This is a genomic window from Stenotrophomonas sp. 86428_Sma (assembly GCF_056481585.1).
In genome coordinates this window covers 4,785,695-4,842,081 of sequence record NZ_CM151156.1, presented here as the reverse complement: position 1 = coordinate 4,842,081, position 56,387 = coordinate 4,785,695, and the positions used below count along the sequence as shown (strand labels likewise).

The following is a 56,387-nucleotide window of genomic DNA, read 5'->3' as shown; positions in this document are numbered from 1 at the left end:
TGGGCGGCGGCTGAGGTCGGGCTAGGACGGACGCACGGCCTGCGCTCGCGCCCAACCTGACGTTGCGCGCGCGGGCCGCTGGTCTCGCCAACCATCATGGTTGTCCACGCCACGGCGCACTGGCCGAGTATGTTGACGTGGACGATTCCTGCGTAGGAATCCGGCTACTCCCCAAGGGGACGCGCAGCTTAGCATCGCGATTCACGCGCGGCGCATTTCCAGCGAAACGCGCAGGCAGGGCTGGTTTGTATAGCGATGGCTATATCGAGAGCGCAGCGGTGCCTGGTAGTGCCGGCCGCTGGCCGGCAGGTGCACCATCAAAAGCGTGCCAAGCAAGCTTGGCACCTACCAATGCGGGTTCAGATGATGTCGCGCGTTTCAGGGGATTGCCGGCCAGCGGCCGGCACTACCTTCAGTCTTCTTCCGGCGGCAGCACGATGGCGTCGTCGTCGATCGCCAGCTTGTACCAATGCGGGTTCAGATGATGTCGCGCGTTTCAGGGGATTGCCGGCCAGCGGCCGGCACTACCTTCAGTCTTCTTCCGGCGGCAGCACGATGGCGTCGTCGTCGATCGCCAGCTTGCCGGCCATCAGCACGGCCTGGGTGCGGTTGGTCACGCCCAGCTTGCGCAGGATGGCGGTGACGTGGGCCTTGATCGTCGCTTCGGACACGTTGAGGTCGTAGGCGATCTGCTTGTTCAAGCGACCGGCGCCCAGCATCTGCAAAACGCGGAACTGCTGCGGGGTCAGCTCGCGCAGGCGCTGGCCGACTTCGCGTTCCTCGCTGCCGGTGGGCGGCACGTTGTGCGCTTCCGGCGGCGCCCAGGTCTCGCCATCGAGGATGGTGCCCAGTGCGTGGCCGATGGTGTCCGAATCCGCAGACTTCGGAATGAAGCCCAGCGCGCCGTGGTCGAGCGCGCGGCGCATCACCGTGGCTTCTTCGCGCGCGGACACCACCACCACCGGCAGCTGCGGATGCAGCGAGCGCATGTGCACCAGCGCGTTGAAACCCTGCGCACCGGGCATGTTGAGGTCCATCAGGACCAGGTCGGCGTCGTTGTGCTGGTCGGCCAGCGCGTACAGCGCTTCCACGCTGTCGGCTTCGAACAGCTGCACGCCGGGGATGACCCGCTGTACCGCCCCACGCAGGGCTTCGCGGAACAGCGGGTGGTCATCGGCAATCAGGAGGGTGGTCATGGGTCGAGCTTATCGATCAGGAAAAAGAGCGACGTGATGGCAGGTGCAGGACGGGTCGGACACGGCCGGGTCCCTCCTCCCGGCCACGTCCCTGGCGCGTCCTGCGCCTGCGGTCACGCCATCAGCGCACCTTGCGCTCGTCCACCAGCGACGCCACCACCGACGGATCGGCCAGGGTCGAGGTGTCGCCAAGCTGGTCCGGTGCGTTCTCGGCGATCTTGCGCAGGATGCGGCGCATGATCTTGCCCGAGCGGGTCTTCGGCAGGCCCGGCGCCCACTGCAGGTGGTCCGGCGTGGCGATCGGGCCGATCTCCTTGCGTACCCAGGCGACCAGTTCCTTCTGCAGCTCGTCGCTCGGAGCTTCTTCGGCCACCAGGGTGACGTAGGCGTAGATGCCTTGGCCCTTCACGTCGTGCGGGAAGCCGACCACGGCCGCTTCGGCCACCTTCGGGTGCGAGACCAGAGCGCTTTCCACTTCGGCGGTGCCGATGCGGTGGCCGGACACGTTGATCACATCGTCCACGCGGCCGGTGATCCAGTAGTAGCCGTCTTCGTCGCGGCGGCAACCGTCGCCGGTGAAGTAGCTGCCCGGGTAGGTGCGGAAATAGGTATCGATGAAACGCTGGTGGTCGCCGTACACCGTGCGCATCTGGCCCGGCCAGGAATCGCGGATGATCAGGTTGCCCTCGGTCGGGCCGTCCTGGATCTCGCCATCGGCATTGACCAGCGCCGGCTGCACGCCGAAGAAGGGCAGGGTGGCCGAGCCCGGCTTGAGGTCCATCGCGCCGGCCAGCGGCGAGATCAGGATGCCGCCGGTCTCGGTCTGCCACCAGGTATCGACGATCGGGCAGCGGCTGTCGCCGACCACCTCGTAGTACCAGCGCCAGGCTTCCGGATTGATCGGTTCGCCGACGCTGCCGAGCAGGCGCAGCGACGCGCGCGAGGTCTTCTTCACCGGCTCCTCGCCTTCGCGCATCAGTGCGCGGATGGCGGTCGGGGCGGTGTAGAAGATGCTCACCTTGTGCTTGTCGATGACGTTCCAGAAGCGCGAGGTGTCCGGATAGTTCGGCACGCCTTCGAACATCAGCGAGGTCGCGCCGTTGGCCAGCGGGCCGTACACGATGTAGCTGTGGCCGGTGACCCAGCCGACGTCGGCGGTGCACCAGTAGATGTCGTCCTCGCGCAGATCGAACACCGCTTCATGGGTGTAGGCCGCGTACAGCAGGTAGCCGCCGGTGGTGTGCAGCACGCCCTTCGGCTTGCCGGTGGAACCGGAGGTGTAGAGGATGAACAGCGGGTCTTCCGCGTTCATGCGTTCCGGTTCGCAGGTAGCCGGCTGGCTGTCCACCACATCGTGGAACCAGCGGTCGCGCGGGGCCTGCATGTCCACCGCGCCGCCGGTGTGGCGCACCACCAGCACGGTTTCCACGGTATTGGTGCCGGGCAGCTTCAGCGCGGCATCGACGTTGGCCTTCAGCGGAATTTTCCGGCCACCGCGCAGGCCCTCGTCGGCGGTGATGATCAGCTTGCTCTGGCAGTCGCTGACGCGGTCGGCGATCGAGTTCGGTGCGAAGCCACCGAACACCACCGAGTGGATCGCACCGATGCGCGCGCAGGCCAGCATGGCCACGGCGGCGTCGACGATCATCGGCAGGTAGATGGTGACGCGGTCGCCCTTCTTGACGCCGAGATTGCGCAGCGCGTTGCCGAGGCGGCAGGTGCGCTCGTACAGCTCGCGATAGGTCACGTGCTGCGCCGGTGCATCCGGGCCATCCGGCTCGAACAGCAGGGCGGTCTTGTCGCCGCGCGTCTCGAGCTGGCGATCCAGGCAGTTCACGCTGGCATTGAGCTCGCCATCTTCGAACCACTTGATGTGGAAATCGGACAGGTCGTAGCTGACGTTCTTGATCTTCGTCGGCTTGCGCATCCACTCCAGGCGCTCGGCGGCCTTGCCCCAGAAACCATCCGGGTCGGTCACCGAAGCCTGGTACTGCTGTTCGTACGACGTCTTGTCGATGCGTGCCTTGGCGGCGAACTGCGGATCGACGGGGTAGATATCAGCCATGGCACCCTCACTTGCACGTTGACTTTGTATGTGCGGTCGCAGCATCGCAGCGACCGATCCCCTTCAGTTTGCCCCATCCACCCCCGGCCGCGTCACCACTCTGGTTAGACCATGGTCGAAAGTGAGCGCCCAGCAGGGCCGGGTTCGACCAATGGCGAATAGCCGCTATACATAATCGCCCCGCAGTCTCGGCTCGACCGTGCCCCACGCGCGGCATCACCTTGCCACTTGGGAGAGAGGGCAACATGAGCCACCGTACGTTGAAAGCCGTGCGCAAACCTTTGGCGGCCTGCCTGTTGGTCGCCCTGGTCGCACCGGGCATGGCGTTCGCTGAGACCGCCAAAGAGAAAGCGCTGGAAGCACGCGTTGCCGAACTGGAACGCCAGGTCCAGCTGCTGCTGTCTTCGCAGCAACAACAACAGACCCAGATCAGCCAGACCCAGCAGGCGGTGACCGAAGTCCGCACGGTGCAGGCCGAGCAGAAGCCGGTCGCCTCGGTGCCGGCGGGCAAGCAGCCGATCCAGGTCACCACCATCACCCCGGGCGCCGCGCCGGGCACCACGGTCAAGATCGGCGGCTTCATCAAGGCCGATTTCCTCGCCACCCAGACCAGCGATGGCCAGCTGGCCGACGACGCCACCGGCCGCTCGCTGTACCTGCCGGGCCAGACCCCGGTGGAAGGCGCCGGCGGCAGCGGCAAGCGTTCGGGCACCGATTTCAACGCCCACGCCAAGTTCTCGCGCTTCAACCTGGGCATCGACAACGTGAGCGAATCGGGCAACAAGGCCGGTGCGTTCTTCGAGATGGACTTCTTCGGCAACTCGCTGGGCAACCAGACCGCGACCAATACCTACGGTGTGACCCTGCGCCACGCCTACATGTACTGGAACAACTGGATGGCCGGCCAGACCTGGTCCAACTTCATGGACGCGGCCGCACTGCCGGAAGCGGTCGACTTCGTCGGTCCCACCGACGGCGTGATCTTCGTGCGCCAGGCGCAGGTGCGCTACACCCAGGGTGGCTTCAGCGTCGCGCTGGAAAACCCGGAAACCACCACCCTCACCGGTACCCGCAACCCGGTCACCGGCGCCTGGACCAACGCCAGCGCCAACTCCGACCGTGGCAGCCTGCCTGATCTGACCATGCGCTATGGCTGGAAGGGCGACTGGGGCACCTTCGGTGTCGGCGGCATCGTCCGCCAGCTGAAGGTCGACAACCAGGCCACCGGCGCCAAGGCCGACAAGGTGGCCGGCGGCCTGACACTGGGCGGCAAGTGGGTGATGGGCGACAGCGATTCGCTGCACTACCAGCTGACCGGCGGCGAAGGCATCGCCCGCTACATCGGCCTGGGCATCACCGCCGACAGCGCCTACGACGTGGCCCGCGACGAGCTCAACCCCACCGGCGTGCTGGCCGGTTACGTGGGCTGGCGGCATGCGTTCTCGCCGAAGCTGCGCACCAACCTGATCTACGCGCGCAGCGACTACGACAACGACAGCATCCTCGGCCCGCTGGTGACCAAGAGCGTGCAGAGCATCCGCGGCAACATCTTCTACTCGCCGCTGCCCAAGGTCGATATCGGTGCGGAGCTGATGTACGGCCGTCGCGAAGTGGAGAACGGCAACAAGGGTGACATCACCCGATTGCAGTTCACCACGAAGTACAGCTTCTGATCGAGTGCCGACCAACGGTCGGCACCTACCTAGATTGAATGCCGGCCAAGGCCGGCATCTACAGAGGGAAAACGTCCCATGTCCAGCACTGCATCAAGCCCGCACAATCCAGCGGGCACCCTGACCAAGGGCCACAAGAAGGTCATCTTCGCATCGAGCCTCGGCACGGTGTTCGAGTGGTATGACTTCTTCCTGTACGGCTCGCTCGCGGCCATCATCGCCAAGCAGTTCTTCAGTGGCGTCAATGAAACCACGGGCATGATCTTCGCCCTGCTGGCGTTCGCCGCCGGCTTCTTCGTACGCCCGTTCGGCGCGGCCTTCTTCGGCAGCCTCGGCGACCGCATCGGCCGCAAGTACACCTTCCTGGTCACCATCCTGATCATGGGCATCTCGACCTTCCTGGTCGGCGTGCTGCCCAACTACGCTTCGATCGGTTTCGCCGCGCCGGTGATCCTGATCATCCTGCGGCTGGCCCAGGGCCTGGCGATGGGCGGCGAGTACGGCGGTGCCGCCACCTACGTGGCCGAGCACGCGCCGGACGACAAGCGTGGCCTGTACACCAGCTTCATCCAGTGCACCGCCACGCTCGGCCTGTTCCTGTCGCTGCTGATCATCCTGGCCTGCCGCATGACACTGGGCAACGAGGCCTTCGAAGCCTGGGGCTGGCGCATTCCGTTCCTGGTGTCGATCCTGCTGCTGGGCATTTCGGTATGGATCCGCCTGCAGCTGAGCGAATCGCCGCTGTTCCAGCAGATGAAGGCTGAAGGCAAGGGCTCCAAGACCCCGTTCCGCGACAGCCTGAAGGGCGGCAACCTGAAGCTGATGTTGCTGGTCCTGCTCGGTGCGGCGGCTGGCCAGGCCGTGGTCTGGTACGGCGGACAGTTCTACGCGCTGTTCTTCCTCAGCAGCATGCTGAAGGTCGATGCCACCACCTCCTACCTGCTGATCGCCGCAGCGCTGGCACTGGGCACGCCGTTCTTCATCTTCTTCGGCTGGCTGTCCGACCGCATCGGCCGCAAGAAGATCATCCTGGCCGGCTGCCTGCTGGCGGCCATCACCTACATCCCGATCTTCAAGGGCCTGACCCACTTCGCCAACCCGGCCATCGAAGAAGCCCGCAGCAGTTCGCCGGCGCTGGTCGTCGCCGATCCGGCCACCTGCTCGTTCCAGTTCGATCCGGTGGGCCTGCGCAAGTTCACCAGCTCCTGCGACGTGGCCACCGCCGCGCTGACCAAGGCCGGCGTGCCGTACGACGTGCAGCCCGCCGCCGCCGGTTCGCTGGCGATGGTGAACGTGGGCAGTGCCAGCGTCACTTCGTATGAAGCCGCTGGCCTGACCAAGGAAGACGGCAAGGCCAAGGCTGATGCCTTCGGTGCGGAGCTGAAGACCGCCCTGACCACCGCTGGTTACCCGGCCAAGGCCGATGGCGCACGCATCAACATCGCCGGCACGATCTTCATGCTGTGGCTGCTGGTGCTGTACGTGACCATGGTCTACGGCCCGATCGCCGCCTACCTGGTCGAACTGTTCCCGACCCGCATCCGCTACACCTCGATGTCGCTGCCGTACCACATCGGCAACGGCTGGTTCGGTGGCTTCCTGCCGGCGATCTCGTTCGCACTGGTGGCCGGTACCGGCAACCTGTACTACGGCCTGTGGTACCCCATCATCATCGCGCTGATGTCGGTGGTGATCGGCGGCCTGTTCCTGCGCGAGACCAAGGACGTGGATATCACCAAGTAGGAATGATGTTCATTGGATGAAGGAGAGGCCGCGGTGCAGACCGCGGCCTTTCTGTTTATGTGCCGGCGATCGGAGTCGGATCCCTTTCGCATGCGAAAGGGCTCTGACCCCGACCGCAGGACGTGCTACTCCGGGCATCCATCGCTCTGCTCAAACTGCCGCCTTGAAAACGCTTCGATGCAGAACCGACGCTGCGCGCTCTCATCGCCTGCCTGGCGGATCTGCCTGCGCAACTGGTCGGCTTCCGGGCAGCGCGCAGCGCGGGCGACAACGAGGTTGCACCCAGGAACAAATGGGAAGTGCACGTCATGGCGTGGAATGTTCAGCTTCTCGTCCCAGGCCGCGAACGGAAAGAGCACATGTAACAACCCATCTGCAGCCTCGTCTTCGCTCGGTCGCGTGAGGGCGACATCCGGTGCATCCCTGAGCAAGGTGGCATAGGCTTCCAGAAAGCGACGGCCCCGACTATCGTGCTCTGCAGGTGTCTTCGCCTGCCGCAATGCTGTGTAATACGGGAAGAGGCTGTCTACATCGGGTCCGCTGCAGATCACGCCGGACGACCGTGAGCTGTCATTGACAGGGGTCTGTACACGGCAGGTCGAACGCTCAAGCCTCTCTGCAAGCGCCTCGAGCACCCTGCCAATACTGGCACCGGGTGTGGCATCGCCCTCGAGCTCGCCGACCACGGCGGCCAGGCTGTCGCCCACCAATGGGATGTGTTCGTGCTCGGTGTTCAAATCGATTGCCGCGACATCAATGGACTGCTCGCTGGCATCGGAAACTCCGGGCATGAGAAGACATCCGGTCAGAAATGCAAATACGCGTCGCATCTACGCATGTTTTTGGAGGTGGGACACCACCTTCAGCACGCTGACGTCGTGAAGCAATGAAACAAGTACGAATCTACATATCAGCCCAGTACTCAATCGTACCGGTGCGAGGTGACGTATCCAGCCACACGGAACACTGGGGCTTCTAGCAAGAACTGCCAACTTATGACGCAAATGGCCCGAATTCCCTTTGTTCGCCAGTGCGTCCCATAGCATGGGCGATTCATCGAATCGGATCTGGGCATGCGCAGCGTACTTCTGGCAGCGATCATCACTGTCTCAGCGTCATCGCCCGACGCAGAAACGCATGTAGCTGCCGACGGTGCGGCACCGCAGGGAAGCCTGCGAGTCGAGGAAAGATCGCCCGTGATCAAACAACTATGCAAGACAGAGAATGTCTGGCTGTCCTGGAACAACGCCGTACCAAGCGCAACATTGGTGACCTGCGACTGCGGTTGCACATCGCATGACAACTCAGGATGGCTTGTCGAGGCGCAACCGGAAGTCGGCACCTTTCGGGTGCATCGCGTCTCTCTCGGCAAGGTTTTCAGTACCACGGAGTTCCGTCGGGCTGGTGCGCGGATTCAGGACATCGTCTCGTCGCATCCGTGGTGTTCAGCCGCCAAACCGAGCGCTCCAACGAATGCCGTGTTCGCGACGTTGGTGAAGCAGCCCACGGAGTCGGGCGATGAGCCCTACTGCTTTACGCCCCACTTCTTCGTAGGTGATCGGAACTTCCCCCTGAGGAGAAATCCGATGTCGGGCGAACAGTTCTTCGACGCGCCCGCAGCAGAATCGGCGCTGATCGCGCGGGACGTTGAGATCCTGCGTGACTGGAGGCGGGAGTTTGCGCCTGAGTAGGGCATTGGTGCCCTCGGACAAGAAATGAGGGCTATACATTATGGAGTTTCAATGATGTTTGTTTTGAAGCGCGTGGCGCTGGCATTTCTTGCTGGCCCACCTCTGCTCTTATCTTCCTACGCCGTGGATGCCAGTGCGATCTATGGCGTCAACCACACTCATTGGGCGATCAACCGGTTCAGTGTCGATGGCCGTTCAGCCGTTGACATCATTGGGCCGTACCAAGGTGGCGGTGGAGGGTGCTGCTACGGCGCACCAGAGCACTGGTATCCGGGGCTGAAGGTGCGGGTTGACTGGGAAACGGGTGCCGGAAGCTCGGGAGATTTTCCTGGGACAGAGGATTGGTCAAAAGTTCTGGAGTGGGAGAAGAAAATCCTGGCGCAAAAGCGCAGGCACAGCAAAGTCGTCCCCGTCCCGGATTACACCGGCCAGGACGTCTGTGGCATCACCGTGCATTTCCTGCCCTGTGATGAGATTCAGGTCACCACCTCCTGTTATGCCTACGGCAGCCCCGAGTACCCGATCAAGACCCCGCTGCAATTGCCGGAGCCGCAGTCATGCCCGGCACACCGTACCGACCAGCAGAAGACCTAGTGATGGACGGGTTTGCATGCGAGGGTGAACGTATGCAAGCCGGTCGGGAGGTGTCCGAATGAGACCCCGTGCGAAGGCGTGAAGGTCGGCATGCGAGCCAACCACGTCTCGACCCTACAATCGGCCCATGACCACCACCGCCCCCGCCGACCTTCCCGCCCTCCTGCACACCCTGCGCAGCGCCTGGCAGGCCCAGCGCCCTTCGCTCGACCAGCGCGACGCCGACCTGCGCCGCCTGCGCGAGGCGCTGAAGCCGCGCCTGGACGAAATGGCCCAGGCCATCGCCGAGGACTTCGGCCACCGCGCCCACACCGAATCAAAGCTGGCCGATGGCATGAGCGTGCTGTCGGCCATCGATCACCTGCGCCGCCACCTGCGCAGCTGGTCGAAGCCGCAGCGGGTGGGCGCCGGCTGGCGGCTGTGGCCGGCGCGCGCGCAGTTGCGGCCGACGCCGCTGGGCGTGGTCGGGGTGATCTCGCCCTGGAACTACCCGGTCACGCTGGCGCTGGTGCCGCTGGCCACCGCGATTGCCGCCGGCAACCATGTGTTGCTGAAGCCCTCGGAACACACACCACGCACCAGTGCATTCCTGGCCGATCTGCTGGCCAGTGTGTTCCCGCCCGATCGCGTGGCGGTGGTGCAGGGTGGGGCGGATGTGGCGGCGGCGGTGTCCTCGCTGCCGCTGGACCATCTGCTGTTCACCGGCTCGACGGCGGTTGGCCGCAAGGTGATGGCGGCCGCAGCCGAGCATCTGGTGCCGGTCACGCTGGAGCTGGGCGGCAAGTCGCCGGCGATTGTCTGCCGCGATTTCCCGCTGGACAAAGCCGCCGCGCGGCTCGCCACCGGGAAATGGTTCAACGCCGGACAGACCTGCATCGCGCCGGATTACGTGCTGATCGACACCGCGCGCCAGCGTGAGTTCGTGCAGGCGCTGCAGCAGCAGGTACGCGAGCGCTACGGCGATTTCAGCAGCGCCGACGACTACACGCGCATCATCAACGAAGGCCAGTACCGGCGCCTGCAGGGCTATCTGGCGCAGGCGCGCGAACGCGGCGTGCCGGTGATTCCGTTGGCGCAGGTGGATGATGCGCGCGCCGACCGCGAGCGGCTGCTGGTGCCCACTGTGGTGCTGGACCCGCCGGACGACCTGGACCTGATGCGCGAGGAGATCTTCGGGCCGATCCTGCCGGTGCGGGCGTACCCGGATCTGGATGCGGCGCTGGCCGACGTGCTGTCGCGCGACCGGCCGCTGGCGCTGTATCCCTTCAGCCATGACCGGGCCACGGTGGAGCGCATCCTCGGCCAGGTGGTGGCCGGCGGGGTGACAGTGAATGACACGCTGCTGCACTTCGCCGCCGATGGCCTGCCGTTTGGCGGGGTAGGGGCCAGCGGCATGGGCGCGTACCACGGCCGGGCCGGGTTCGATGCGATGAGCAAGCGGCTGCCGGTGCTGTGGCAGTCGCGCTGGGCGGCCAGCGACCGGCTGCGGCCGCCGTATTCGAAGCTTGCGGGGTTGTTGAAGCTGCTGCTTCGGTAGTGCCGGCCGCTGGCCGGCAACTGCAGGGTCTTGCCGACGGTTCATGGGGTTGCCGGCCAGCGGCCGGCACTACCGGTAGTTGCCAACCTTGGTTGGCACACGGTGATTGCTGGCGCCAACCAAGGTTGGCGTCTACCGGGGTATAGGGGCGCCCATCAAGGCCCACCCGGGTAGAATGCCCCCATGAAGATCGCCTCGTGGAACGTCAATTCGCTCAATGTCCGCCTGCCGCACCTGGAGCAGTGGCTCAAGGACTTCGGCCCGGACATCGTCGGTATCCAGGAAACCAAGCTGGAGGACCACAAGTTCCCCGATTCGGCGCTGATCGCCGCGGGCTACCGCAGCGTGTTCGCCGGCCAGAAGACCTACAACGGCGTGGCGCTGCTGTCGCGTGAGCCGGCGCAGGACGTGCAGATCGGTATTCCCGGCTTCGAGGACGAGCAGAAGCGCGTCATCGCCGGTACCTTCGGCGACCTGCGGGTGATCAACCTGTACGTGGTCAACGGCCAGGACATCGGCACCGACAAGTACGAGTACAAGCTGCGCTGGCTGGAAGCGGTCCATGCCTGGATCGCCGAAGAACTGCAGCGGCACCCGAAGCTGATCGTGATGGGCGACTTCAACATCGCCCCGGACGCGCGCGATGTGCACGACCCGGAGGTGTGGAACGAAAACCACATCCTGACCTCCACCGCCGAGCGCGGCGCACTCAACAAGCTGCTGCAGCTGGGCCTGCACGATGGCTTCCGCCTGCACAACGACGAGGCCGGTGTGTTCAGCTGGTGGGATTACCGTGCGGCCGGCTTCCGCCGCAACCTGGGCCTGCGCATCGACCTGACCCTGGTCTCCGATGCGCTGAAGGGCAGCGCGGTGGCCTCGGGCATCGACCGCGAGCCGCGTACCTGGGAACGCCCGAGCGACCATGCGCCGGCGTGGGTGGAAGTCGAGTCGAGCTTGCTCGACTGATCTCCCATGCAGTCGAGCAAGCTCGACTCTACAGAACGGGGCCCGACGATTGCCGGGCCCGTTCTGAAACGTCTGCCGGCCAGCGGCCGGCACTACCATCAGATCACCGTATGCTCTTGCGGGTGAACAGGTTGACGATTGCCAGCAGGATCACCGCACCGATCAGCGAGAACAGGAAGGTGCGGATGGTGATCGCTTCGTTGATGCCGCCGCCGAACAGCCAGCCGGAAATCAGCGCGCCGACGATGCCGACCACGATGTTGAGGATGATGCCCTGCTGGGCATCGCGCTTCATGATGATGCTGGCCAGCCAGCCTACGATGCCGCCGACGATCAGCCAGATGATGATGCCCATGATCGAACCTCCGGTGGGGAACTGTGACCAGTTGACGCGCACGGCCGTGAACCCGTCGTGCAATTGCGTGATGGGCGCGTGCGGATGAGCCTGCCAGCCACCCTTGACGGCCCGTGGCGCTTCGGTCCGGTGACGGTCTGGCGGCGCCCGCACGTGCCGGGCCACCGCGGCGAACCGCAGGCGCGGCAGGTGCTGGCGCAGGCGCTGGGCGCCGACCCGGACACGCTGCCGCTGGTCCGCGATGACAAGGGCCGGCCGGAGCTGAGCGGCGCGTTGGCCCACTACGGCACCGGCTGGAGCCACAGCGGCGAGGTGCTGCTGGTGGCGCTGGGCGAGGGCGTGCGGTTGGGCGTGGACCTGGAACTGCTGCGCCCGCGGCCGCGTCTTCTGGAAATCGTGCAGCGCTTCTTCCACCCCGAGGAAGTGGCCTGGCTGGAAAGCCTGGACGAGGCCGGGCGCGAGCACTGGTTCTTCCGCGTGTGGTGCGTCAAGGAGGCCATCCTGAAGGCGCACGGGCAGGGCATCTCGTTCGGCCTGCACCGCCTGCAGCTGGCACCGGGGGCCGATGGCGCCCTGCACCTGCGCTGGTGCGACCCGGAACTGGGCGAGGCCGCGCGCTGGCACCTGCACGAATGGCAGGCCACCGGCCAGTTCCGTGCGGCATTGGCCTGGTATCCACACTGAAGCGGGGAATCAGCGCGCAAAACCGGCGATAATGGCGGCATGAGCGAACACCCACTTCCCGCCAGCGTGGCTGCCACGCTGGAACAGGGCCTGGCCAGCATGGGCCTGGACGCCGCGCTGGCGCCGCCGCTGCTGCGTTACCTGGCCCTGCTGCACCGCTGGAACGGCACCTACAACCTCACCGCCATCCGCGATCCGCAGGAGATGGTCACCCGCCACCTGCTCGATTCACTGGCGATGCAGCCGTTCGTGGCCGATGGCAGCCTGGCCGACCTCGGCACCGGCCCCGGCTTGCCCGGCATCCCGCTGGCGATCGCCTGCCCGGGCCTGCAGGTCACCCTGGTGGAGAGCAACGGCAAGAAGGCGCGCTTCATGCGCGAGGCCGTGCGCCAGCTCGGTCTGGGCAATGCCCGCGTGGCCGAATCGCGCGCCGAGGCGCTGGACGAAGCTGGCCACTACGACCAGCTGACCGCGCGTGCGATGGACACCCTGGCCGGCATCGTCCGCGTCGGTGGCCATCTGTTGCGCCCCGGCGGCGTGCTGTTGGCCATGAAGGGCGTCTACCCGCATGAAGAGATCGCGGAGCTGCCGGCTGGCTGGCAGGTGCGCGAGGTGACCCCGTTGAGCGTGCCCGGCCTGGCCGGCGAACGCCACCTGGTCACTGTTACAGGTCCCTGATTCCCGTCGCCAGCCCCTTGTGGAACAAGAGGTTGGCGATCCACGATTTCCGCAAGGGCCCGGTTGTACGCATAATGACCGGTCCCAGCACACGTCGACGAGGCACACCCGCATGGCCCGCATCATCGCCATCGCCAACCAGAAGGGTGGCGTCGGCAAGACCACGACCGCCGTCAACCTGGCCGCTTCCCTGGCCAACGCACCCAAGCGCGTGCTGTTGGTCGACCTGGATTCGCAGGGCAACGCGACCATGGGTAGTGGCGTGGACAAGCGCGAGCTGGTCTCCTCCACCTACGATCTGCTGCTGGGCGAGTCCAGCGCCGCCGATGTGCGCGTGCAGACGGCCGAAGGCTACGACCTGCTGCCGGGCAACATCGACCTGACCGCGGCCGAGATCCAGCTGATGGCGCAGAGCGAGCGCGAGCAGCGCCTGAAGCGCGCGCTGGCACCGATCCGCGACGAGTACGACTACATCCTGATCGACTGCCCGCCGGCGCTGTCGCTGCTGACGCTCAACGCGCTGGCCGCCGCCGATTCGGTGATCGTACCGATGCAGTGCGAGTACTACGCACTGGAAGGCCTGAGCGCGCTGGTGGAAACCATCGAAGCGCTACGTGCCAACCTCAACCCGGCGCTGGAGATCGAAGGCGTGCTGCGCACCATGTTCGATGTGCGCAACAACCTGGCCAACGCGGTCTCGGCCGAGCTCACCGAGCACTTCGGCGACCGCGTGTTCCGCACCATCGTGCCGCGCAACGTGCGCCTGGCCGAGGCACCCAGCCATGGCCAGAGCATCGTCGGCTACGACCGTGCCTCGCGCGGTGGCGTGGCCTACTTGGGCCTGGCCGGCGAGATCATCCGCCGCAACAACGAACGCAACAAGGCCGCCAAGGCCGTGGAGACCGTCTGATGACCAGCAGCAAGCCGGCAGCCAAGAAGCGAGGCCTCGGCCGTGGCCTGGATGCCCTGCTGGGTCCCAAGGGTGCGGTCAGCCAGGTGCAGGCCACTACTGCGGTGATCGAGCCGCTGCCGGGTGAAGTGCTGCGCAAGCTGGCCGTGGGCCAGCTGCAGCCGGGCAAGTACCAGCCGCGTCGCGAGATGGACGAGGGCAAGCTCTCCGAGCTGGCCGACTCGATCAAGTCGCAGGGCGTGATCCAGCCGATCCTGGTGCGCCAGCTGCCCGCGGGCAACTACGAAATCGTTGCCGGCGAACGCCGCTGGCGCGCATCGCAGCTGGCTGGCCTGGATGAAGTGCCGGTGGTGGTGCGCGAGCTGGAAGACCGCACCGTCATCGCGATGGCGCTGATCGAGAACATCCAGCGCGAAGACCTCAACCCGCTGGAAGAAGCCGAGGCGCTGCAGCGCCTGATCAGCGAGTTCACCCTGACCCATGCCGAGGCCGCCGAGGCCGTCGGCCGCTCGCGCGCGGCGGTGTCCAACCTGCTGCGCCTGCTGGAGCTGCCGGTGGCGATCCGTCTGCTGCTGGAAACCCGCCGCCTGGAAATGGGCCACGCCCGCGCGCTGCTGACCCTGGCTCCCGAGCTGGCCGGCAAGCTGGCCCAGGAAGCAGCCGATGAAGGCTGGTCGGTGCGCGAGGTCGAGCGCCGTGCGCAGGCCTTCGCCGCCGGCAAGGTGCCGAGCAACCGCCCGGTGGCCACGCCGAAGGTGCAGCAGGCCGACATCGCCTCGCTGGAAACCGAACTGTCCGAATCGCTGGGGGCCAAGGTGGCGATCAGCCACGGCCGCGGTGGCAAGGGCAAGCTGATCATCCATTACACCGACCTGGATACCCTGGACGGTGTGCTGGAAAAGCTGCGTACGCGCCAGGGCTGAGCCCGGCGCAAAGACAGGGGGGCGGCCTGTTCCTGCCGCGTCCTGTAATTGACAGGGAACGCACCGCCGCGCGCGCCGGGGGATGCACTGCTCTCCGGCCCGTGGCCCATCCAGGGAGCAGGACATGAGCAACGAATACGAGTACGAGGACGTCAGCCCGGACGGTACCCAGATACTGAGGCACCGGCGCGAAAAGGACTTTGTGCTCGCCATCGGCGAAGAGCAGCACATCGAAGCGATCAGCGGCCATATCGAGCGCCATCTCGGACCGATCGCCACGGTCCTGCACGAACTCATTTCCGACCTGGTGCACATTGACGTGCACGTGGTGCCGGCCAATGACCACTGCCCGTACCTGCGCCTGGTCACCTCCGGCATGAGCGACCTGCCGATGACCGTGCCCGCCGACGTGGACGCGGATGTGCCGCGCTACATGGAGCTGATGGTGACCCTGCCGGCCGACTGGCCGATGTCCCAGGACGCCTTCGAGGACGAGCGCAATTACTGGCCGGTGCGCCTGCTGAAGGGCATGGCGCGGCTGCCGCACGAGTACGACACGTGGCTGGGCTTCGGCCACACCATTCCCAACGGCCATCCCAGCGAGCCTTATGCGCCCGGAGCAGGCTTCGACGGTGCCATCGTGCTGATGCCGGTGACTGCTCCGGAGGACTTCGCCACGCTGGAGCTGGAGGATGGCAGGACCATCAGCTTCATGAGCCTGGTTCCGCTGTATCCGGAAGAGATGGACCTGAAGCTGAAGAAGGGCGCCGACGCCCTGCTCGACCGCTTCGATGCGAAGCAGATCAACGATGTGATCGAGCCGGGCCGGGTCAACGTCGCCAGGAAGCGTTTCGGTTTGTTCTGAGACCGGTAACATCAGGGGCCTGAATTTCTGCTTCCGGGCCCCTGCCATGACCATCCTGCTTACCGGCGCTGCCGGCTTCATCGGTGCCTACACCGCCCGCGCGCTGCTGGAGGCGGGCCAGCCGGTGGTCGGCCTGGACAACTTCAACGACTACTACGACCCGCAGATCAAGCGCGACCGCGTGGCCGCGCTGTGCCCGGCGCTGGACCTGCGCACGCTCGACCTGACCGATCGCGAAGGCCTGGCGGCGCTGTTCGATGAAGTGAAGCCGACTGCGGTGATCCACCTGGCCGCACAGGCCGGCGTGCGCTATTCGCTGGAAAATCCGCAGGCCTACGTCGACAGCAACCTGGTCGGCTTCGTCAACATGCTCGAGCTGTGCCGCCACCGTGGCGTGCAGCATCTGGTGTATGCGTCGAGCAGCTCGGTCTACGGTGATTCGGCCACGCCGCCGTTCTCCGAGGACCAGCGCGTGGACCAGCCGCGCTCGCTGTATGCGGCCACCAAGGCGGCCAACGAGCTGATGGCCTACACCTACGCGCAGCTGTACGGCCTGCATGCCACCGGCCTGCGCTTCTTCACCGTGTATGGCCCGTGGGGCCGGCCGGACATGGCACCGTTGCTGTTCTCGCGCGCGGTGCTGGCCGGGCGGCCGATCGACGTGTTCAACGAAGGCCGCATGCAGCGCGACTTCACACATGTCTCCGACATCGTGTCCGGTATTCTCGGCGCGCTCGCGCATCCGGCCGATGGTCCGGTACCGCACCGGGTGTTCAACCTCGGCAACCATACGCCGGTCGAGCTGGAGCGCTTCATCAGCGTGATCGAGCAGGCTGCCGGCCGCCCTGCGCAGAAGGTCTACAAGCCGATGCAGCCGGGCGACATGGTGCGCACGATGGCCGATACCCGGCGCGCCCATGACGCATTCGGCTTCGACGCGGTGACCCCGATCGAAGCAGGGTTGCCCCCCGTCGTGCAGTGGTGCCGCGAGTATTTTGGCGACCGCGCCTGAGGAGGGATCCTCACACAGCCGGATTCATCTTCGGATAACCTCGGCTTCGGAGAATGCGCGGTCTTTGTCCCCCTTTGGCCGAGTGCCTTATGAGCCAACCCGAGCTTTCCGTTGTCGTCCCGGTGTTCAACGAACGCGACAATGTCGCCCCGCTGGTTGCCGAAATCACCGCCGCACTGCGTGGGCGGCTTCCGTTCGAGATCGTCTACATCGATGACCACTCGCGCGATGACACCCTGACGGTGCTGCAGGGCCTGAAGGCGACCACCCCGGAACTGCGGGTGCTGCACCATGTGAACCAGAGCGGGCAGAGCACCGCCGTGCGCACCGGCGTCAAGCACGCACGTGCGCCGTGGATCGCGACCCTGGATGGTGACGGGCAGAATGATCCGGCCGACATTCCCAAGCTGCTGGCGGCGCGCGATGCGGCCGAGGCGCAGGTGAAGCTGTTTGCCGGGTGGCGCGTCAACCGCCAGGACAGCGGCAGCAAGCGCTGGGCCAGCAAGTGGGCCAATACCATCCGTGCACGCATGCTGCGCGACGATACGCCCGATACCGGCTGCGGCATCAAGCTGTTCGAGCGCAGCGCGTTCCTCGACCTGCCGTATTTTGACCACATGCACCGCTACCTGCCGGCGCTGATGCAGCGCGCCGGCTGGAAGACCACCAGCGTGCCGGTCAACCACCGCCACCGTACCGCCGGTGTCTCCAAGTACAACAACCTCGGCCGCGCCCTGGTTGGCATCCGTGACCTGCGTGGCGTGGCCTGGCTGATCACCCGCAGCAAGCGCACCGCGGTGGAGGAGCGTTGATGGATCTGGAGCTGCACTGGCTCGACCAGCCGCTGACCTGGTTGTACTGGACCGGCCTGCATGTGACCGGCTGGAAGCTGATCGGCTATACCGGCGCGCTGATGTTCGGGGGCCGCTGGCTGGTCCAGTTCATCGCCTCCAAGCGTGCGGGCAAGCCGGTGATCCCACGCCTGTTCTGGTACATGAGCGTGGTTGGCAGCCTGATGACGCTGAGCTACTTCCTGTTCTCGGCCAAGCAGGACTCGGTAGGCGTGCTGCAGAACCTGTTCCCGGCATTCACCGCGCTGTACAGCCTGCAGCTCGACATCAAGCACCGGGGCTGGAAGCGGGACAAGGCCAGCCACTAGGTCTTCGGGGCCTCATCCGGTAGCTGCCGACCTTGGTCGGCGCTGGGTTTGGGGGCCAACCAAGGTTGGCCGCTACCGGAGCCCCGGTCTGCCACGCTACGGTAGATGCCGACCTTGGTCGGCGCTGGGTTGGGGGGCCAACCAAGGTTGGCCGCTACCGGGGCCCCGGTCTGCTGCGCAGGCAGGACCTTCGTCCCATGCCACGGGCCGTGGGCGGTGCCATCATCGGGGTCTGCCTTCCCGGGAACCTGTGCTCGTGAAAACCCGTCTTGCCGTTGCCCTGCTGATCGCCCTGTCCGCCCCTGCCGTAGCCCTGGCCGCGCCGCCCGCCGCCGCCGCACCGGCCAGCGTGGCCACCGAATCGCCCGCCGATGCCGCCTTCCGCGCGCTGTACGAGAAGGAATGGAAGTGGCGCCAGCAGGGCGGTGGTGAGGCCAGCGAGGACGAAGACGCGCCAGCCAACGCCACCCGCATGCCCGACGTCGGCCCGGCCGCGCAGCAGGCGCGCCTGAAGGTGTGGGACGAGACCCTGGCTGCACTGAAGAAGATCGACCCGAAGACGCTCTCGCCCGACAACCAGATCAACTACGCGATCTACCGCGATCAGGTGTTCAACCTGGCCGAAGAAGTGCGCCTGCGTGGCTACGAGATGCCGTTCAACGCCGACTCCTCGTTCTGGTCCAACCTGTCCTTCATGGCCCGGCGCGAGATGAAGACCGCGCAGGATTACCAGAACTACATCGCCCGCCTGAACGATGTGCCGCGCTACTTCGGCCAGCAGACCGAAAACATGCGCGCCGGCCTCAAACGCGGCTTCAGCGTGCCGCGTGCCGTGCTCGATGGTCGCGAGGTGTCCATCGCCACCGTTGCCGAACTGAAGGACCCGACCGAATCGCCGCTGTACGCGCCGTTCAAGAGGCTGCCCAACAGCATCCCGGCGGCCGAACAGGCCAGGCTGCAGGCGCAGGCGCGCGCGGCGATCAGCGGCAAGGTGGTGCCGGCGTTCCAGCAGCTGCGCACCTTCTTCGTCAACGAGTACGTGCCGCAGGCGCGCACCACCCTGGCCGCCGAAGCGATGCCGGACGGCAAGGCGTACTACAAGCAGCAGATCCACGAATACACCACGCTGGACCTGTCGCCGGACGAGATCCATCGCATCGGTCTGGATGAAGTCGCACGCATCCAGAAGGAAATGAACGACATCATCAAGCAGGTGAAGTTCAAGGGCAGCTTCGCCGAGTTCCTGACCTTCCTGCGTACCGATCCGCAGTTCTATGCCAAGACGCCGGAAGAGCTGCTGTCGCGCGCCGCATGGATCTCCAAGCGGGCCGACGGTCAGTTGGGCAAGTACATGACCTTGCCGCGCGCGCGCTTCACCATCGTGCCGGTGCCGCCGGACATCGCGCCGTTCTGGACCGCCGGCCGCGGTGGCATGGGCACCTACTGGCTCAACACCTACAACCTGCCGTCGCGCCCGCTGTACAACCTGCCGGCGCTGACCCTGCATGAATCCGATCCGGGCCACGCGCTGCAGGGTGCCATTGCCGCCGAGCAGAAGAACCTGCCCGAGTTCCGCCGCAACGCCTATATTTCCGCTTATGGCGAAGGCTGGGCGCTGTACTGCGAGAAGCTGGGCGTGGAAATGGGCATCTACGAAACCCCGTATGAGGATTTCGGCCGCCTGACCTACGAGATGTGGCGCGCCACGCGCCTGGTGATCGACACCGGCGTGCACAGCAAGGGCTGGAGCCGCGAGCAGGCCTTGGCCTACCTGCGTGACCACACCGCGCTGAGCGAGCATGAAGTGACGACCGAAGTGGACCGCTACATTTCCTGGCCGGGCCAGGCCCTGAGCTACAAGCTGGGGGAGATCGCCATCGTGCGCCTGCGTGCGCAGGCAGAGAAGGAGCTGGGCGACAAGTTCGACATCAAGGGCTTCCACGACACCCTGCTCAAGCAGGGCTCGGTGCCCCTGCCGGTGCTGGAACAGCAGATCCAGGCCTACATCGCCGAACGCAAGAAGGCCTGACCGTGCAAGGGTAGTGCCGGCCGCTGGCCGGCAACCCGCATGCACCGCAAACGTTGGACATTGCCGGCCAGCGGCCGGCACTACCAGGGATCGGAAAACGGGGTCGGATCGCACGATCCGACCCCGTGGTCTTTCAGCCCACCGCCCTTGGCTTGGCCACGCGTGCTGCAAAGGTCGGCAGCACCAGCAGGGTCAGCACGGTGGCGGTGATCAGGCCACCGATCACCACCGTGGCCAGCGGCTTCTGCACTTCCGCACCGGAACCGCTGGCGATCGCCATCGGAATGAAGCCGACGATCGCCACCAGCGCCGTGGTCAGCACCGCGCGGATGCGGCTCGATGCACCGTTGATCGCCGCCTGCAGCGGCAGGTCGCCGGCATCCAGGCGCTCACGGATCGCCTGCATCAGCACCAGGCCGTTCAAGGTGGCCACGCCGGAGACGGCGATGAAGCCGACCGCCGCCGACACCGAGAACGGCATGCCACGCAGCAGCAGCGCGAGGATGCCGCCGACCAGCGCCAACGGCACGCAGCTGAACACCAGAATGGCTTCCTTGCCGCTGCGCAGGGCCATGAACAGCAGGCTGCCGATCAGCAGGAACACCACCGGCACCACCGTCGCCAGCCGCTTCTCCGCACGCTGCAGGTTCTCGAACTGGCCACCCCAGGTCAGGTAGGCGCCCGGCGGCAACGCAACATCAGCCACCGCCGCCTGTGCCTCGCCGACGAAGCCGCCCAGATCGCGGCCACGCACGTTGGCCTGCACCACCACGCGGCGGCTGCCGTTGTTGCGGCTGATCTGGTTCGGTCCTTCGCTGACCGTGATGCGCGCGACCGACGACAGCGGAATCACCAGCCCCGCAGGCGTGGCGATCGGCAGCGAAGCCAGCTGGTCCGGATCATTGCGCGAGGCATCGTCCAGGCGCACCACCACGTTGAAGCGGCGATCACCTTCGAAGATCTTGCCGGCGGCGGTACCACCGATGCCGGTGGCCAGCGCGTCACTCACATCCGCCGCGGTCAGGCCGTACTGCGCCGCCGCCACGTGGTCGATGGCCACGTTGAGCGTGGGCAGGCCGGAGATCTGCTCCACCCGCACGTCGGCCGCACCGTTCACCGCACGCAGCTTCAACGCCACCTGGTCGGCCACCTTCTGCAGCTGGCTGAAGTCATCGCCGAAGATCATTACCGCCAGGTCGGTACGCACGCCGGAGATCAGTTCGTTGAAGCGCAGTTCGATCGGCTGGCTGAACTCGAAACTGTTGCCCAGCTGCTGCCCGGCCAGCTTTTCGAAGCGTGCCACCAGCGCGTCCTTGCCCAGCTTCGGATCCGGCCAGTCCTTGCGTGGCTTCAGCACGATCACGCTGTCGGAGATGTTGGTCGGCATCGGGTCGATCGCTGCCTCGGCGGTACCGGTGCGCGAGAACACGGTTTCTACTTCCGGCTGCTTGGCAATCGCCTTTTCCAGTGCCAGCTGCATCGCCAGCGACTGCTCCAGCGAGGTCGACGGCACGCGCAGGGCCTGCATCGCCACGTTGCCTTCGTCCAGCGTCGGCATGAACTCGCGGCCCAGCAGCGAGAACGAACCGATACCCACCACCATCATCATCACCGCACCGGCCAGCACCGTGCGCGGATGCGCCACGGCCTTGCGCACCACCGGTTCGATGCGCGCACGCAGCACGCGGATCAGCTTGGTTTCGTGCTCGCCATCGTCAGCATGTGCATCGCCGTCCTTCACCTTCGGCTCGCGCACCAGCAGTGCGGCCATCGCCGGCACGAAGGTGAAGGAGAAGATGAAGGCACCGATCAGGGCCAGCATGAACGTGGCCGCCATCGGGTGGAACGTCTTGCCCTCCACGCCTTCCAGGGTAAGGATCGGCGCGAACACCAGCAGGATGATCAGCTGCCCGAAGGCCGCAGGGCGCGCCATCTTCATCGCCGAATCGGCGGCCACGCGCAGGCGTTCCATCGCGGTCAACGCACGGCCCAGTTCGGCGCGGCGCTGGCCCAGCATCAGCAGGGTCGACTCGACCACGATCACCGCACCGTCCACCAGGATGCCGAAGTCCAGCGCACCCAGGCTCATCAGGTTGCCGCTGATGCCGAAGCGGTTCATGCCGATTACTGCGAACAGGAACGACAGCGGAATCACCAGCGCGGTGATCGTTGCCGCACGCAGGTTGCCCAGCAGCAGGAACAGCACCACCACCACCAGCAGCGCGCCCTCGGTGAGGTTCTTGGCCACGGTCTTGATGGTGGAATTGACCAGCACGCTGCGGTCCAGCACCGGTGCCGCCACGATGTCGGCCGGCAGCGATTTGTTCACCTGTTCCAGGCGCGCGGCTGCGGCCTGGGCCACGGTGCGGCTGTTGCCGCCGGCGATCATCAGCGCGGTACCCAGCACGGCTTCATGGCCGTTGCGGCTGGCCGCACCCAGGCGCGGCGCGCGGCTCAGCTCGACTTCGGCCACATCGGCCACGCGCACCACCACGCCATTGCGGGTGGCCACCGGGGCCTGTGCCAGATCCTCGGTGGTCAGCGCCAGGCCGTCAGCACGTACCACCAGGCCTTCGCCGGCACGCTGCACGAAACCGGCACCGGCCTGCACGTTGGAGCGCTGCAGGGCAGTGACCAGATCGGCCAGGCCGAGGGCGTGCGCGGCCAGCCGGGCGCTGTCCGGATGCACGCCGTATTCCTTGACGTAGCCGCCGACCGTATCGACGCCGGCCAGCCCCGGGCTGGAACGCATCTGCGGCGCGATGATCCAGTCCTGCACGGTGCGCAGGTAGGTGGCACGTTCTTCCGGCGTGCGCAGCAGGTTGCCTTCCGGCGTGCGGTAGACCTCACCGGCCTGCCAGCCGGCTTCACCGGGCTTGGCCAGCCTGGCCGGATCGAACATGGTGAAGTCCACGGTCCACATCAGCACTTCGCCGAGGCCGGTGGTGACCGGCGACAGCATCGGCGACGCGCCATCGGGCAGGTCTTCGGATGCCTCGCGCATGCGTTCGGCCACCTGCTGGCGCGCGAAGTAGATGTCGGTCGCATCGGTGAAGATCGCGGTGACCTGCGAGAAGCCATTGCGCGACAGCGAACGCGTGGTGGTCAGGCCGGGAATGCCGGCCAGCGCGGTTTCCAGCGGGTAGGTCACCTGCCGTTCGATCTGCTCCGGGGTCAGTGCAGGTGCCACCGTGTTGATCTGCACCTGGCGGTTGGTGATGTCCGGCACCGCGTCGATCGGCAGCTTGCCCAGCTGGAACAGGCCCACGGCAGCGATCAGCGCCGCCATGAACACCACCAGCCAGCGGTGGCGCACCGCTGTTTCAATGATCAGCTTGAACATGGTCGCCTCCTCAGTGGCCGTGCTCGGCTTCGCCCTTGGCCAGTTCGGCCTTGAGCAGGAAGGCGTTGGCACCGACGATGCGCTCGTTGCCGGTCAGTCCACCGAGGATCTCGATGCGGTCGCCGGCACGGCGCCCGGCCAGCACCGGCTGCGCCTTGAAGCCGCCGTCGACGGCGACGAACACCGCGCTGCCGCCATCAACGTTCTGCACCGCATCGGCGGGCACGCTGAGCGAACCGTCCTGGCCTTCGGTGACCACCACCGCCGAAACCGGCGAACCGGCCGGCGGCAGCGAAGCGTCCACCGGCGTGGCGCGGATCACCGCGACGCCGCCCTGCTGGCGCACATCGGCGGCCGATCCGGTAACGGTGGCGGTGAAGCTGCCACCCGGCACGCTCACTTCCAGCTTCATGCCGGGCGTGACCTGTGCGGCCAGCGCGGGCGGCGCGGTGAACACCAGTTCGTTCATCGCCGGATCGGCGACATCGGCCACCGCGCTGCCGGCAGCGACCACGCCGCCCGGGGTGACCTGCACGTTGCCGACGATGCCGGCTACCGGGCTGGTGATGCGCACGCGACCGCTGCTGTCCGGCGAACCGTTGGCGGCGGCTTGGGCCTGCGCGGCGGCGGCCTGGGCCTGTGCCGCCAGCGAACGTGCGCGCGAGGTTTCCATTTCCTGGCGGGCGACCACGCCCTGGTCGACCAGCGCCTTGTCGCGGCCATAGGCCAGGCGCGCGGCTTCTGCTTCGGCCGAGGCGGCCAGCGCATTGGCGCGGAACACCGCGGCCTCGCCACTGACCACGATGGCCAGTGCCTGGTTCTTCTTCACCGCCGTGCCCGGCGCGACCAGCACGCGCTCGACGCGGCCGGTCACCGTGGAGGCCACCGAAGCACGGGCGCCCACGGTGGGCTCGACCCTGCCGGACAGCCGGGTCGAGCCACCGCCACCGCGACCGATCGCGACCACTTCGATACCGGAGGCCTTGATCTGTTCCTGGGTCAGCTGCACCACGCCTTCATCGGCGTCGGCGGGGGCTTTGACGGTTTCCGCCTTGGCCTCCTTGCTGTCGGCGGCATGGCCGTGGCCATCGTCGGTGCCGGCCTTGGCCGCAGCGGGGTCTTCATTGGCAGGCGTCTGCGCGTTGCCGGCGCAGCCGGCAAGCAGGACGGTCAGCAGCACGCCGCCGATCAGCGGGAAAGTACGGGAGAGAGTCATTTGGCCTCCACAAAAGGTGCGCGCCCCTCAAGGCGGGCAAGATCGATTTCGGCGCCGACGCGCGACAGGCGCGCATCCACGGCGGTGCCGCGGGCGGCGATGAGGGCGCTGCGCGTGCTGCGCAGTTCCAGCTGCGAGATGCGTCCGGCGTCGAAGCCGACGCGGGCCAGGCGATACGCCTCTTCGGCGGCGACCACGCTTTCATCGGCGGCGCGGGTCCGGCTTCCGGCGGCTTTCAGTCCGGCTACGGCGGAGAGACGTGCCGCCTCGCTGTCGCGGCGCTGCTGGTCCAGGCGGGCCTCGGCCGCGCGCTGGTCGGCATTGGCGGCGCGGATGCCCCCGCGGTTGCGGTCGAACAGCGGGATGCTGAGGCTGACCCCGAGGTTGTAGGCACGCTCGCCGCCTTCGCGGAAGCGGGTCTGTGCGGCGGTGACACTGAGGTCGGGCAGGGCGCGCTTGCGCTCCACGTCGACCAGCTTGCCGGCCGCATCGGCTTCGGCTTCGGCGATGCGCACCGCCAGTGCCACGTCGGTGGCGCCACGCGGCAGCGGCGGGGCCCGGTCGAGCAGGCTGTCGTCAATCGACTGCACTGGTGCATCCAGCAGCGCGGCACCGGCCAGGCGGGCCAGCGCGGCATCGCGGAAGGCCTGCGCTTCATCCAGCGCAGCGCTGGCATTGGCCACTTCGCTCTGCGCCTGCACCGCGCGCAGCTGTGGCTCGCGGCCCTGCTTGACCATCGCGTTGACCGCATTGGCGTCATCGCGGGTGAGGGTCAGCGCCTCTTCGGCCAGGGAGTAGCGGCGCAGTGCACTTTCCGCCTGTGCGTAGACCACCGCCAGCTGGCTGGCCACGTCGCTGCGGCTTTGGGCACCACGCAGGTTGGCGGCCTGTGCCTCGGCGCGGGCGGCACGGACACGCGCGCCACGCTGGCCCCAGACCTCCAGCGGCTGGGACAGGGTGAGCACGGTATCGGCCTTGCCCATGCCGCCATAGGAGCCGGTGCCCCAGGCGTTTTCGGCGGAGTAGGAGAGGGAAGGATTGGGCAACGCACGGGCCTGGTCGGCACGCGCATCGGCGGCCTCGGCCAGTGCCGTACCCACACGGGTACCGGGCAGCTGGTCCAGGCGTTCAAGCAGGGTGTCGTAGGAGGGGGCGGCTTGCGCCATCACCGATGCCGCCGGGGCCAGGCCCAGCAACACGGCGACGACCAGCCCGGCCGCGCGCGGCGACCGAGGTGTCAGGATCGACATAGGGGGATTCCGGTTGTGAGTGAAACGGGAGCCCGCGATTGCGGGACGCGCTCAACTCACGCCCGGGGGGGACGCGTCAATTCATCCTGGGCGACCGCATAGGTCGCCACGTCGCCGGCATTCATCCAGCGCGCCGGCAGCGGCGTACCGAAGGCGGCGAAATCGTTCGCCGGCAGGCTCAGCGTGGAGTGGTGGCAGTGGTTATGCGTGCAGGCACCCGTGTGCTTGCTGTCGCTGTCGCTGTCACCGCCTGCGTCGTCCGCGAGGGATTCGACATGGGCGCTGCTGGCATGCGGTTCCACCGCACACACCAGTGCGTCGGCCACCGGCACGACCACGAATGCCGCCATCAGCAGCATCATCAGGTACGTACGCAGTTGGCGGGTGATCCGGCGCATGGAGGGGAGGCTAGCAAGCGGTTTTCGCCGGATACAATATCAATGGTGACCTCGGGAATTCGTCGGAACCTCCCGTTCAGGTGGCGTCCTGCACTGCGGATTGCCCTTGCACGGGCGGTCCATTGCACCTTGCAACGCCTTCGGTGACGATCGGGATTCGTCACCAGGGAGGGAACGATGAACGCACGCGTCGCTGCTGTTGGGCTGCTGATGGTGTTGGTCAGCCCCGCTGTCCAGGCTTCGGATGACGTCTACGTCGAGTTACTGTGGTCGCCGACACCCGCGGACGCCATCGCGCGATCAGTGGCCTACCAGTTCGTTGCCGATGGACTGCACGACCACCGCATCTGCGTTGCCGCCGGTGGAGAAGACGCCGATGTGGGCGGATTGGAACTCACCATTCGCGACGCCAATGGCGTTCGCATCTCGCAGGTCCGGCATGACGGTTTCCGTGGCCGCAAGACCTGTTTCCCAGCGGACCTTGGCACTGCGGGGACGGCCGGCACGTGGACGGTGGATGCCGTTCTTGGCGACGGCCGGACCGGCAAAGCCGCCGTTCGTGTCGATCACCGCTTGGAGGAGTCTCCGCTGTATCTAGGGCACGACGGCCCCTACGTTGCTGGCCGCCCGAACTACGACCCGTCCGTCCCGGCGGCCGAATGGGTGGGCAAGCTGGTCTGGGTGCTGGACGTGGATGCCGAAGGCAAGGTAACCCGCGTTGAAGTGGAAGTCGCCGAAGGCGTTGGCGAACGCTTGCGTGCCCGTGCAATGGCCGCTGGCTGGTTGAGCCAGTTCGGCCCTGACCCGGCGCGTGCGACCAAGCCATTGCGTTGGCGTCGGACACTGGAATTTGCTGCGGAATGATGGCCGCGCGGGGGCAGTGCCCTTCGTCTGGGTAGTGCGGGCCGCTGGCCGGCAACCTCACGAGCGCAGGCAATCGCCTGCCATCGCCGGCCAGCGGCCGGCACTACCGGTCTGCAGGCAGCTTCGCGATCACCTTGATCTCGAACTGGAACCCGTACAGCCAGGTCACGCCGATGCCGGTCAGGGTCGGGTGCGGCGCCTCGCCCCAGTACTCGGGCACGATCGCCCAGGCCTTCTCAAAGTTCTTCTCGGGGTCGACCAGGAACACGGTCACGTCGACCACGTCATCGAAGCTGCAGCCGGCGGCAGCCAGTACCGCATTGAGATTTTCGAAGGCGCGGCGCACCTGCGCTTCGAAGTCCGGCTCAGGCGAACCATCCTCGCGGCTGCCGACCTGGCCGGAAACGAACAGGAAGCCGTTGGATCGGATCGCTGGCGAGTAGCGGTTGCGCTCGTACAGGGCCTGGCGGCCGGCGGGGAAAACGACATCGCGCTGTGACATGGGAAGGAACCCGTGGGAAAGAACGCCATCCTCCCCGCCAGCGCTGTCTGGATAAACCGCGATGATCGGCCTAGATTGATCGCCAATTCCAAACAATTATCGCCAGCCATGGACCGTTTCGAGGCGATGCGCGCCTTTGCCCGAGTAGTGGAAACCGGCAGCTTCACCCGCGCCGCGCAGACCCTGCAGATCAGCCGAACCACGGTCACCCAGCTGGTGCAGCAGCTGGAGGCACACCTGCGGCTGCGCCTGCTCAACCGCACAACGCGCCGGGTCAGCGTCACCGCCGACGGCGCGGCCTACTACCCGCGCATCGCCCGCCTGCTGGCCGAGCTGGAAGAAGTGGAGGGCGGGCTGGGCGACGCGGCCACCCAGCCACGCGGGCGACTGCGCGTGGATGTGCCGGGGCCCTACGCGCGGCTGCGGCTGGTACCGGCGCTGCCGGATTTCCAGGCGCGCTACCCGGAGATCCAGCTGGACATCGGCGTGAGTGACCGCGAGGTCGACGTCATCGCCGACAACGTCGATTGCGTGATCCGTGGTGGCACTCCAGCCGACCCGGCGCTGGTGGCGCGGCCGCTTGCTGCGCTGCCGATCGGCTTCCACGCCAGCCCGGGCTATGTGCAGTGCTTCGGCGTGCCGACCGACCCGCGCGCGCTGGAAGGGCCCGATCACCACATGGTCGGCTTCCTCAGCCCGCGCAGTGGCCGCGCCCGCGTGTTCACTGCACAGCGTGGCGATGAGCGCGTCGAGGTGCAGGGCCGCTATACGGTCGGCTTCGACGACGGCAACGCCTATCTGGCGGCTGCGTTGGCGGGGCTCGGCGTGGTGGCGCTGCCCAGCTACATGGCCGAACCGCACGTGGCGCGTGGTGAGCTGCTGCCGCTGCTGCGGGACTGGCAGCTGCCACCGATGCCGATGCATGTGATGTTCCCGCCCAACCGGCACATGAGCCAGCGGCTGCGGGTGTTCATTGATTGGGTGGTGGAAGCGTTGGGGTGAGTGCATCGGTCGCGTGCGAAAATCCGGCTGCACGTACTGGAGAACGCACACCCTGATGAGCCGCATCGTCGCACTGGATACCGAAACCACCGGCATCTCCCACCGCCTGGGGCACCGGGTGATCGAAATCGGTGCCGTCGAACTGATCGATGGCCAGCTCACCGGCCGCCAGTTCCACACCTACCTGCAGCCGCAGCGCAAGGTGGACTGGGGCGCGCAGCGCGTGCACGGCATCAGCGACGCGATGCTGGTGGGCAAGCCACTGTTCTCCAGCAAGGCCGCCGAGCTGCTGGAGTTCCTGCGTGGCAGCGAGATGGTCGCGCACAACGCCACCTTCGATGTGGGCTTCCTGGACAACGAGCTGCGCCTGGCTGGCATCCCCGGCACGCTGGCCCAGCATTGCCGCATCACCTGCAGCCTGAAGCTGGCGCGCGGGCGCTGGCCAGGCCAGGGCAATAAACTGGACGACGTGTTGCAGCGCCTGCGCATTCCCAGCCAGCGCGGCCTGCACGGCGCGTTGAAGGATGCCCATCTACTGGCCCAGGTGATTCCGCATCTGCGCTGAGGCCTGGTCGCCGTTACATCGGCCGCAACCAGCGCTCGATCATTGCCACGCCACATGCCACCCCGTCCTCACTGCTCATCGCCACGCCCAAGGCCGCCGCGCGTGCGCGTGTTGCTTCGGTTGCAGCGAAGGTGATGGCTGCTGCCAGCGCTGCTGCATCCAGTCGCTTCGGTGACAACGGTGCCGGTGCTACGCCCAACCGATACAGGCGATCGGCCCAGAAGAACTGATCTGCGGCGAACGGCATCACCAGTGAAGGAATGCCGGCGCGGCAGGCCGAATGCGTGGTGCCGCTGCCACCGTGGTGGATGGCGAATGCGCAACGCGGGAACAGCGCTTCGTGTGGGGTCGGGCCCAGGACGAAGACAGAATCGGGCAAGCGCATCGCAGGCAGTCCCACCCAGCCGGGAAACAGCAGGACACGGCGCGGTGCCAACGCCTGCAGCAGGGCCGGCAACACGCGTTCGCGATCAAAGCCGGTCATGCTGCCGAAGCCCAGATAGACCGGCGGCGGTCCGGCGTCGAGGAAGGCCTGCAGATCGGCCGGCGGCGTCCAGGGCGCATCAGGAAACCGCCATTGGCCACAGACGATGTGGTCGGCCGGCCAGTCCGTCGGTGGCGGCAGCAGCTGCGGCGAGATGCCATAGAGCATCGGCAGGCCGGACCACAGCGAGCGGCGCGGCGATTGCCCCAGCTGCTTGCGGGCCTCGTTGATCGGCTGGCGGAACTGGCGCCAGATCAGGCCGTTGACCAGCCCATAGCTGGCCCGGTTCAACCAGCCCGGCGAGCGTCCCGGCGGCAGGAACGGGGAGCGGAAGGCACGCGTCGGGGTCAGTGGAATCATGCCGGTCCCGATCACCGGCAGACCCCGGCGTTCGCCCACACTCATGCCGACAAAGGCCGCCAGCCCACCCGTCAGAATCGCGTCGCAACCCTCGGCCGCCGCGTCCGCCTGCCGCATCCAGCCAGTGACATGCTGCAGCGCCATCCGTGCCAGTCCGCTACTGGCGGCGGCAACACCGTTGCCACGCGAGACCAGCGCGACCACTTCGTCATGGATGTCACCTTCCAGGGACGCATGGGGCACATTCAGCGCCTGCGCGCTGCCCAGCGTGCCGCCATCGGCCAGCAGTGTCACCTCGTGGCCTGCGCCAATCAGCCCATGGCAGAGCATGGCCAGCGGACGCGTATCGCCTTCGGTTCCGTAGGTCAGGGCCAGCAGCCGCATGGAAAGCTCCGCAGTGAACCGGGCCAGTATGCCGGTTGGTGGGCTCCCGGCCCTCCCGGTTCAGCCCCAGCCTGTGGGTAACTTGCGCAAGTGCTTGAACCCGTGCATAATGCGCGGCTCGCTGTGTCCGGTTTTCTACCGGGCGGCGCCTCCGGGAGCACGTCCCCGGCCGCCCAACGCCAGCGTAACCCTTTGATTCTCTTGACGTGTGGTGGGCAACCATCGAGGCCGCCGTCTCCCGGGCTACGGGCTGACACAACTTACTATCGAGGTGCGCAATGTCCCGCGTATGCCAGGTTTCCGGCAAGCGAGTGCAGACGGGTAACAACGTCTCGCACGCCAACAACAAGACCCGTCGTCGTTTCCTGCCGAATCTGCACGAGCGCCGCTTCTGGGTTGCCAGCGAAAACCGCTGGGTGAAGCTTCGTGTTTCCGCGCATGCACTGCGCACCATCGACAAGAACGGCATCGATTCCGTTCTGGCTGAGCTGCGTGCGCGCGGCGAAAAGGTCTGAGGAGTAGACGATCATGGCAGGCAAGCGCGATAAGGTCCGTATGATTTCGACCGCTGGTACCGGTCACTTCTACACGACCGACAAGAACAAGAAGAACACCCCGGGGAAGATGGAATTCTCCAAGTACGATCCGGTCGTGCGCAAGCACGTCCCGTACAAGGAAGGCAAGATCAAGTAATCCGTTAGGATTGTTGGTCGCTTCTGAAGAAACCCGCCCTCGTGGCGGGTTTCTTCATTTCACCATGACTCCAGTGCCGCATTACCCGCCCCCGCCCGTGAGCTCAAGCTTGTCAATACGGCCCCAAAGAGGGATATTGGCGTAGTTGCACACTATTTTGTGTGCGTTTCGTCATAAAATAATGTGTATTCTGACGGGCACGACCGCTGGATGACCTACGATGCCTTCCTTGCTGAGCTGGCCCTGGCTGGACTCACAGTGCGTGCGTTTGCAGAACTCATAGGGATGAACAAGAACTCCGTGTCGAACTACTCCAGTGCCGGCAGGGTGCCCACCCATTTAGCAGTCATTGCCACGTTGCTGTCGGAGTTGAAAGGGCGCGGCATCGACTTCGAAGAAGTGCTGGCAAAGATCGACCGGACGCCCAAGAAGCCAAGGGGCGCGGCCAAGCCTGGCCGTTTCGGCGGCGACAAGCAAGAGCAATTGGAGCTGCCATCGTGATCAAGCAGCCTGTTTTCACCCTGGACTGGCTCCATGCAAGTCTAGGCTGGAACCGCCCCGAGCAGATCCTGCGACCGGACGGCGCGGGTGCCGCGAAGTTTGCGGCTTTGGTGCAAGAGAAGGTCGGCCGTGCTTTGACTGGGGAGGACGCGGGCCAAGGGTATCGCATTGGTGTGCTCGCCGCCGTGCCGAGCGCTGCGAGTACCGAACCACCCATCGCGATCGTGGTCGAGTTTTCGCAACCGGCTTCGGAGGACACGCTCAGTGAGCTTCACCGGTTGGCCTGGAACTTCTCTCATTGTCCGGCCCTGATCACCGTCGAACCTAGCCTAGTGCGCGTGTGGACATGCTGTGAGGCGCCTGTCTCCGATCAGCGCCCCACGGACCGGGTAGTCCACACGATCACGGCGGACGAGCTTGCCGGATCGCAGGCCCTGGCGCTTGAGCGCATTGCAGCGCAGTCCTTACATTGGATCAATCTGGTGTCTGGGGTGTTTTTCTCTAAACATGCCGGGCGTTTCGATCGGGACGGACGCGCCGATCAGTTGCTGCTGGGGAATCTGAGGCACGTCAGACAACTTCTGGCAGAGATCGGCTTGGACGACGACGACGTCTGCCATGATCTGCTGGCACGGATCATTTTTGTCCAGTTCCTGTTTGATCGAAAGGACGTGGACGGCAAACCAGCCCTTACTGCATCCAAACTCGCTCGGCTTCATATGGAAGGCGTGCTGAGCAAGCCCCATGCAGGCTTCGATAGTATTCTTTCGAGCTACACGGACACCTACGCGTTGTTCGATTGGCTCAATGAACGCTTCAATGGCGACCTCTTCCCAGGGAAGGGCGATACGCTGCAAGCCCGCGCAGAAGGCTGGGCTGCGGAAAAGCGCATCGTCAACAAGAAGCATTTGTCATTGTTGGCCGATTTCATTCGGGGCAATGTTGACATGCCTTCCGGCCAGCATTGCCTGTGGCCGAAGTACTCTTTCGACGTCATTCCGCTGGAGTTCATCAGCAGCATCTACGAGACCTTCGTCGGTGAACGCGCGGCCGACGGCGGCGTGTTCTATACGCCGCCACATCTGGTCGATTTCGTGTTGGACAAGGTGCTGCCCTGGGACGGGATGGATTGGGACCTGAAAGTGCTGGACCCTTCGTGCGGGTCCGGAATCTTTCTGGTCAAGGTCTTCCAGCGTCTGGTCCATCGCTGGAAACTGGCCAACCCAGGTCAGCCGGTGCGCACCGAGCTACTGCGGCGACTGCTTGAGCGCAACCTGATTGGCGTGGACATCGACCCACACGCCGTGCGCGTCGCTTGTTTTAGCCTCTATCTGGCTATGTGCGACGAAATCGAGCCGCGCCACTACTGGACACAGGTCGTGTTTCCGAGCATGCGAGGCCGACGGTTGCTGTGCAGCGACTTCTTTGCAGAGCAGAACCCAGCCATCAACACGCAGACCAGCGCACAGGGCTATGACCTCGTGGTTGGCAATGCACCATGGGGCGAGGATCTCGTGACTGCACAGGCAAAGGAATGGGCTCATACCGACGGGAGGAACTGGACGGTCGCGAACAAGGACATCGGGGGACTCTTCCTGACCAAGGCAGCGCAGCTGTTGAAACCGACGGGGCGCGTGGCGATGATTCAGTCGGCAAGCGCCTTCTTGTTCAACACGAGTGTCAAGTCCTGCGAGTTCCGCCGTCAGCTGTTCCAGACATACCGCGTCGAGGAGGTGGTGAATCTGGCAGCGCTTCGATTCGAGGTATTTAAGCGCAAGTCACACACGACCAAGACGTCCATTTCGCCTTCGTGCATCGTAGTCCTGGCACCCGGCCGACCGGCATGGAGTGACCGCATCTCGTACGTCAGTCCGAAGCGGCTCAAACCCCTCACCGACGAGTTCACCATCGTGGTTGAACCCCAGGATTGTCGTACCTTGTATGTCCATGAAGCCCTGGAAGATCCGACCATCTGGACGGTACTCATGTGGGGCTCCCCTCGCGACCGCGCCCTGCTCAAGCGGTTGGTGGGATACCCCACAATTTCCAATCCTGGCGAGTCGATCGAGGTGCTGACGCGGCAAGGCTTCATCTATGGTGACCGGACCCGACTCCAGCCTGACTTGGATGGACGGCCTCTGTTTGACCAAGTTACGTTTCCCGACGGATCTTTGATGTACCTGAACACGGACCGGTTGGCTCCGGCGCGCGATCTTCGCCTGCATTCCAAGGACTCCACCAACTTCGCAGCCTTCGAATGGCCCCAGCTCATTCTCAAGAAAGGTCTGCAGAAGGGACATGCCAGATTCCAGGCCCGCTTGGCCCAATCGAACAGGAGAGCGGCGGCCGTGTTCAATGACAACTACGTTTCGATCCATGGCCCCCAAGCGTTCCTTGACGCCGCCTGCCTCGCCGTGAACAGCCTGCTGGCCGTTTATTTCCTCAAGCTCACCAGCGGACGGATTGCCGCCTACCGTCCCGCAGCACTGACCAACGAACTGCTGGATATCCCGATCCCTTACCCACTGCCGCCTCGGACCAAGAAGGCAGAAAACTATGAGGACATCGACGAGATCGTGTACCGCGCGTTCGCGCTGAAGGATGCGGAGCAGGTGCTCGTCGAGGATCTTTGCGAATTGGCACTCGCCGATTTTCAAGAGAAGAAGGGACGTACAAAGGTCAGGGGGCAGCGTATGGAAGAGCGAATCCCGTCAGCTGCCAACCTCCAGGATTACTGCATCTACTTCATGCGTGTGCTCAAGGCGGGTTTTGGTGCCAACAAGGCCGTGAGTGCGACCATTTTCTGCACGCCGGACGACAAGGCATTGCCGTATCAGATGGTATCCATTGAACTGGGCCGTTCGTCCGTCCCTCCCGTCGAGTTGCGGAAGATGACCACCCTGGCGCTTCTGGACGAACTGGAACGCCTTGATCTGCAGGACGGTAAAGACACTGGCGGCCGATTGGGGATCTATACCAAGCGCGTGGTGCGCCTATATGACGCCAGCCATGGCGTTCCGATGATCATCATCGTCAAACCCAACGTGCATCGCTACTGGACAAGGTCCACGGCCCTGAACGACGCGGACGAAGCCTCGCTGGATTTGTTTCGAATGCAGCAGCAAGACGGTACGAAGCGATCCATCCAATGACGATGCCCGCAGACCCGGTCTTTATCGCCTTGGCCCGAGCGTGGATGCAAGCACCCGCAGACACGCTTCTAGCCCTCGTCTGGACGGCTTACGACGACATGCGGGCGTCGCCGCCAACTATTGACACGCGCGATCTGGAACGCAGCATCACCCAGCGACTGGAAGCCCGCATCAACGATGCGATGTCGGGTGATGAACCCTTTCGAGTTCAGCATGGCGCCTATGAACACGAGACCATGGCTGCGCCACCGGCGCAACCGCCCCAGTACGACATCGCGTTTGTGCTGCGGTCGGACGAACGGTTGATGTGGCCCCTGGAGGCGAAGGTGCTGGAGACCGCTGGAAGGATCTCGGAGTACCTAGAGGACGTCAGGAAGCAGTTCCTTACCTGCCGGTACGCGCCTTTCTCCGGCTCGGCAGCCATGCTGGGATACTTGCTGAGCGGGGACACATCAGAAGCACTGGATGGCATCGGCAAGAAGTTGGGGTGCACGCTGCACCCGGTGGGTGGCCCCTCGTCGACGCGGGCGCACAGGATGTCCTATCACGTTCGGATGGCTCCCCCCGGAAAACCATATCCCCAAGACTTCACCTGCCACCATTTGATGCTGGAGTTTGTGGGGCTCAAGCGCCACAGCTGAGCACGCCATGCCTGGCGGTGGGCCCGGTAGTTGCCAACCTTGGTTGGCACACGGCTTCAAAGCAGTCGAGCGTGGCTCGACTCTACACACCCCGCTGGGCAGAATGGCCCATCACCTCCCGACGGGCGACGCGATGCTGTTCGAGTGGTTGCTGGGTTCCTACCTGCTGCTGATCGACTGGCTGATCCGGCTGGTCGCGCTGTGCTGGATCCCCACCCGCACCACGCCGGGGGCGGCGCGCAGCTGGCTGCTGCTGGTCGGCTTCGTGCCGCTGCTGGGCCTGCCGCTGTACCTGCTGTTCGGCCACCCGTGGCTGTCGCGCGAGCGCATCCGCCGCCAGGCCGAGGCTTCGCAGGTCATCCGCGAGGAACAGGCGCTGCAGCATCGCCTGCGCTGGACCCCGCAGCCGGACACTGCCTGCGCCGAGATCGTGCCGCTGGTGCAGCGCCAGGGCGATTTCATGCCGGTGCACGGCAACGCGGTGGACCTGCTGACCGACTACGACGAATCGCTGCACACGCTGATCGCCGACATCGACCAGGCCGAAGACCGCGTGCACCTGCTGTACTACCTGATGTTTGACGACGCGGTGGGCGAGGCGGTGGTCGAGGCGCTGCAGCGCGCAGCGGCGCGTGGTGTGCAATGCCGCGTGCTGCTCGACGCAGTGGGTGCCAAGCGCGGCCTGCGCGCCTATCGCAAGCGCCTGCAGGCGCGCGACATCGAAGTCCGCGCGATGCTGCCCGGCGGCCTGCGCTGGCGCCGCAGCGGGCGCATGGACCTGCGCAACCACCGCAAGATCGCGGTGATCGACAACGAGGTGGCCTATGTCGGTTCGCAGAACCTGGCGGGCCCGCAGTTCGTGCCCGGCCACCCGAACCGCGAGCTGGTGGCGCGCGTGCGCGGCCCGGCGGTGGCGCATCTGGAAGCCGTGTTCGCCAGCGACTGGTACATGGAAACCGGCCAGCGCCTGGACGTGATCGCCGATGTGCCCGAGTGCAGCGATGACATCGCCACCCAGCTGCTGCCCAGCGGCCCGGCCTACCCGTACAGCAACGCGCGTGATGCGGTGGCCGCGCTGATCCACCTGGCGCGGCGGCGGCTGGTGATGGTCACGCCGTACTTCGTGCCCGACGAGGCCACGTTGAGCGCGCTGCGCATTGCGGCGTTGTCCGGTGTGCAGGTGCAGCTGATCCTCTCAGCCAGCAACAACCAGCGGCTGACCTCGTGGGCGCAGGAGGCGTACTACGACGAGCTGCTGCGCTGTGGCGTGCGCATCGCCCTGTACGAACCGCAGTTCCTGCACGCCAAACACATGAGCGTGGACGAGGACATCGCCGTGCTCGGCTCGATCAACATGGATATCCGCTCGTTCGCGCTGAATGCCGAAATCGGCCTGATCTGCTACGACCGCGCGCTGGTGAAGCAGTTGTGCGAGATCGAGGATGGTTATCTGCGTGAGTCGCGGCAGCTGGATCTGCAGCAGTGGCGCAGCCGCCCCACGTGGCGGCGCAGCCGCGAAGGCATCGCACGGCTGGCCGATGCGTTGATGTGAGAAATCGAATCGAAAGTAGCTGAATGCGGGGAGCTTATGGGAAAGGGCAAGCATGGGTTGCAGGTGTTCGATGAGAGCGGAAGCTCTTTGGTCGAGGTCGGGCCGCATGTTGTGGTGGATCGCCCCGAATTTGGCGCTGCAATAGGCTCCATCGCCACAGCTTGGGCTCAAGCCGAGGTGAATCTTCTCTGCCTACTCGCCGTACTTATCAATACAACGCCGGAGCTGGTGAAGAGTTCTCTCAAAAAACATCGTTCGGCAAAGTCGGCTTCCGAAGCGGCACGAAAGATTGCTACAGAGACCCTTGATGGCGCAGCTCTTCAAGATGTAGTTGAGCTGCTGAGTGCACTGGATAAGGTTCGGGATGCTCGGAACCGAGTTCAGCACGACGTTTGGGCGCGAAAGGCAACCGATAGCGAACGGCTCTATAGAGTGCATTCTGACCAGTACCTCGCTTTGGCCCTGAAGCTTCTAGACGTAGAAAGGATGAACGCCCCTGCAGCGGCCGCAATTGAAGTTGCCTCGAGCTTCGCCGCGGCGGTTTCGGAGGGTTACTCAGTTTCCGATCTCAACGAGATCGCTGACGACATAGATTCAGTCAGCAAGCGTCTACTGACAGCGATGTTCAGTAATCGAATTTGCCAATTGAAGGCACTTGGCCAGGTAGATCCTTCATCAGGATCGATCTGAAACAAGAAGAAGCGCCCATCCCGCCCATTTCGGCAATCCGGCCTGTCATCGCCGATGGCCTACAATCGGCACATGACTGATTCACCGCGTAATGGCGAACTGGACCTGGCAATCATCGGTGGTGGTGCGGCCGGGGTGCTGGTGGCGATCCAGGTACTGCGCCAGGCCAAGGCGCCGCTGGCGCTGGCCATTTTCGAACCCGCCTCGCAGCTGGCCCAGGGCATCGCCTATGCCACGCCGTGGCCGGAGCATCTGCTGAACGTGCCGGCGGCGAAGATGAGTGCGTTTGCCGACCAGCCCGGCGATTTCCTCGACTACCTGATGGCCGCCAACGCCTACCCGGGCGAGGCGCGCGAGGTGCTGGGCGAGCGTTACGTGTGCCGCCACTATTTCGCCGCCTACCTGCAGCAGCGCCTGCAGGACGCCGCCACAGCCAGCCCGGCGCAGCTGCAGGTGATCGCGCAGCCGGTACTGGGCCTGCAGCCGGATGACCACTGCTACCAGCTGACACTCGGCGATGGCCACACGCTGCACGCCGCACAGGCGGTGCTCGCCACCGGCAACAGCATGCGCCCGCTGCCGGTGGCCGGTGCCGAGGCGCTGCCTGCCGATGATGTGATCGAGGCCTGGGACTACGACGGCGTACGCACCCTGGCTGGCGAGCAGGCTGTCGCCATTGTCGGGTCCGGCCTGAGCATGGCCGACACCGTGCTGGCGCTGGTCGCCGCCGGCCACACCGGACCGCTGCACGTGATCTCGCGCCATGGCCTGCTGCCGTTGCCGCATGCGCACGGGGGTCTGCCCACGTTCGACCCGGCCACGCTGCTGCCGATGAACCTGCGCCAGCGCCTGCGCGCATTGCGTGGCTTCGCGCGCCAGGCGCAGGCCGACGGCCTGCCGTGGCAGGGCGTGATGGACCGCATCCGTCCGCACGGGCAGGCGCTGTGGTGCAGCCTCGATGAGGCCGACCAGCGTCGCTTCCTGCGCCATGTGGTGCGCTATTGGGACGTGCATCGCCACCGCATCGCCGAAGAAGTGGATGCGCAGTTGCAGGCGCTGCAGGACAGCGGCCAGCTGCGTATCCACCGGTCCCGCCTGCAACGCGTCTGGCGCGACGGCAATGCGCTGCAGCTGTCCGGCCGCGATGCCTCGGGCAATGAACAGCAGTGGACGATCAGCGGGGTGATCAACGCCACCGGCGTGGAGACCCGCGCCAGCGCACTACGCAATCCCTTGCTGCAACAGCTGCAGGCCGATGGCATGGTGCGCCCCGGCCCACATGGGCTGGGCCTGGACAGCACGGTCCCGGGCGACCGCCTGCGTGCCGCCGGTGGCCAGCCGCAGGCACGGCTGGGCGTGCTCGGCAGCCTGCGCATCGGCAGCCTGTGGGAAAGCCTGGCGGTGCCTGAACTGCGTCAGCAGGCGCAGGCACTGGCAACCCAGGTGGTCGCAGGAGCCGCGACGGCGATGCCGTAAAATGGGGGCATGGATGTCTCCCACCTGCTTGATGGCCTGAACCCGGCCCAGCGCGAAGCCGTCTCCGCTCCCCCCGGCCACCACCTGGTGCTGGCCGGTGCCGGTTCCGGCAAGACCCGCGTGCTCACCCACCGCATCGCCTGGCTGCATGAAGTCGACGGCGTGCCGACCCACGGCATTTTCGCGGTGACCTTCACCAACAAGGCGGCCGGCGAAATGCGCCACCGCATCGACGCACAGCTGCCCAATGGCAGCCGTGGCATGTGGATCGGCACCTTCCACGGCCTGGCCAACCGCCTGCTGCGCCTGCACTGGCAGGACGCGAAGCTGCCGGAAGGCTTCCAGGTGATGGATTCGGACGACCAGCTGCGGCTGGTCAAGCGCGTGGTGCAGGCGCTGGAACTGGACGACGGCAAGTACCCGGCCAAGCAGATCGCGTGGTGGATCAACGCGCAGAAGGACGAAGGCCGCCGCCCGCAGCACATCCAGCCCGAACCGCACGACGCGTGGCTGGAAACCATGCGCCAGGCCTACATCGAGTACCAGGCGCGTTGCGACCGCGCCGGCCTGGTCGACTTCGCCGAGCTGCTGCTGCGCGCGCATGAGCTGCTGCGCGACAACCCGGCGCTGCTGTCGCACTACCGCGCGCGCTTCCGCGAAATCCTGGTGGACGAGTTCCAGGACACCAATGCCATCCAGTACGCCTTCGTGCGCGTGCTGGCCGGCGATTCCGGCCACGTGTTCGTGGTCGGTGACGATGACCAGGCCATCTACGGCTGGCGCGGTGCCAAGGTCGAGAACGTGCAGGGCTTCCTGCGCGATTTCCCGGGCGCGCAGACCATCCGCCTGGAACAGAACTACCGCTCCACCGCCAACATCCTCGGTGCCGCCAACGCGGTCATCGCGCACAACCCCGACCGCATCGGCAAGCAGCTGTGGACCGACAGCGGCGACGGCGAGCCGATCGACCTGTACGCGGCGTACAACGAGATGGACGAGGCGCGCTACATCGTCGAGCGCGCGCGCCAGTGGGTGCGAGACGGTGGCAGCTATACCGAAGTGGCCGTGCTCTACCGCAGCAATGCGCAGTCGCGCGCGCTGGAAGAAGCCCTGCTGAGCGAGCAGGTGCCGTACCGCGTGTATGGCGGCATGCGTTTCTTCGAGCGCGCCGAAATCAAGGACGCGCTGGCCTACCTGCGCCTGCTGTCCAACCGCAACGATGACGCCGCCTTCGAGCGCGCGGTCAACACGCCCACCCGTGGCATCGGCGACCGCACGCTGGACGAAGTGCGCCGCGAGGCGCGCGCGCAGGGTATTTCGCTGTGGGAAGCGACCATGCTGGTCACCCAGGGCAGCGCGCTGGCCGCACGTGCGCGCAATGCACTGGCCGGCTTCCTGGTGCTGGTCAACGAGCTGCAGGCGCAGACCCTGCACATGACCCTGGCCGAGCGCGTGGACCACGTGCTGGCCCGCTCGCAGCTGCGCGAGCACTGGAGCAAGGAAAGCCGCAACGCGCTGGACTCGGAATCGCGCACCGACAACCTCGACGAACTGGTCTCGGTGGCCTCTCGCTTCGTGCGCCGTGCCGATGACATCGAGGAAGTGGGCGAGGACATGGACGAGCTGGTCGCGTTCCTGGCCTATGCCGCGCTGGAGGCTGGCGAGGGCCAGGCGCAGGCGGGCGAGGACGGCGTGCAGCTGATGACCCTGCACTCGGCCAAGGGCCTGGAGTTCCCGCTGGTGTTCCTGGCCGGCCTGGAAGAAGGCCTGTTCCCCAGCGCACGTTCGCTGGAGGAAAGCGGGCGGCTGGAAGAAGAGCGCCGCCTGGCCTACGTCGGCATCACCCGCGCGCGCCAGAAACTGGTGCTGAGCTACGCCGAATCGCGCCGCATCCACGGCCAGGACAACTACAGCCTGCCGTCGCGCTTCCTGCGCGAGATTCCCCGCGAGCTGCTGCACGAAGTGCGGCCGAAGGTGCAGGTCTCGCGGCCGGCCTCGATGGGCGCGAGCCGGGTAATGGGCCATGCCTCGATCGAGGCGCCGCCGATCAAGCTCGGCGCACTGGTCACCCATCCCAAGTTCGGCGAAGGCATGGTGACCGACTACGAAGGCAACGGTGCCCACGCCCGGGTGCAGGTCGAGTTCGCCGACGCCGGCAGCAAGTGGCTGGTGATGGCGTATGCCAACCTGACGGTGATCTGATCACCGTCGAGGGGTCGGATCCCTCCCGCAGGGAGGGCTCTGCCCCTGGTGCGGAAAAACGCTGCCGAGCATGGCTCGGCTCTACAAGGGCGAGTACTCATGACCCGCAACGTGCTCTTCCTCTGCAGTCAGAACCGCCTGCGTAGCCCCACCGCCGAGCAGGTATTTGCCGATTGGCCGGGCATCGAGACCGCCTCGGCCGGGTTGCTGGCCGACGCCGAGGAAGTACTCAGCCCCGAGTTGCTGCAGTGGGCCGACCTGGTGTTCGTGATGGAGAAGGCGCACCGCAACCGGTTGTCCAGCCGCTACAAGGCATGGCTGGACGGCAAGCGGGTGATCTGTCTGGATATCCCCGACGACTACGACTACATGGACCCGGTGCTGGTGGAGCTGCTCAAGCGCAAGGTGGCGCCGTTCCTGCGTTGACTGGCTGTTGTAGAGCCGAGCCCATGCTCGGCTGCTTCTGGCTGGAAGAACAGCCGAGCATGGCTATGCCGGTCGTCCTGACCGGCACCCTTCGGGCCGTCGCAAGCGACGTTGGCAGCGGCTCCTGCCGCTACCTTCGACTCTACAATGGGGCCTGACATCTTCCAGGAACGCCCCGATGACCGAACCCACGTTGCACGTCACCGTGAAGTTGAACGCCAAGCTGCAGCCCGAGCATCGTCATGAACTGTTCGAGGATCCGCTCGATGCGCTGCTGCAGGCGGCCCAGGTGGGCGAGCTGACCGGCGGCGGCACCGCGATGTCCGACCTCGGCGAGGTCGAATACGGCGATATCGAAGTGGCGCTGGTGGACGTTGCGGGCGTGCCGAAGCTGATCGACCTGCTGGAACAGCTGGGCGCGCCGAAGGGTTCGCAACTGCAGGGGGCGGGCGAGGCTGATCGAGGCTTCGGCGTGACCGAAGGCCTGGGCATCTACCTGGACGGCCTGACCTTGCCGGACGAGGTCTACGAGCAGTGCGATTCCAACCACGTGTTCGAACAGTTGTCCGAGCGCATCGATGGCCTGGGCGAGATCTGCAGCTGGTGGCAGGGCCCGACCGAAACGGCGCTGTACATGTACGGCGAATCGTTCGAAGCGATGCGTGATGCGATTGCCGAATTCGTGGCCAGCTATCCGCTGTGCCAGAACGCACGCGTGGTGCAGATCGCCTGAGCGACGTTGTTGTAGAGCCGAGCCCATGCTCGGCTCATGCACCCGAAGCCGAGCATGGGCTCGGCTCTACAGAAGCAGGTTACTTGCCCGCTGCCTGAAGGGCGTTGTCGCGCAGCGCCATGTCCTTGCCGATCTGGTAGCCGCCGAACAGCACCGCCAAGGCGATGATCGCGGCGACCATGATGGACTTCTGGGAACTCCAGACGGGCGGCTTGTTGTCCTGCATGTCGGTCGTCCTTGGGCGCGGCAGTGCGCCGCCCGCCGAGCATGCGCCGCCTGACCGGTGCGTGCAAGCGGGCGGTGCGCACGCCCCTGCACGGCGCCGGATTGATTCTGCTCAAGGCGCGCCCTGCACATCCGGTGTGCAATGGTGTTGTTCCCATCTGGCAGACCGCCACGGAGCCCCACCATGTACAAGCGCATCCTGATTGCCACCGACGGATCCGAGCTGGCCGACAAGGGCCTGGCCAAGGGTCTGGAGCTGGCCAAGGACCTCAACGCCGAGGTCGATATCGTGACCGTTTCCGAGCCGTGGGCCGTCGGCATGTACGACGCCATGGGCTGGAGCGTGGGCTACATGAACAGCCCTGAATACAAGGCCGACCGCGAGGAAGGTGCGCAGAAGGTGCTGCAGCCGGCGCTGGCCAAGGCCGCCGAGCAGGGCATTACCGCCAACCCGGTGCACGTGCTGGACCGCTATGCGGCTGACGGCATCATCGAGACCGCCGGCGAGCGCAACAGCGACCTGATCGTGATGACCTCGCATGGCCGCCGTGGTGTGACCCGTGTGCTGCTGGGCAGCCAGACCGCCGAAGTGCTGGCACGCAGCACGCTGCCGGTGCTGGTCATCCGCTGATACAAGCGTTCCCGGGGAGGGGACCCGACGCCGGCCGCAGGATGCGCGCCGGCGTCATCTTTTGTAGGGGCCGGCAGGGGCCCATCCACGCATGGCGTGGATCTACTGAATCGCAGGGATCCGACCCCGGTCACATCACCAGCTGTACAGCTTCCAGTACACCGGCGACACGCCGTCCTTGTCGTTGTCGAAACGGCCATCGCCGTTCTTGTCGTACATATAGAACGGGGCACCGCGCGACGGGGTCACCTTGACCATGCGCAGCTGGCCGGACACGCGGTATTCCTCGATGACATCGCCGTTGTCCATGGTGCGCTTGGACACATCCGCGCCCTTGACGTCCACCGGGGGAGCGCCCGCGCCACCCATGCTGGCGCAGCCAGCGAGCAGGAGCAGGGAAGCCAGCATCAGGGTCTTCATCGGCGGGGGCCTTTGCCTGGAAAGAGCCTTGATTATGCCCCATCGCCGCGGCTGTGCCGTGTCGTCGCAGTGCAGGCACGGGCGCGTAGAATCGAGCCATGAGCAGATTAGTCCTGATCGACGGGTCCAGTTACCTGTACCGCGCGTTCCACGCGCTGCCGCCCCTGTCCAATGCACAGGGCGAACCCACCGGCGCGCTGTTCGGCGTGGTCAACATGCTGCGCTCGACACTGAAGGAGCGCCCGGCCTACGTGGCGTTCGTGGTCGATGCGCCGGGCAAGACCTTCCGTGATGACCTGTACGACCAGTACAAGGCCAACCGCCCGCCGATGCCCGACGAGCTGCGCAGCCAGGTCGAGCCGATGTGCCGCATCGTCGAAGCCTTGGGCATCAGCATCCTGCGCATTCCCGGCGTGGAGGCCGACGATGTGATCGGCACGCTGGCCCTGCAGGGCGTGGCGCAGGACCTGAAGGTGACCATCTCCACCGGCGACAAGGACTTTGCCCAGCTGGTGCGCCCGGGCATCGAGCTGGTCAACACCATGACCGGCAGCCGCATGGATTCCGATGCCGCGGTGATGGAGAAGTTCGGCGTGCGCGCCGATCAGATCATCGACCTGCTGGCGCTGATGGGCGACACCGTCGACAACGTGCCGGGCGTGGAGAAATGCGGGCCGAAGACCGCCGCCAAGTGGCTGGCCGAGTACCAGCACCTGGACGGGGTGATGGCCGCCGCGCCGACCATGAAGGGCAAGATCGGCGAAAACCTGCGCGCCGCGCTGGAGCGCCTGCCGCTGAACCGCGAGCTGGTGACCATCCGCACCGACGTGGAGCTGGACGCCAGCCCGACCACGCTGGCCCTGCGCGAGCAGGACGTGCCGGAGCTGACCGAGCTGTATGCGCGCTATGGCTTCACCCAGGCGCTGAAGGAGCTGGGTGCACCGCTGCCGGCGCCGACGGCCGCCAGCGAAGCAACGCCGAGCCTGCGTGGCACCGCCGCCGGGTTCGCCCGTGGCAGCGCCGAGGCACCGGCCGCCGGCACGCTGGATCCGGCGCTGGCCGCGCCGGGTGAATACGAGACCGTGTTGACCGCAGAGCAGCTGCAGGCCTGGGTCGAGCGCCTGCAGCAGGCGGACCTGATCAGTTTCGATACCGAAACCGATGCGCTGGACGCGATGCGTGCGCGCCTGGTGGGCATCAGCCTGGCGGTCGAGCCGGGCAAGGCCGCCTATATTCCGGTCGGCCACGATTACCCGGGCGCGCCGGCGCAGCTGCCGATGCAGCAGGTGCTGGACGCACTGCGCCCGGTGCTGCAGGACCCGGCGAAGAAGAAGCTGGGCCAGCATGGCAAGTACGACCTGCATGTGCTGCGCCGCCACGGCGTGGAGGTGCAGGGCTACCACGACGACACCATGCTCGAGAGCTTCGTGCTCAACTCCACCGCCACCCGCCACGACATGGATTCGCTGGCCCTGCGTTACCTGGGCTACAACACCATCAAGTTCGAGGACGTGGCCGGCAAGGGCGCCAAGCAGATTCCGTTCTCGCAGGTGGGCATCGACGAAGCCAGCCGCTATGCGGCCGAGGACGCCGACATCACCCTGCGCCTGCACCGCGCGCTGCAGCCGCAGCTGCTGGCCGAACCGGCGCTGGACAGCGTGTACCGCGACATCGAGATGCCACTGGTACCGGTGCTGACGAGCATCGAAGCCAATGGCGTGCGGATCGACACCGATGAACTGCGCCGGCAGAGCCAGGACCTGTCCTCGCGCATGCTGGCCGCGCAGCAGAAGGCCACCGAGCTGGCCGGCCGCAGCTTCAACCTGGATTCGCCCAAGCAGCTGCAGGCGGTTCTGTTCGATGAGCTGAAGCTGCCGGCGGTGGTGAAGACCCCGAAGGGCCAGCCCAGCACCAATGAAGAGGCGCTGGAGGCGATCGCCGACCAGCACGAGCTGCCGCGAGTGATCCTGGACTACCGGGGCCTGGCCAAGCTGCGCAGCACCTACACCGACAAGCTGCCGGAGATGGTCAACCCGGACACCGGCCGGGTGCATACCAGCTACCACCAGTCCGGTGCCGCCACCGGCCGCCTGTCCTCGTCAGACCCGAACCTGCAGAACATCCCGATCCGCACCGAGGATGGCCGCCGCATCCGCCGTGCATTCATCGCCCCGGAGGGCTTCCAGCTGCTGGCGGCCGACTATTCGCAGATCGAGCTGCGGATCATGGCCCACCTGTCCGAGGACCCGGGCCTGGTGCGTGCCTTCGAGCAGGGCGCCGACGTGCACCGCGCCACCGCCGCCGAGGTGTTCGGGCGCACGCTGGAGGAAGTGACCCCGAACGAACGCCGCGCGGCCAAGGCGATCAACTTCGGCCTGATGTACGGCATGAGCGCCTTCGGCCTGGCGCGCAACCTGGGCATCGACCGTGGCCAGGCGCAGGACTACGTGGCGCTGTACTTCAGCCGCTACCCGGGCGTGCGTGATTTCATGGAGCGGATGCGCCAGCAGGCCCGCGACCAGGGCTATGTGGAAACCCTGTTCGGCCGCCGCCTGTACCTGAACGACATTCATGCACGTAACCAGGGCCTGCGCGCCGGTGCCGAGCGCGCCGCGATCAACGCGCCGATGCAGGGCACCGCCGCCGACATCATCAAGCGCGCGATGGTGGACGTGGACCAGTGGCTGCGGGACAGCGGCGCACCGGCACGGATGATCCTGCAGGTGCACGATGAACTGGTGTTCGAAACCGAAAGCAATTTCGTCGAAGAGTTGCGTTTGCAGGTGGTCGAGCGCATGTCGCAAGCGGCCAAACTGCGGGTGCCGCTGGTGGTCGATACCGGCATCGGCAACAACTGGGACGAAGCACACTGAGGGTGTTTCAGGCCGAAAACGACGTGAATTCGTTCATTCGTCAGAGGTTTCTGACTCGATCATGAATGTTGCCCTGATGGAGGTTCATTAAATTGGGCCCCTTCACGAACCGTTAGTGTTCGGAGTGCTTCTATAACTCTCGACAGGCGCAACGCCTGTTGTGGATCTCTCCCATCCCCTGGAGCAGATCTCGGAACGGGGACTCCTCCCCAAGTGCCCGTTCCCCGGCCCCGTTGACCTCCCCCTGGTCAGCGGGGCTTTTTATTTGTGCCGTTGCCAGATGCCGTGGCCTGCGCCACGCTGGGCCACCGCTCCGCAGGGGAAGACAATGCCCGACCTGTTCGCACTGGCGATGCCGTGGTGGGAGTTCATCCTGCGCGCGGTGGTGGTCTATGTCGTGGTGCTGGGCATGGTCCGGCTCAGCGGCAAACGTCCGCTGGGGCAGATCACCCCCTTCGACGTGCTGCTGGTGGTGCTGCTGGGCAATGCCGTGCAGAACGCACTGCTCGGCACCGATACCTCGCTGGGCGGTGGCTTGTTGCTGGCCGCGACCCTGATCCTGCTCAACTACGGGGTGGGCTGGGTCAGTACCCGCAGCCGGCGCATCGAGCGCCTGGTGGAAGGAGAACCGGTAGTGATCGCGCGTGATGGGCGCCTGTTCGACGCCGTTCTGCGCCGTGAGCAGGTCACCCGCGCCGATTTCGAGGCCGCCATGCGCCAGCAGGGCTGCCTGGGCGTGGAGGATGTCGAGCTGGCCCTGCTGGAGATCAACGGGCACATCACCATCATCCCCAGGAAGAGCACCTGACGTGTAGCGTCGAGCAGGCTCGACGCTACGGGTACCCCTTCCCGCGCCCTCAGAGCGCGGCTTCGGCCTTCAGTGCCGGCCAGTTGCGGGTGGCGTCCACATCGCAGGCTACATGCGTGCCCTCGCCATCCTTCGCGCAGATCGCTGCCATGGCCTGCGGGATCTTCGGGTCGGCGGTGTGCGAGTACACCGCTGCCAATGCCAGGCACCCTTCGCGGACACCGGCGCCGCACAGCGTCTCGAAATAGGGCAGCGACGCGGCCCATTTCTCGGCCTCGAACAGCGCTTCGCCGGCAACCTTGCAGCCGAGCAGCTTGCCCTCGGTGCAGCAGGCCTTGGCGCCGTCCTTGCGTGCCAGGGTGGGGCAATCCAGTGGCAGTGGAATTTCCACGAACGCCACCGGCGGCGTGCAGCTGGCATTGCCTGCGGCGAGCTTGCGCTCGTAGTAGGCGAAGCGGTTGCCGCCGTCGACGCTGGCGAGGTTTCCGTTCTTCAGCGGTTGCAGCACGAAGTCGCTGCCGACATCGGGACGGATGAGGATGCGGCCGTCCTGCAGGCGCGCGCGCAGGCGCTGGTCGCGGCCCTCGGCCTCAACCAGGCCGCCATCGAGGAAGCGCAGCTGCGAGAGCACACCGTACTCGGCTTCATAGCTCCCACACGGCAGCGCAGTGGCCGGCACCGGAGCCAGTGAAGCGACCGGCGCAGCGGCCAGGCTGGCAAGCGCCTTGGCGCGGCCGCAGGCCACGCCGTCCGCGCGCTGCGCGCACGACAGCTGCAGCGCTTCGTGGGCCTGCAACAGGCGCCCGCCACTCCACAGCACCTCGGCAACGTCGGCACAGAAGGTCTCGCCGTGCTGCTGCCGGCACAGTGCGGCCAGCTCATCGAGCTGCGCGGACGGCAACACGGGATCAACCGAATGCTGCAGCCCGAGCAGGGACTTGCCGATCATCTCCAGCCCGACCACCTCGGCGATCGCCCTGCAACCCTCGGCGTTGAAGGACGCGGAATCCTCCTTGCAGATCTCCGGCTTCGGCGGCTCGGCCCGTGCAGGCGCCGGGGCAGCGTCCTTGGCCTGCTGCTGGTAGGTCTCCAACAGCTGGGAGCAGGCCGCGCCCACGCCCTCGACGCACCAGGCGTGCAGCTTCACCGGTGCGGCCTCGGGCAGCGCCTCCAGGCACTCGGAGGTGTTCATCACGCAACCATCTTCGATGGGCTCGGGCATCGTCCTGCAGGCGGCGGCGTGCTCACGGGTGAACTCGCGATAGGGCGTGTTGATCGTGCGGTCGTTGTCCGAGAAGAACCAGTTTTCCAGGCGTCCCGTGGACAGGTTGCCGGTGCCGAGCACGTCTTCCTGGCGGGCGATGCGCAGCTCCTCGGTGGCCTGGTAGGGGCCGGACAGGAAGGCGTGGCCTTCGCTCTCGATGGTCAGCGTGATAGTGCCGTCGCTGTCCTTGTAGGTGCCGCAGGCCATCGACTGCGCGGCAGCCGGCAGACTGGCCGAGGCCAGCGCGAGCAACAGCAGGGAGCGCCAGCCCGCAGCGCGGGGGCGGAGGGAAACAGCAGCAGGCATGGGGTCATCCTTGAAGGAGGCAAAGCAGGACCTGTCCGGTGCAGGGCGCGCCACAGGCAGGAGAAGACGCCACGCGTCAGGCGTGGCGCCGGAAGGTCAGAGCCAGTCGCGCGGCACCAGGTAATCGGCCAGGCATGCCTCGGCGCTACCCGCTTCCGGGGTGAAGCCGTACTCCCAGCGCACCCGCGGCGGCAGGCTCATCAGGATGCTTTCGCTGCGGCCACCACTCTGCAGGCCAAACAGCGTGCCGCGGTCGTAGACCAGGTTGAATTCCACATAGCGGCCGCGTCGGTACAGCTGGAACTCTCGCTCGCGCTCGCCGTAGGCGGTGTCCTTGCGCTGCTGCACGATCGGCAGGTATGCATCCAGGAAGCCATCGCCGACCGCACGCAGATAGTCGAAATCGCGCTCGAAGTCGCCGTGCAGGTCGTCGAAGAACAGGCCGCCGACGCCGCGCGTTTCATTGCGGTGGCGCAGGAAGAAGTACTCGTCGCACCAGCGCTTGTGCGCGGCATAGCGTTCTTCGCCGAACGGGGCGCACAGGTCGCGCGCGACCCGGTGCCAGTGCTGCACGTCCTCGTCGAACGGATAGAACGGGGTCAGGTCGAAGCCACCGCCGAACCAGCTGGCCACCACTTCGCCGTCGCGCTGCGCCTGGAAGAAGCGCACGTTGGCATGCGTGGTCGGCACGTAGGGGTTGAGCGGGTGGAACACCAGCGACACGCCAGTGGCACGCCAGGAGGCGCCAGCCAGTTCCGGACGGTTGGCCGAGGCCGATGGCGGCAGGCGGCTGCCAGCCACGTCGGAGAAGCCGATGCCGGCCTGCTCGAACACCGCACCGTCGCGCAGCACGCGGGTACGCCCGCCACCGCCCTCGGCACGCTGCCACAGGTCTTCCTGGAAGCGGGCCTGGCCATCGACGGCCTCGATCGCCGCACAGATGCGGTCCTGCAGGTCGGTGAGGTAGGCGCGCACGCGCTCGAATTCGTTCATGGCGCGTACTTTACCGCAGGGCCCGCCCGAAGCTGCGGGCAGGCCCTGGCCGGCTCAGCGCTTGCGGTTGGAGTTGCGCGGCGCCGGAGCGTCGTCCTCGGCTGCCTCATCAACCGCCTTCTGCAGGGCACCACCCAGCGTGATCAGCTCCCAGTTCTGGGTGCCGAGCACGTCGCAGGCCACGTGCAGGCCGCTGCGGTCGGCCTTGCAGAGCTGCTCCAGGGTTGACCGTGCGTCCAGTTCCGCGCCGTTGCCCTGTGCGGTCACCAGGTTCTCGCACCCTTCGCGCACGCCGGCGCGGCAGACCGTGGTGTAGTGCCCGGCAGCCTGCAGCCAGTCGCCGGACAGCGCAAGGCGGTTGCCGAGAATGTTGCAGCCCTGCAGCTTGCCCTGCGCGCAGCAGGCTTCGGCACCGCCCTCGTTGGCCAGCGCCAGCGGGCAATCCTGCGGCAGTGGCAGCACCTTGAACTGCTTCGGTGCACTGCACCGTGTCGGGCCCTCGCCGGTGGGGACGAACACCTGGAAGCGGGTCCAGTTATCCAGGCCCAGCAACTGGCCGCCGGGCAGCGGGCGCAGCACGAAGTCGCCGCCCCTGTCGTGGCGGATGCGGATGTCGCCCGCTTCGACGCGTGCGCGAAGATGGCTGCTCCAGCCAACGCCAACCAGGCCGGCATCGCCGAAGTCCAGCGTATCCATCAGGCCGCCGTCGGACCGGTAATTGCCGCAGGGCAATGCTGTCGCGGGCTGCGGTCGCAGCGATGCGCCCACTGCCTGCAACGCCGGCAGGCGCTCGCAGGTGGCGGTGTCATTGCCGGGGGTGCAGGCCGCAGCCAGGGCCTGCACCGCCTGCTGGGGATCTCCCGCGTCCCAGGACAGCTCAGCCACGCGGGTGCAGAAGCCGCCGTGCGGTACCTCGCGGCACAACCGCAACAACTGTTGCCGCCGCTCAGCTGGAATGATCACCGGCACGGTCGGTGCCGTCATCGTTACCATGGCTTCGGTCATGGCGGCCGTCATCGCGGCCTTGACCAGCTGCTCCTGCACTGCCGGGTCGGCCTCGAGTGCGGCGGCACACGCCGGGGTTCCCTGTTCGAAGCCACCGTTGTCACAGGCGGCGGGGAGTTTGATGCCGGACAGGGCGGCGTCGAGCGCTGCCTTTGCCAGAGCGGGATCGGCCTCGACCGTGGGTTTGGCTTCCTCATGCCAACGATCAGCCAGTTGCAGGCACATGCCGGGCACGCCTTCCCGACACCCCGCTTCCAGGGCGGCCGGGGTCGCTTCGCGACGGTTGTCCAGGCACGCCGCCGCATCAGCCAGGCAGCTGCCTGCAGCCGGCGTGGCGGCTGCGGCGCACTGTGCGGGCGCCTGCAGGAGGTAGACCGTGCCATCCACCTCGACCGTGCGGCCACGATCGCGCACCTGCAGCGCGCTGGGCAGGCCGTACTCCAGGTTCACCAGTTGCAGCTTTCCGTCGATCTGCTGGAACGCGACCGGAGACGGCGCACTGCCGAAGTGCTTCTGCTCGCCGCGGTTCGGTGAGCTGATGCGCAGCGTGCCGCTGCCTTCGTCGGCCTTGAACAGGCCGCATTGTGGTGACTGTGCGGCGGCCATCGGCGCGGCCAGCAGCAGGGCCCAGGCCAGCCAGCGGCGGCGCGGTGCGGGTGAATGCATGTCGTCTCCTTGACGATCGAACGGGAAGCTCCTGGCGCTACGGCGAACCCTGGCCCTCGCGCGGGGGCGTGCATTGTGCCGCGTCGCGCAGTGGCCGGTAACGCTGGTAGCCGGTCTGGGTATCCATGCCGAGCAGGTCGCCGTTGCCGAGCTGGCGCAGCACAAGGGTTTCGCCGTTCTGCTGCAGCTGGACGGCGCCTTCATGCAGGCGGGCATGCGCGCCATCACCGAAGTCGAGCATGTCGATCACGCCACCGTCGGCCTGGTAACGGCCGCACGGCACCTGCTGCAGCGGAACCAGGCGCAGGTCGGTGCCGAGTTCACGCAGCGGTGCAGTACGTTCGCAGGCACTGACGCGGCCCGCATCGCAGACCACCTGCAGGGCCTGCACTGCCAACGCAGGTTCCAGCGCGTTCAATTGCTGCGCGGCCACTTCCACGCAGAAGCGGCCACTGCGGTGCTGCAGGCACAGTTGCTGCAGCTGATCGCGTGCAGCGGCCGGAAGCGGCGAATCCAGCGTGTCTTCGTCTTCCTGCTGCAGGCGTTGATTCACCCGCTGCATGGCGGCAGCCAATGCATCATTGGTCAGCGCCTCGCAGGCCTGCGGGTCATGCCCGGGCGTGTGTTCGCGGCAGGCAGGTGGGCGATCAAAGCCCGTGGCACCGACGTCGTCGGTGGCCTTTGCTGGGCTGCCATCCCGCAGTTGTCGCAGCAGCGCCGAGCAGCCCGCGCCAACGCCTTCGCTGCATGCGCGCTGGGCCTGGCCGGGCGACGCCGTGGGCAGCTGCGCAATGCAGTGGCTGCCGGCGGCGCGGCAGCTGCCGGCAATCGCGGCGGGTTCGCTGGCGCAGTCCCGGGACTGGCGCAGCGTGTAGACCACCACAACCTCGTCTTCGATGCGCTGCCCATCGGCGCTGATCCGGACCGGCAGTGCCACGCCATCGTCGAGCATGACCAGTCGGGCCTGCGCCGCACTGCGATCGACCCACAGCGGCTCCGGCTCGCTGCCGTCGTCGCGGCGGTAGCCGCTGCTGGGTGATGTGAATATCAGCGCCATGCCACCGTCGGTGCTGCGGTATTCGCCACAGCGCAGCGCATCGGCGGCGGCAGGCAGCGCGGCGAACAGCAGCAGCGCGGGGAGAAGGGTCAGCAAGCGCATGCGACTGTCCTTGTCGTGCGGAAAAGGGGGTGTGGCTCAGTGGAAGTGCGAGCGGATGTCTGGTCGCAGCAGTCGCCAGGCCAGCCAACCCTGCAGGCCGAGGAGTACGAATGACATGGCCACCATGGTCAGCGTGATCAACCAGCGCTTCAGATGGAGTTCCTGTTGCAGGACGGCGTCGTCGGAGAGAAACGGGATGACGTCGCGCATGAACACGTCCAGCCACCCGGCGATCGCAAAGTTGGTCAATGCACTCATCAGCAGGATGGCCACAAAGCTCCACAGGCCCCAGCTGCGCTCGCGTAGCAGTCCCCAGCTGGCCAGCGTCGAGGCAAGGCACAGCAGTGCGACGATCATCGACGCGGCCACCGGATGCGCCAGAAGCCAGATCAGGCTGTGCAGGTGCTGGAGTTGTACTTCCCTCTCAACCAGGTGCCAGATCGGAAGGTTGTGCAGCGGCCACAGCAGCAGTCCCTGCATCACGAAGTAGACCGTGAGCAGCAGTGACAGCCAGAACGAGGCGTGTGCGATCGGGCGCACCCAAGCGTGATAGGTCGGTTGGACCAGCGAAGGAATCGGCGGGATCGACATTGACATCCGGTGTCCTTGCAATCGGTGCCCGCGCGCTCAGCGGGCCGTCACCCGGGTGGCGACGGCCGGCAGGATATGGTGTTCGCTCAGCGGTGCCAAGGGCAGGCCGTGCGGTGGCTGCAGCGGCACCCAGGCCAGTTCGGCGATCTCCGCGCGTGCCTGTGGCCTGCCGTCCACCTGCACCCACCAGGCCTGGGCCTGCACGCGGTGGCCGGGCTCGTTCACCGCCCAGTCCTGGAACGTACCCAGCGCGATGGCGGTTTCGGCGTGCAGCTGCACGCCGAGTTCCTCGTCCAGCTCGCGGGCCAGCGCCTGCAGCGGTGCTTCGCCGGCTTCGGGTTTGCCGCCCGGCTGGATGAAACGGTCAGCGCCGTGCTTGCGCACCACCAGCGCCCGGCCGCGGTCATCCAGGATGACCGCGGCCACGATGTGGATCGTGGCCGCGGCGTTGCTCACTTCAGGTTCTGCTCGAACAGCTTGAGGATGCGCTTGTACTGGTCCAGCCAGGAATCGGCGCGGACGTAGCCGTGGCGCTCCAGCGGGTACGGTGCGATCGACCAGTTGTCCTTGTGCAGTTCGATCAGGCGCTGGGTGAGGTTCACCGAGTCCTGGAAGAACACGTTGTCATCCATCATGCCGTGGGCAATCAGCAGGTTGTCCTGCAGGTTCTGCGCGTACTCGATCGGCGAGGACACGCGGTACGCCTCCGGATCGATGTCCGGGGTGTTGAGGATGTTGCTGGTGTAGCCGTGGTTGTACTGGTGCCAGTCGACCACCGGGCGCAGCGCGGCGCCGGCCTTGAACGTGCCCGGCGAGCGGAACAGCGCCATGAAGGTCATGAAGCCGCCGTAGGAACCACCGTAGATGCCGGCATGGTCACGGTCACCCTGCTGGGTGTCGACCAGCCAGTCCAGGCCGTCCTTGTAATCTTCCAGTTCCGGGTGGCCCATGTTGCGGTAGATCGCCGTACGCCAGTCGCGGCCGTAGCCCTCGCTGCCGCGGTAATCCATGTCCAGCACGATGTAGCCCTTCTGCACCAGCAGGTTGTGGAACATCTGCTCGCGGAAGTAGGCCGGGTAGCGCTGGTGCACGTTCTGCAGGTAGCCGGCGCCGTGCACGAACATCACAATCGGGTACTTCTTCCCCGGTTCCTTGTTTTCCGGTTCGTAGTACTTGGCCCAGACCACGCCGGCGCCATGCTTGGACGGCACTGCCACCAGCTTCGGCTGGATCCACTGGCGCGCCTTGTAGTCGGCGGTGCGGGTGTCGGTCAGCACGCGGGCCTGGCCACCGGTGCTCGGCAGCACGGCCAGCTGCGGCGGCAGGTAGGCACCGGAATAGCGCACCAGCAGCTGCTGGCCGTCCGGCGACAACGAGAAGTCTTCCACGCCGTTGAGGCTGGTCAGCTCGCGCACCTGGCGGTTGCCGGTGTCGACCGCGCAGACTTCGTAGTCATGCGGTGCCTGCTGGTTGCACAGGAAATAGAAGCCCTTGCCATCGGCCGACGGCACCGGCGCCGAGGTTTCCCACTTGCCGCTGGTCAGCGCCTGCGGCTTGGCCGTACCGGCCTGGGTGTACAGGTGCGAGAAGCCCGATTCCTCGGACAGCAGCCACAGCGTGCGGCCATCGGCCATCCAGCCGAAATCGTTGAAGCCCCAGTTGATCCAGCCGTTGTCGGTCAGGCGATGGCGGTTCTGCACGCGGCCATCGGCAGCGTTGACGCTGATGATCCAGCGGTCCTTGTTGTCGTTGGCACGCAGCATCACCGCGGCCTGCTGGCCATCGGCGCTCCAGCGGATGCCACCGCCCATGAAGTCGCTCATCACCTGCACGCTGCGGTCGCCCTTCAGCGCATCCTTGCCGGCCTTGCGGCGCAGCTCGGCCAGCGGGTCGGTGGCGATGCCGGGCAGGCTGGACAGCGAGACCTTCTCGGCCTTGCCGGTGCGCACGTCCACATACCACAGGGTGTGCGGTTCGAAGCCGTTGCGGCCGACGCGGGTGCGGGTGTCTTCGGTTTCCTCGTAGCCCGACTCGGTCACGTACAGCGGCATCTTGCCGCCGCGGCCGTCATCGAAGTCCTTCGGCTTGGTCACCACGATCAGGTGGGTCAGGTCCGGCGACAGCACGCTGTCGGCGATCTCCACGTCGGTGCCCAGGTACACCGGGCCCGGCGCGCGGGTCGGGTCGGCCTGGCGCCAACGCTGGTCCTGGTCCTTCAGTGCTTCGCGCTGGTCACGGTCGCGGCGCAGGGTTTCCAGCGTGCGCAGCTGCTGGTCACGCAGCACGTCGGCCTTCGGCGGCGTGCGCGGATCCTTCTCGGCCTTCAGGCTGGCCACCTGCTGCACGCCGCTGGCGGCGGTCCAGTGGAACCAGTTCTGGCCAACGCGCCAGATCACGCCATTGTCGGCAGCGAAGTTCACGTTGCCCGCGCGCTCGTTGCTGCGGGTCAGCTGGGTCAGCGCGCCGCTGCGCAGGTCGCGCACGAACACGTCGCCATTGCGGGCGAAGGCGCTGCGGCTGCGGCTGCGGTCGTAGACCGGCTCGGCCACGTCCAGGGTGCCGCGCTGGTCATCGGCCACCTGTGCGGCCACGCCACCCGCCACCGGCTGGCGGAAGGTATCGCGCACCGGGCTGCCGCTGCGCTTGAGCTGGTATTCCACCTGCTGGCTGTTCCACGACCACCAGGCCTTCTCGACCGGCGGACCGATCCAGTCCGGGTCGGCCATGGCCTGTTCGATGGTGATCGGCGTCGGCGCGGCATGCGCAGCCGGTGCGGCCAGCACGGCCGAAAGCAGGAGGGACAGGGGCAGCACTCGGGACATGGGCGGACGGCACCAGAAGAGGAAACCGGCCAAGCGTAGCAGCCGCAAGGGCCCGGGGCAGGGGCCACAGGTCATGGCGGCGGGATTGGCAAAGTGGTGCAACCGGTGGC

The 56,387-nt window shown here is 66.2% G+C and carries 52 protein-coding genes and 1 riboswitch (1 of these 53 cut by a window edge); of the genes, 32 read left to right on the top strand and 20 right to left on the bottom strand.

Translation table 11 applies throughout. From position 1 onward, the window contains the following. The 3 genes from ACZK3J_RS22215 to acs all read right to left on the bottom strand — a co-directional run. Nucleotide 1: a 1-nt sliver of a manganese efflux pump MntP gene (locus ACZK3J_RS22215; RefSeq protein ID WP_032128462.1), read on the bottom strand. It extends 575 nt beyond the left edge of the window; just 1 of its 576 coding nucleotides falls inside the window; only part of the start codon is in view: it crosses the left edge, with 1 base visible at nt 1; its stop codon lies beyond the left edge, outside the window. Nucleotides 2–89: 88 nt separating this feature from the next. After that, nucleotides 90–179, bottom strand: a riboswitch (yybP-ykoY riboswitch). 351 nt (nt 180–530) lie between these two features. Next, nucleotides 531–1,196: a response regulator transcription factor gene (locus tag ACZK3J_RS22210; RefSeq protein WP_005420420.1), complete on the bottom strand. Its 666-nt coding sequence runs from the start codon at nt 1,194–1,196 to the stop codon at nt 531–533. A gap of 121 nt (nt 1,197–1,317) precedes the next feature. Continuing rightward, nucleotides 1,318–3,261: an acetate--CoA ligase gene (gene acs / locus ACZK3J_RS22205; protein WP_478476252.1), complete on the bottom strand. Its 1,944-nt coding sequence runs from the start codon at nt 3,259–3,261 to the stop codon at nt 1,318–1,320. A gap of 245 nt (nt 3,262–3,506) precedes the next feature. Here acs and ACZK3J_RS22200 point away from each other — a divergent pair, with 245 nt between their 5' ends. Continuing rightward, a complete protein-coding gene (locus tag ACZK3J_RS22200; protein WP_049399159.1) occupies nt 3,507–4,934 on the top strand; it encodes a DcaP family trimeric outer membrane transporter in 1,428 nt (475 codons plus the stop codon). A gap of 78 nt (nt 4,935–5,012) precedes the next feature. Beyond that, nucleotides 5,013–6,677: an MFS transporter gene (locus ACZK3J_RS22195; protein WP_414578261.1), complete on the top strand. Its 1,665-nt coding sequence runs from the start codon at nt 5,013–5,015 to the stop codon at nt 6,675–6,677. Nucleotides 6,678–6,802: 125 nt separating this feature from the next. Here ACZK3J_RS22195 and ACZK3J_RS22190 read toward each other — a convergent pair whose 3' ends face one another. Continuing rightward, complete coding sequence (locus ACZK3J_RS22190; RefSeq protein WP_414578263.1) at nt 6,803–7,468, bottom strand: hypothetical protein; 666 nt, start codon at nt 7,466–7,468, stop codon at nt 6,803–6,805. A 282-nt stretch (nt 7,469–7,750) separates the two neighbouring features. Here ACZK3J_RS22190 and ACZK3J_RS22185 point away from each other — a divergent pair, with 282 nt between their 5' ends. The 4 genes from ACZK3J_RS22185 (at nt 7,751) to xth (ending at nt 11,465) form a co-directional block, all read left to right on the top strand. Continuing rightward, nucleotides 7,751–8,368 (top strand): hypothetical protein, encoded by a 618-nt coding sequence (locus tag ACZK3J_RS22185; RefSeq protein ID WP_414578265.1) that lies wholly within the window; start codon nt 7,751–7,753, stop codon nt 8,366–8,368. 54 nt (nt 8,369–8,422) lie between these two features. After that, nucleotides 8,423–8,962 carry a DUF3304 domain-containing protein gene (locus ACZK3J_RS22180; RefSeq protein WP_414578266.1) on the top strand — a complete coding sequence of 180 codons (540 nt, stop codon included), beginning with the start codon at nt 8,423–8,425 and terminating at the stop codon, nt 8,960–8,962. Between the two features lie 127 nt (nt 8,963–9,089). Then, nucleotides 9,090–10,499 carry a coniferyl aldehyde dehydrogenase gene (locus ACZK3J_RS22175; RefSeq protein WP_478476251.1) on the top strand — a complete coding sequence of 470 codons (1,410 nt, stop codon included), beginning with the start codon at nt 9,090–9,092 and terminating at the stop codon, nt 10,497–10,499. A gap of 183 nt (nt 10,500–10,682) precedes the next feature. Continuing rightward, a complete protein-coding gene (gene xth / locus ACZK3J_RS22170) occupies nt 10,683–11,465 on the top strand; it encodes an exodeoxyribonuclease III (RefSeq protein WP_478476250.1) in 783 nt (260 codons plus the stop codon). A 103-nt stretch (nt 11,466–11,568) separates the two neighbouring features. Here the strand turns inward: xth and ACZK3J_RS22165 are convergent, their stop codons facing one another. After that, nucleotides 11,569–11,820: a GlsB/YeaQ/YmgE family stress response membrane protein gene (locus ACZK3J_RS22165; protein ID WP_005411656.1), complete on the bottom strand. Its 252-nt coding sequence runs from the start codon at nt 11,818–11,820 to the stop codon at nt 11,569–11,571. Nucleotides 11,821–11,904: 84 nt separating this feature from the next. On the opposite strand from ACZK3J_RS22165, the gene ACZK3J_RS22160 reads away from it, so the two are divergent. The 9 genes from ACZK3J_RS22160 (at nt 11,905) to ACZK3J_RS22120 (ending at nt 20,080) form a co-directional block, all read left to right on the top strand. Next, nucleotides 11,905–12,504: a 4'-phosphopantetheinyl transferase family protein gene (locus ACZK3J_RS22160; RefSeq protein ID WP_049399162.1), complete on the top strand. Its 600-nt coding sequence runs from the start codon at nt 11,905–11,907 to the stop codon at nt 12,502–12,504. A gap of 39 nt (nt 12,505–12,543) precedes the next feature. After that, nucleotides 12,544–13,182: a 16S rRNA (guanine(527)-N(7))-methyltransferase RsmG gene (rsmG, locus tag ACZK3J_RS22155; protein WP_012512505.1), complete on the top strand. Its 639-nt coding sequence runs from the start codon at nt 12,544–12,546 to the stop codon at nt 13,180–13,182. A 112-nt stretch (nt 13,183–13,294) separates the two neighbouring features. Then, nucleotides 13,295–14,092 carry a ParA family protein gene (locus ACZK3J_RS22150; RefSeq protein WP_032128472.1) on the top strand — a complete coding sequence of 266 codons (798 nt, stop codon included), beginning with the start codon at nt 13,295–13,297 and terminating at the stop codon, nt 14,090–14,092. Next, the gene (locus tag ACZK3J_RS22145; protein ID WP_295579743.1) at nt 14,092–15,015 is read left to right on the top strand and encodes a ParB/RepB/Spo0J family partition protein; all 924 of its coding nucleotides are present in this window, start codon (nt 14,092–14,094) and stop codon (nt 15,013–15,015) included. The genes ACZK3J_RS22150 and ACZK3J_RS22145 overlap by 1 nt, the downstream gene beginning before the upstream one ends. 124 nt (nt 15,016–15,139) lie before the next feature. Further along, a complete protein-coding gene (locus tag ACZK3J_RS22140; protein ID WP_032128474.1) occupies nt 15,140–15,880 on the top strand; it encodes a suppressor of fused domain protein in 741 nt (246 codons plus the stop codon). 46 nt (nt 15,881–15,926) lie between these two features. Next, nucleotides 15,927–16,892 (top strand): NAD-dependent epimerase/dehydratase family protein, encoded by a 966-nt coding sequence (locus ACZK3J_RS22135; RefSeq protein ID WP_032128475.1) that lies wholly within the window; start codon nt 15,927–15,929, stop codon nt 16,890–16,892. An 89-nt stretch (nt 16,893–16,981) separates the two neighbouring features. Further along, nucleotides 16,982–17,704 (top strand): glycosyltransferase family 2 protein, encoded by a 723-nt coding sequence (locus ACZK3J_RS22130; RefSeq protein ID WP_197656009.1) that lies wholly within the window; start codon nt 16,982–16,984, stop codon nt 17,702–17,704. Then, a complete protein-coding gene (locus ACZK3J_RS22125; RefSeq protein ID WP_005414908.1) occupies nt 17,704–18,051 on the top strand; it encodes a lipid-A-disaccharide synthase N-terminal domain-containing protein in 348 nt (115 codons plus the stop codon). The genes ACZK3J_RS22130 and ACZK3J_RS22125 overlap by 1 nt, the downstream gene beginning before the upstream one ends. A 256-nt stretch (nt 18,052–18,307) precedes the next feature. Then, nucleotides 18,308–20,080 carry a DUF885 domain-containing protein gene (locus tag ACZK3J_RS22120; RefSeq protein ID WP_197656008.1) on the top strand — a complete coding sequence of 591 codons (1,773 nt, stop codon included), beginning with the start codon at nt 18,308–18,310 and terminating at the stop codon, nt 20,078–20,080. 133 nt (nt 20,081–20,213) lie between these two features. Here ACZK3J_RS22120 and ACZK3J_RS22115 read toward each other — a convergent pair whose 3' ends face one another. The 4 genes from ACZK3J_RS22115 to ACZK3J_RS22100 are packed head-to-tail and all read right to left on the bottom strand — an operon-like array spanning nt 20,214 to nt 26,287. Then, nucleotides 20,214–23,423, bottom strand: coding sequence for an efflux RND transporter permease subunit (locus ACZK3J_RS22115; protein ID WP_197655621.1), 3,210 nt, complete (start codon nt 23,421–23,423; stop codon nt 20,214–20,216). A gap of 10 nt (nt 23,424–23,433) precedes the next feature. Next, nucleotides 23,434–24,639, bottom strand: coding sequence for an efflux RND transporter periplasmic adaptor subunit (locus tag ACZK3J_RS22110; protein ID WP_049462265.1), 1,206 nt, complete (start codon nt 24,637–24,639; stop codon nt 23,434–23,436). Beyond that, nucleotides 24,636–25,889, bottom strand: coding sequence for a TolC family protein (locus ACZK3J_RS22105; protein WP_049462266.1), 1,254 nt, complete (start codon nt 25,887–25,889; stop codon nt 24,636–24,638). Before ACZK3J_RS22105 ends, ACZK3J_RS22110 begins: the two co-directional genes overlap by 4 nt. 56 nt (nt 25,890–25,945) lie before the next feature. Continuing rightward, a complete protein-coding gene (locus ACZK3J_RS22100; RefSeq protein ID WP_049399170.1) occupies nt 25,946–26,287 on the bottom strand; it encodes a hypothetical protein in 342 nt (113 codons plus the stop codon). A 177-nt stretch (nt 26,288–26,464) separates the two neighbouring features. On the opposite strand from ACZK3J_RS22100, the gene ACZK3J_RS22095 reads away from it, so the two are divergent. Beyond that, a complete protein-coding gene (locus ACZK3J_RS22095) occupies nt 26,465–27,151 on the top strand; it encodes a hypothetical protein (RefSeq protein ID WP_228756494.1) in 687 nt (228 codons plus the stop codon). Between the two features lie 103 nt (nt 27,152–27,254). Here the strand turns inward: ACZK3J_RS22095 and ACZK3J_RS22090 are convergent, their stop codons facing one another. After that, entirely contained in the window at nt 27,255–27,653 is a 399-nt protein-coding gene (locus ACZK3J_RS22090) for a RidA family protein (protein WP_049399172.1), read from the bottom strand. 108 nt (nt 27,654–27,761) lie between these two features. Between ACZK3J_RS22090 and ACZK3J_RS22085 the strand changes: the two genes are divergently transcribed. Continuing rightward, nucleotides 27,762–28,655 (top strand): LysR family transcriptional regulator, encoded by an 894-nt coding sequence (locus ACZK3J_RS22085; protein ID WP_049462268.1) that lies wholly within the window; start codon nt 27,762–27,764, stop codon nt 28,653–28,655. A gap of 55 nt (nt 28,656–28,710) precedes the next feature. Then, complete coding sequence (gene dnaQ, locus ACZK3J_RS22080; protein WP_049462269.1) at nt 28,711–29,220, top strand: DNA polymerase III subunit epsilon; 510 nt, start codon at nt 28,711–28,713, stop codon at nt 29,218–29,220. Nucleotides 29,221–29,233: 13 nt separating this feature from the next. Here the strand turns inward: dnaQ and ACZK3J_RS22075 are convergent, their stop codons facing one another. Then, the gene (locus tag ACZK3J_RS22075; RefSeq protein WP_049462270.1) at nt 29,234–30,448 is read right to left on the bottom strand and encodes a glycosyltransferase; all 1,215 of its coding nucleotides are present in this window, start codon (nt 30,446–30,448) and stop codon (nt 29,234–29,236) included. A gap of 278 nt (nt 30,449–30,726) precedes the next feature. Between ACZK3J_RS22075 and rpmB the strand changes: the two genes are divergently transcribed. The 11 genes from rpmB (at nt 30,727) to ACZK3J_RS22020 (ending at nt 42,514) form a co-directional block, all read left to right on the top strand. Further along, nucleotides 30,727–30,963, top strand: a complete 237-nt coding sequence (rpmB, locus tag ACZK3J_RS22070) for a 50S ribosomal protein L28 (RefSeq protein ID WP_005411638.1) — start codon at nt 30,727–30,729, stop codon at nt 30,961–30,963. Between the two features lie 10 nt (nt 30,964–30,973). Then, nucleotides 30,974–31,141 carry a 50S ribosomal protein L33 gene (gene rpmG, locus ACZK3J_RS22065; RefSeq protein ID WP_170272460.1) on the top strand — a complete coding sequence of 56 codons (168 nt, stop codon included), beginning with the start codon at nt 30,974–30,976 and terminating at the stop codon, nt 31,139–31,141. 210 nt (nt 31,142–31,351) lie between these two features. Then, entirely contained in the window at nt 31,352–31,642 is a 291-nt protein-coding gene (locus tag ACZK3J_RS22060; protein ID WP_134951831.1) for an XRE family transcriptional regulator, read from the top strand. Then, nucleotides 31,639–34,794, top strand: coding sequence for an HsdM family class I SAM-dependent methyltransferase (locus tag ACZK3J_RS22055; protein ID WP_478476249.1), 3,156 nt, complete (start codon nt 31,639–31,641; stop codon nt 34,792–34,794). Before ACZK3J_RS22060 ends, ACZK3J_RS22055 begins: the two co-directional genes overlap by 4 nt. Before the next feature lie 44 nt (nt 34,795–34,838). Continuing rightward, entirely contained in the window at nt 34,839–35,435 is a 597-nt protein-coding gene (locus ACZK3J_RS22050) for a hypothetical protein (RefSeq protein ID WP_478476248.1), read from the top strand. A gap of 133 nt (nt 35,436–35,568) precedes the next feature. Then, nucleotides 35,569–36,987: a cardiolipin synthase gene (cls, locus tag ACZK3J_RS22045; RefSeq protein WP_164080057.1), complete on the top strand. Its 1,419-nt coding sequence runs from the start codon at nt 35,569–35,571 to the stop codon at nt 36,985–36,987. A gap of 36 nt (nt 36,988–37,023) precedes the next feature. Then, on the top strand, nt 37,024–37,677 hold the full coding sequence (locus ACZK3J_RS22040) for a hypothetical protein (RefSeq protein WP_478476247.1): 654 nt from the start codon (nt 37,024–37,026) through the stop codon (nt 37,675–37,677). 54 nt (nt 37,678–37,731) lie between these two features. Then, nucleotides 37,732–39,153 carry an FAD/NAD(P)-binding protein gene (locus tag ACZK3J_RS22035; protein WP_478476246.1) on the top strand — a complete coding sequence of 474 codons (1,422 nt, stop codon included), beginning with the start codon at nt 37,732–37,734 and terminating at the stop codon, nt 39,151–39,153. A gap of 9 nt (nt 39,154–39,162) precedes the next feature. After that, the gene (uvrD, locus tag ACZK3J_RS22030; protein WP_087924035.1) at nt 39,163–41,355 is read left to right on the top strand and encodes a DNA helicase II; all 2,193 of its coding nucleotides are present in this window, start codon (nt 39,163–39,165) and stop codon (nt 41,353–41,355) included. A gap of 99 nt (nt 41,356–41,454) precedes the next feature. Continuing rightward, on the top strand, nt 41,455–41,781 hold the full coding sequence (locus ACZK3J_RS22025; RefSeq protein ID WP_164080031.1) for a low molecular weight protein tyrosine phosphatase family protein: 327 nt from the start codon (nt 41,455–41,457) through the stop codon (nt 41,779–41,781). A 178-nt stretch (nt 41,782–41,959) separates the two neighbouring features. After that, the gene (locus tag ACZK3J_RS22020) at nt 41,960–42,514 is read left to right on the top strand and encodes a hypothetical protein (RefSeq protein WP_478476245.1); all 555 of its coding nucleotides are present in this window, start codon (nt 41,960–41,962) and stop codon (nt 42,512–42,514) included. 79 nt (nt 42,515–42,593) lie between these two features. Here ACZK3J_RS22020 and ACZK3J_RS22015 read toward each other — a convergent pair whose 3' ends face one another. Further along, nucleotides 42,594–42,740, bottom strand: coding sequence for a hypothetical protein (locus tag ACZK3J_RS22015; RefSeq protein ID WP_010482354.1), 147 nt, complete (start codon nt 42,738–42,740; stop codon nt 42,594–42,596). Nucleotides 42,741–42,923: 183 nt separating this feature from the next. On the opposite strand from ACZK3J_RS22015, the gene ACZK3J_RS22010 reads away from it, so the two are divergent. Continuing rightward, nucleotides 42,924–43,370 (top strand): universal stress protein, encoded by a 447-nt coding sequence (locus tag ACZK3J_RS22010; RefSeq protein WP_005411629.1) that lies wholly within the window; start codon nt 42,924–42,926, stop codon nt 43,368–43,370. 135 nt (nt 43,371–43,505) lie between these two features. On the opposite strand, the gene ACZK3J_RS22005 is transcribed toward ACZK3J_RS22010, so the two are convergent. After that, nucleotides 43,506–43,790, bottom strand: coding sequence for a DUF2782 domain-containing protein (locus ACZK3J_RS22005; RefSeq protein WP_005411628.1), 285 nt, complete (start codon nt 43,788–43,790; stop codon nt 43,506–43,508). Between the two features lie 98 nt (nt 43,791–43,888). On the opposite strand from ACZK3J_RS22005, the gene polA reads away from it, so the two are divergent. Both polA and ACZK3J_RS21995 read left to right on the top strand, forming a co-directional pair. Continuing rightward, entirely contained in the window at nt 43,889–46,663 is a 2,775-nt protein-coding gene (gene polA, locus ACZK3J_RS22000) for a DNA polymerase I (RefSeq protein WP_478476244.1), read from the top strand. 328 nt (nt 46,664–46,991) lie between these two features. Continuing rightward, nucleotides 46,992–47,471 (top strand): DUF421 domain-containing protein, encoded by a 480-nt coding sequence (locus tag ACZK3J_RS21995; RefSeq protein WP_032129193.1) that lies wholly within the window; start codon nt 46,992–46,994, stop codon nt 47,469–47,471. Between the two features lie 49 nt (nt 47,472–47,520). Here the strand turns inward: ACZK3J_RS21995 and ACZK3J_RS21990 are convergent, their stop codons facing one another. The 7 genes from ACZK3J_RS21990 to ACZK3J_RS21960 all read right to left on the bottom strand — a co-directional run bounded on the left by ACZK3J_RS21990 (nt 47,521) and on the right by ACZK3J_RS21960 (nt 56,277). Then, a complete protein-coding gene (locus tag ACZK3J_RS21990) occupies nt 47,521–49,041 on the bottom strand; it encodes a hypothetical protein (RefSeq protein ID WP_478476243.1) in 1,521 nt (506 codons plus the stop codon). Between the two features lie 96 nt (nt 49,042–49,137). Then, entirely contained in the window at nt 49,138–50,034 is an 897-nt protein-coding gene (gene hemF, locus ACZK3J_RS21985) for an oxygen-dependent coproporphyrinogen oxidase (protein WP_134952110.1), read from the bottom strand. A 54-nt stretch (nt 50,035–50,088) separates the two neighbouring features. Next, a complete protein-coding gene (locus tag ACZK3J_RS21980) occupies nt 50,089–51,705 on the bottom strand; it encodes a hypothetical protein (protein ID WP_134952109.1) in 1,617 nt (538 codons plus the stop codon). A 37-nt stretch (nt 51,706–51,742) separates the two neighbouring features. Further along, entirely contained in the window at nt 51,743–52,864 is a 1,122-nt protein-coding gene (locus tag ACZK3J_RS21975) for a hypothetical protein (protein WP_478476242.1), read from the bottom strand. Nucleotides 52,865–52,900: 36 nt separating this feature from the next. Further along, nucleotides 52,901–53,461, bottom strand: a complete 561-nt coding sequence (locus ACZK3J_RS21970) for a hypothetical protein (protein WP_478476241.1) — start codon at nt 53,459–53,461, stop codon at nt 52,901–52,903. Nucleotides 53,462–53,491: 30 nt separating this feature from the next. Next, nucleotides 53,492–53,911, bottom strand: a complete 420-nt coding sequence (locus ACZK3J_RS21965) for an NUDIX hydrolase (RefSeq protein WP_478476240.1) — start codon at nt 53,909–53,911, stop codon at nt 53,492–53,494. Then, the gene (locus ACZK3J_RS21960; protein ID WP_478476239.1) at nt 53,908–56,277 is read right to left on the bottom strand and encodes a S9 family peptidase; all 2,370 of its coding nucleotides are present in this window, start codon (nt 56,275–56,277) and stop codon (nt 53,908–53,910) included. The genes ACZK3J_RS21965 and ACZK3J_RS21960 overlap by 4 nt, the downstream gene beginning before the upstream one ends. Nucleotides 56,278–56,387 lie beyond the last annotated feature (110 nt).

Bases quoted from the DNA above. Each gene is read 5' to 3' on its own strand.
- ACZK3J_RS21975 (WP_478476242.1), bottom strand. From the start codon at position 52,864: ATGCGCTTGCTGACCCTTCTCCCCGCGCTGCTGCTGTTCGCCGCGCTG.
- ACZK3J_RS22110 (WP_049462265.1), bottom strand. From the start codon at position 24,639: ATGACTCTCTCCCGTACTTTCCCGCTGATCGGCGGCGTGCTGCTGACC.
- ACZK3J_RS22130 (WP_197656009.1), top strand. From the start codon at position 16,982: ATGAGCCAACCCGAGCTTTCCGTTGTCGTCCCGGTGTTCAACGAACGC.
- ACZK3J_RS22180 (WP_414578266.1), top strand. From the start codon at position 8,423: ATGTTTGTTTTGAAGCGCGTGGCGCTGGCATTTCTTGCTGGCCCACCT.
- ACZK3J_RS22075 (WP_049462270.1), bottom strand. From the start codon at position 30,448: ATGCGGCTGCTGGCCCTGACCTACGGAACCGAAGGCGATACGCGTCCG.
- ACZK3J_RS22200 (WP_049399159.1), top strand. From the start codon at position 3,507: ATGAGCCACCGTACGTTGAAAGCCGTGCGCAAACCTTTGGCGGCCTGC.
- ACZK3J_RS22090 (WP_049399172.1), bottom strand. From the start codon at position 27,653: ATGTCACAGCGCGATGTCGTTTTCCCCGCCGGCCGCCAGGCCCTGTAC.
- ACZK3J_RS22005 (WP_005411628.1), bottom strand. From the start codon at position 43,790: ATGAAGACCCTGATGCTGGCTTCCCTGCTCCTGCTCGCTGGCTGCGCC.
- ACZK3J_RS22195 (WP_414578261.1), top strand. From the start codon at position 5,013: ATGTCCAGCACTGCATCAAGCCCGCACAATCCAGCGGGCACCCTGACC.
- ACZK3J_RS21970 (WP_478476241.1), bottom strand. From the start codon at position 53,461: ATGTCAATGTCGATCCCGCCGATTCCTTCGCTGGTCCAACCGACCTAT.
- ACZK3J_RS21990 (WP_478476243.1), bottom strand. From the start codon at position 49,041: ATGCCTGCTGCTGTTTCCCTCCGCCCCCGCGCTGCGGGCTGGCGCTCC.
- hemF (WP_134952110.1), bottom strand. From the start codon at position 50,034: ATGAACGAATTCGAGCGCGTGCGCGCCTACCTCACCGACCTGCAGGAC.
- ACZK3J_RS22025 (WP_164080031.1), top strand. From the start codon at position 41,455: ATGACCCGCAACGTGCTCTTCCTCTGCAGTCAGAACCGCCTGCGTAGC.
- ACZK3J_RS22060 (WP_134951831.1), top strand. From the start codon at position 31,352: ATGACCTACGATGCCTTCCTTGCTGAGCTGGCCCTGGCTGGACTCACA.
- ACZK3J_RS22135 (WP_032128475.1), top strand. From the start codon at position 15,927: ATGACCATCCTGCTTACCGGCGCTGCCGGCTTCATCGGTGCCTACACC.
- ACZK3J_RS22115 (WP_197655621.1), bottom strand. From the start codon at position 23,423: ATGTTCAAGCTGATCATTGAAACAGCGGTGCGCCACCGCTGGCTGGTG.
- ACZK3J_RS22100 (WP_049399170.1), bottom strand. From the start codon at position 26,287: ATGCGCCGGATCACCCGCCAACTGCGTACGTACCTGATGATGCTGCTG.
- ACZK3J_RS22010 (WP_005411629.1), top strand. From the start codon at position 42,924: ATGTACAAGCGCATCCTGATTGCCACCGACGGATCCGAGCTGGCCGAC.
- ACZK3J_RS22210 (WP_005420420.1), bottom strand. From the start codon at position 1,196: ATGACCACCCTCCTGATTGCCGATGACCACCCGCTGTTCCGCGAAGCC.
- ACZK3J_RS22105 (WP_049462266.1), bottom strand. From the start codon at position 25,889: ATGTCGATCCTGACACCTCGGTCGCCGCGCGCGGCCGGGCTGGTCGTC.
- ACZK3J_RS22150 (WP_032128472.1), top strand. From the start codon at position 13,295: ATGGCCCGCATCATCGCCATCGCCAACCAGAAGGGTGGCGTCGGCAAG.
- polA (WP_478476244.1), top strand. From the start codon at position 43,889: ATGAGCAGATTAGTCCTGATCGACGGGTCCAGTTACCTGTACCGCGCG.
- ACZK3J_RS22015 (WP_010482354.1), bottom strand. From the start codon at position 42,740: ATGCAGGACAACAAGCCGCCCGTCTGGAGTTCCCAGAAGTCCATCATG.
- xth (WP_478476250.1), top strand. From the start codon at position 10,683: ATGAAGATCGCCTCGTGGAACGTCAATTCGCTCAATGTCCGCCTGCCG.
- ACZK3J_RS21980 (WP_134952109.1), bottom strand. From the start codon at position 51,705: ATGCATTCACCCGCACCGCGCCGCCGCTGGCTGGCCTGGGCCCTGCTG.
- ACZK3J_RS22185 (WP_414578265.1), top strand. From the start codon at position 7,751: ATGCGCAGCGTACTTCTGGCAGCGATCATCACTGTCTCAGCGTCATCG.
- ACZK3J_RS22190 (WP_414578263.1), bottom strand. From the start codon at position 7,468: ATGCCCGGAGTTTCCGATGCCAGCGAGCAGTCCATTGATGTCGCGGCA.
- ACZK3J_RS22035 (WP_478476246.1), top strand. From the start codon at position 37,732: ATGGCCTACAATCGGCACATGACTGATTCACCGCGTAATGGCGAACTG.
- ACZK3J_RS22020 (WP_478476245.1), top strand. From the start codon at position 41,960: ATGACCGAACCCACGTTGCACGTCACCGTGAAGTTGAACGCCAAGCTG.
- ACZK3J_RS22125 (WP_005414908.1), top strand. From the start codon at position 17,704: ATGGATCTGGAGCTGCACTGGCTCGACCAGCCGCTGACCTGGTTGTAC.
- ACZK3J_RS22145 (WP_295579743.1), top strand. From the start codon at position 14,092: ATGACCAGCAGCAAGCCGGCAGCCAAGAAGCGAGGCCTCGGCCGTGGC.
- rpmB (WP_005411638.1), top strand. From the start codon at position 30,727: ATGTCCCGCGTATGCCAGGTTTCCGGCAAGCGAGTGCAGACGGGTAAC.
- ACZK3J_RS22095 (WP_228756494.1), top strand. From the start codon at position 26,465: ATGAACGCACGCGTCGCTGCTGTTGGGCTGCTGATGGTGTTGGTCAGC.
- ACZK3J_RS21995 (WP_032129193.1), top strand. From the start codon at position 46,992: ATGCCCGACCTGTTCGCACTGGCGATGCCGTGGTGGGAGTTCATCCTG.
- acs (WP_478476252.1), bottom strand. From the start codon at position 3,261: ATGGCTGATATCTACCCCGTCGATCCGCAGTTCGCCGCCAAGGCACGC.
- ACZK3J_RS22175 (WP_478476251.1), top strand. From the start codon at position 9,090: ATGACCACCACCGCCCCCGCCGACCTTCCCGCCCTCCTGCACACCCTG.
- ACZK3J_RS21960 (WP_478476239.1), bottom strand. From the start codon at position 56,277: ATGTCCCGAGTGCTGCCCCTGTCCCTCCTGCTTTCGGCCGTGCTGGCC.
- ACZK3J_RS22050 (WP_478476248.1), top strand. From the start codon at position 34,839: ATGCAAGCACCCGCAGACACGCTTCTAGCCCTCGTCTGGACGGCTTAC.
- rsmG (WP_012512505.1), top strand. From the start codon at position 12,544: ATGAGCGAACACCCACTTCCCGCCAGCGTGGCTGCCACGCTGGAACAG.
- ACZK3J_RS22085 (WP_049462268.1), top strand. From the start codon at position 27,762: ATGGACCGTTTCGAGGCGATGCGCGCCTTTGCCCGAGTAGTGGAAACC.
- ACZK3J_RS22040 (WP_478476247.1), top strand. From the start codon at position 37,024: ATGGGAAAGGGCAAGCATGGGTTGCAGGTGTTCGATGAGAGCGGAAGC.
- cls (WP_164080057.1), top strand. From the start codon at position 35,569: ATGCTGTTCGAGTGGTTGCTGGGTTCCTACCTGCTGCTGATCGACTGG.
- dnaQ (WP_049462269.1), top strand. From the start codon at position 28,711: ATGAGCCGCATCGTCGCACTGGATACCGAAACCACCGGCATCTCCCAC.
- ACZK3J_RS22160 (WP_049399162.1), top strand. From the start codon at position 11,905: ATGAGCCTGCCAGCCACCCTTGACGGCCCGTGGCGCTTCGGTCCGGTG.
- uvrD (WP_087924035.1), top strand. From the start codon at position 39,163: ATGGATGTCTCCCACCTGCTTGATGGCCTGAACCCGGCCCAGCGCGAA.
- ACZK3J_RS22140 (WP_032128474.1), top strand. From the start codon at position 15,140: ATGAGCAACGAATACGAGTACGAGGACGTCAGCCCGGACGGTACCCAG.
- ACZK3J_RS22165 (WP_005411656.1), bottom strand. From the start codon at position 11,820: ATGGGCATCATCATCTGGCTGATCGTCGGCGGCATCGTAGGCTGGCTG.